This is a genomic window from Thermus sediminis (assembly GCF_003426945.1).
In the GTDB taxonomy this organism is placed as follows: Bacteria; Deinococcota; Deinococci; order Deinococcales; family Thermaceae; genus Thermus; species Thermus sediminis.
In genome coordinates, this window is record NZ_QURO01000004.1 from 1806475 (window position 1) to 1861973 (window position 55499).

Annotated in this window: 49 protein-coding genes and 4 pseudogenes (1 of these 53 running past the window's edge); 27 read left to right on the forward strand and 26 right to left on the reverse strand. The window is 68.5% G+C overall.

Going from position 1 to position 55499, the window contains the following annotated elements; translation table 11 throughout:
* The first annotated feature begins 88 nt into the window (after window positions 1-88).
* The 4 genes and pseudogenes from gcvT to gcvPB all read left to right on the forward strand — a co-directional run bounded on the left by gcvT (window position 89) and on the right by gcvPB (window position 4373).
* Window positions 89-1137: pseudogene (gene gcvT / locus ATI37_RS10365) on the forward strand (glycine cleavage system aminomethyltransferase GcvT).
* An 18-nt stretch (window positions 1138-1155) separates the two neighbouring features.
* On the forward strand, window positions 1156-1539 hold the full coding sequence (gene gcvH / locus ATI37_RS10370; RefSeq protein ID WP_117238278.1) for a glycine cleavage system protein GcvH: 384 nt from the start codon (window positions 1156-1158) through the stop codon (window positions 1537-1539).
* 99 nt (window positions 1540-1638) lie between these two features.
* Window positions 1639-2952, forward strand: coding sequence for an aminomethyl-transferring glycine dehydrogenase subunit GcvPA (gene gcvPA, locus ATI37_RS10375; protein ID WP_117238601.1), 1314 nt, complete (start codon window positions 1639-1641; stop codon window positions 2950-2952).
* Window positions 2949-4373, forward strand: coding sequence for an aminomethyl-transferring glycine dehydrogenase subunit GcvPB (gcvPB, locus tag ATI37_RS10380; protein WP_117238279.1), 1425 nt, complete (start codon window positions 2949-2951; stop codon window positions 4371-4373). Before gcvPA ends, gcvPB begins: the two co-directional genes overlap by 4 nt.
* 49 nt (window positions 4374-4422) lie before the next feature.
* Here gcvPB and ribF read toward each other — a convergent pair whose 3' ends face one another.
* Window positions 4423-5307 (reverse strand): riboflavin biosynthesis protein RibF, encoded by an 885-nt coding sequence (ribF, locus tag ATI37_RS10385; RefSeq protein WP_117238280.1) that lies wholly within the window; start codon window positions 5305-5307, stop codon window positions 4423-4425.
* Window positions 5285-5773, reverse strand: a complete 489-nt coding sequence (locus tag ATI37_RS10390) for an NUDIX domain-containing protein (protein ID WP_117238281.1) — start codon at window positions 5771-5773, stop codon at window positions 5285-5287. The genes ribF and ATI37_RS10390 overlap by 23 nt, the downstream gene beginning before the upstream one ends.
* 129 nt (window positions 5774-5902) lie before the next feature.
* Here ATI37_RS10390 and ATI37_RS10395 point away from each other — a divergent pair, with 129 nt between their 5' ends.
* The 6 genes from ATI37_RS10395 (at window position 5903) to ATI37_RS10420 (ending at window position 11060) form a co-directional block, all read left to right on the forward strand.
* Entirely contained in the window at window positions 5903-7276 is a 1374-nt protein-coding gene (locus ATI37_RS10395; RefSeq protein ID WP_117238282.1) for an amidohydrolase, read from the forward strand.
* A gap of 26 nt (window positions 7277-7302) precedes the next feature.
* Window positions 7303-7797 (forward strand): 2'-5' RNA ligase family protein, encoded by a 495-nt coding sequence (locus ATI37_RS10400; protein ID WP_117238283.1) that lies wholly within the window; start codon window positions 7303-7305, stop codon window positions 7795-7797.
* A 334-nt stretch (window positions 7798-8131) separates the two neighbouring features.
* A complete protein-coding gene (locus ATI37_RS10405) occupies window positions 8132-8698 on the forward strand; it encodes a hypothetical protein (protein ID WP_232822499.1) in 567 nt (188 codons plus the stop codon).
* 69 nt (window positions 8699-8767) lie between these two features.
* Entirely contained in the window at window positions 8768-9208 is a 441-nt protein-coding gene (locus ATI37_RS10410; RefSeq protein WP_117238284.1) for a hypothetical protein, read from the forward strand.
* On the forward strand, window positions 9205-9861 hold the full coding sequence (locus ATI37_RS10415) for a response regulator transcription factor (RefSeq protein ID WP_117238285.1): 657 nt from the start codon (window positions 9205-9207) through the stop codon (window positions 9859-9861). Before ATI37_RS10410 ends, ATI37_RS10415 begins: the two co-directional genes overlap by 4 nt.
* Window positions 9858-11060 carry a sensor histidine kinase gene (locus ATI37_RS10420; protein WP_117238286.1) on the forward strand — a complete coding sequence of 401 codons (1203 nt, stop codon included), beginning with the start codon at window positions 9858-9860 and terminating at the stop codon, window positions 11058-11060. Before ATI37_RS10415 ends, ATI37_RS10420 begins: the two co-directional genes overlap by 4 nt.
* 245 nt (window positions 11061-11305) lie before the next feature.
* On the opposite strand, the gene rpoD is transcribed toward ATI37_RS10420, so the two are convergent.
* Together rpoD and ATI37_RS10430 are read right to left on the reverse strand one after the other, a co-directional pair.
* Window positions 11306-12652 (reverse strand): RNA polymerase sigma factor RpoD, encoded by a 1347-nt coding sequence (gene rpoD / locus ATI37_RS10425; protein ID WP_117238287.1) that lies wholly within the window; start codon window positions 12650-12652, stop codon window positions 11306-11308.
* Entirely contained in the window at window positions 12649-13770 is a 1122-nt protein-coding gene (locus tag ATI37_RS10430) for a class I SAM-dependent methyltransferase (protein ID WP_117238288.1), read from the reverse strand. The genes rpoD and ATI37_RS10430 overlap by 4 nt, the downstream gene beginning before the upstream one ends.
* A gap of 89 nt (window positions 13771-13859) precedes the next feature.
* Between ATI37_RS10430 and ATI37_RS10435 the strand changes: the two genes are divergently transcribed.
* Window positions 13860-15077 (forward strand): aspartate kinase, encoded by a 1218-nt coding sequence (locus tag ATI37_RS10435; RefSeq protein WP_117238289.1) that lies wholly within the window; start codon window positions 13860-13862, stop codon window positions 15075-15077.
* 93 nt (window positions 15078-15170) lie between these two features.
* Here the strand turns inward: ATI37_RS10435 and ATI37_RS10440 are convergent, their stop codons facing one another.
* The 7 genes and pseudogenes from ATI37_RS10440 to ATI37_RS10470 form a co-directional block, all read right to left on the reverse strand.
* The gene (locus ATI37_RS10440) at window positions 15171-16154 is read right to left on the reverse strand and encodes a malate dehydrogenase (protein WP_117238290.1); all 984 of its coding nucleotides are present in this window, start codon (window positions 16152-16154) and stop codon (window positions 15171-15173) included.
* A 41-nt stretch (window positions 16155-16195) separates the two neighbouring features.
* Window positions 16196-17926, reverse strand: a complete 1731-nt coding sequence (gene dnaG, locus ATI37_RS10445; protein ID WP_117238291.1) for a DNA primase — start codon at window positions 17924-17926, stop codon at window positions 16196-16198.
* A gap of 169 nt (window positions 17927-18095) precedes the next feature.
* On the reverse strand, window positions 18096-18506 hold the full coding sequence (locus tag ATI37_RS10450) for a hypothetical protein (RefSeq protein ID WP_117238292.1): 411 nt from the start codon (window positions 18504-18506) through the stop codon (window positions 18096-18098).
* Window positions 18507-18515: 9 nt separating this feature from the next.
* Window positions 18516-20716: pseudogene (locus ATI37_RS10455) on the reverse strand (DEAD/DEAH box helicase).
* A 99-nt stretch (window positions 20717-20815) separates the two neighbouring features.
* A complete protein-coding gene (locus tag ATI37_RS10460; protein WP_117238293.1) occupies window positions 20816-21025 on the reverse strand; it encodes a heavy-metal-associated domain-containing protein in 210 nt (69 codons plus the stop codon).
* A 4-nt stretch (window positions 21026-21029) separates the two neighbouring features.
* Window positions 21030-21452, reverse strand: coding sequence for a DUF1999 family protein (locus ATI37_RS10465; protein ID WP_117238294.1), 423 nt, complete (start codon window positions 21450-21452; stop codon window positions 21030-21032).
* 7 nt (window positions 21453-21459) lie between these two features.
* Entirely contained in the window at window positions 21460-22782 is a 1323-nt protein-coding gene (locus tag ATI37_RS10470; RefSeq protein WP_117238295.1) for a vWA domain-containing protein, read from the reverse strand.
* Window positions 22783-22833: 51 nt separating this feature from the next.
* Here ATI37_RS10470 and tsaD point away from each other — a divergent pair, with 51 nt between their 5' ends.
* A complete protein-coding gene (gene tsaD, locus ATI37_RS10475) occupies window positions 22834-23802 on the forward strand; it encodes a tRNA (adenosine(37)-N6)-threonylcarbamoyltransferase complex transferase subunit TsaD (protein ID WP_117238296.1) in 969 nt (322 codons plus the stop codon).
* A 39-nt stretch (window positions 23803-23841) separates the two neighbouring features.
* A complete protein-coding gene (gene secA, locus ATI37_RS10480; RefSeq protein ID WP_117238297.1) occupies window positions 23842-26838 on the forward strand; it encodes a preprotein translocase subunit SecA in 2997 nt (998 codons plus the stop codon).
* Between the two features lie 55 nt (window positions 26839-26893).
* On the opposite strand, the gene ATI37_RS10485 is transcribed toward secA, so the two are convergent.
* From ATI37_RS10485 to ATI37_RS10515, 7 genes and pseudogenes are all read right to left on the reverse strand, one after another.
* Complete coding sequence (locus ATI37_RS10485; RefSeq protein WP_117238298.1) at window positions 26894-27628, reverse strand: YebC/PmpR family DNA-binding transcriptional regulator; 735 nt, start codon at window positions 27626-27628, stop codon at window positions 26894-26896.
* Window positions 27615-29137: pseudogene (locus tag ATI37_RS10490) on the reverse strand (cation:proton antiporter domain-containing protein). Before ATI37_RS10490 ends, ATI37_RS10485 begins: the two are co-directional and overlap by 14 nt.
* A gap of 57 nt (window positions 29138-29194) precedes the next feature.
* A complete protein-coding gene (locus ATI37_RS10495) occupies window positions 29195-29830 on the reverse strand; it encodes a DsbA family protein (protein WP_117238299.1) in 636 nt (211 codons plus the stop codon).
* 54 nt (window positions 29831-29884) lie between these two features.
* Window positions 29885-30799, reverse strand: a complete 915-nt coding sequence (gene speE / locus ATI37_RS10500; RefSeq protein WP_117238300.1) for a polyamine aminopropyltransferase — start codon at window positions 30797-30799, stop codon at window positions 29885-29887.
* 2 nt (window positions 30800-30801) lie between these two features.
* Window positions 30802-31200, reverse strand: coding sequence for an S-adenosylmethionine decarboxylase (gene speD / locus ATI37_RS10505; protein ID WP_117238603.1), 399 nt, complete (start codon window positions 31198-31200; stop codon window positions 30802-30804).
* A 19-nt stretch (window positions 31201-31219) separates the two neighbouring features.
* Window positions 31220-33787, reverse strand: coding sequence for a DNA translocase FtsK (locus ATI37_RS10510; protein ID WP_198665549.1), 2568 nt, complete (start codon window positions 33785-33787; stop codon window positions 31220-31222).
* Window positions 33788-33845: 58 nt separating this feature from the next.
* Window positions 33846-34337: an OmpH family outer membrane protein gene (locus ATI37_RS10515; protein ID WP_117238302.1), complete on the reverse strand. Its 492-nt coding sequence runs from the start codon at window positions 34335-34337 to the stop codon at window positions 33846-33848.
* A gap of 99 nt (window positions 34338-34436) precedes the next feature.
* Here ATI37_RS10515 and ATI37_RS10520 point away from each other — a divergent pair, with 99 nt between their 5' ends.
* Entirely contained in the window at window positions 34437-34880 is a 444-nt protein-coding gene (locus tag ATI37_RS10520) for a hypothetical protein (RefSeq protein ID WP_117238303.1), read from the forward strand.
* A gap of 83 nt (window positions 34881-34963) precedes the next feature.
* Window positions 34964-35596, forward strand: coding sequence for a CBS and ACT domain-containing protein (locus ATI37_RS10525; protein ID WP_117238304.1), 633 nt, complete (start codon window positions 34964-34966; stop codon window positions 35594-35596).
* Here the strand turns inward: ATI37_RS10525 and pheA are convergent.
* Window positions 35593-36414, reverse strand: coding sequence for a prephenate dehydratase (gene pheA / locus ATI37_RS10530; RefSeq protein WP_198665550.1), 822 nt, complete (start codon window positions 36412-36414; stop codon window positions 35593-35595). The two genes, ATI37_RS10525 and pheA, sit on opposite strands and share 4 nt — an antisense overlap.
* Window positions 36415-36463: 49 nt before the next feature.
* Here pheA and ATI37_RS10535 point away from each other — a divergent pair, with 49 nt between their 5' ends.
* The 5 genes from ATI37_RS10535 to ATI37_RS10555 are packed head-to-tail and all read left to right on the forward strand — an operon-like array spanning window position 36464 to window position 40642.
* Window positions 36464-37213 (forward strand): response regulator, encoded by a 750-nt coding sequence (locus tag ATI37_RS10535; protein WP_117238305.1) that lies wholly within the window; start codon window positions 36464-36466, stop codon window positions 37211-37213.
* Window positions 37214-37216: 3 nt separating this feature from the next.
* Window positions 37217-38239 carry a lipid II:glycine glycyltransferase FemX gene (locus ATI37_RS10540; RefSeq protein ID WP_117238306.1) on the forward strand — a complete coding sequence of 341 codons (1023 nt, stop codon included), beginning with the start codon at window positions 37217-37219 and terminating at the stop codon, window positions 38237-38239.
* Window positions 38240-38267: 28 nt separating this feature from the next.
* Window positions 38268-38840 (forward strand): hypothetical protein, encoded by a 573-nt coding sequence (locus ATI37_RS10545; RefSeq protein WP_117238307.1) that lies wholly within the window; start codon window positions 38268-38270, stop codon window positions 38838-38840.
* On the forward strand, window positions 38837-39694 hold the full coding sequence (locus ATI37_RS10550; protein ID WP_117238308.1) for an OstA family protein: 858 nt from the start codon (window positions 38837-38839) through the stop codon (window positions 39692-39694). Before ATI37_RS10545 ends, ATI37_RS10550 begins: the two co-directional genes overlap by 4 nt.
* Window positions 39695-39700: 6 nt before the next feature.
* Entirely contained in the window at window positions 39701-40642 is a 942-nt protein-coding gene (locus ATI37_RS10555) for a hypothetical protein (RefSeq protein ID WP_117238309.1), read from the forward strand.
* A gap of 42 nt (window positions 40643-40684) precedes the next feature.
* On the opposite strand, the gene ATI37_RS10560 is transcribed toward ATI37_RS10555, so the two are convergent.
* Window positions 40685-42184 (reverse strand): ABC transporter ATP-binding protein, encoded by a 1500-nt coding sequence (locus tag ATI37_RS10560; RefSeq protein ID WP_117238310.1) that lies wholly within the window; start codon window positions 42182-42184, stop codon window positions 40685-40687.
* A gap of 55 nt (window positions 42185-42239) precedes the next feature.
* The gene (locus ATI37_RS10565) at window positions 42240-43364 is read right to left on the reverse strand and encodes a BMP family lipoprotein (RefSeq protein WP_117238311.1); all 1125 of its coding nucleotides are present in this window, start codon (window positions 43362-43364) and stop codon (window positions 42240-42242) included.
* 59 nt (window positions 43365-43423) lie between these two features.
* Between ATI37_RS10565 and ligA the strand changes: the two genes are divergently transcribed.
* On the forward strand, window positions 43424-45451 hold the full coding sequence (gene ligA, locus ATI37_RS10570; RefSeq protein ID WP_117238312.1) for an NAD-dependent DNA ligase LigA: 2028 nt from the start codon (window positions 43424-43426) through the stop codon (window positions 45449-45451).
* Here the strand turns inward: ligA and thyX are convergent.
* Complete coding sequence (gene thyX / locus ATI37_RS10575) at window positions 45448-46239, reverse strand: FAD-dependent thymidylate synthase (RefSeq protein WP_117238313.1); 792 nt, start codon at window positions 46237-46239, stop codon at window positions 45448-45450. The genes ligA and thyX overlap by 4 nt on opposite strands.
* 178 nt (window positions 46240-46417) lie before the next feature.
* Between thyX and trpB the strand changes: the two genes are divergently transcribed.
* Both trpB and trpA read left to right on the forward strand, forming a co-directional pair.
* Window positions 46418-47632 (forward strand): tryptophan synthase subunit beta, encoded by a 1215-nt coding sequence (gene trpB / locus ATI37_RS10580; protein WP_117238605.1) that lies wholly within the window; start codon window positions 46418-46420, stop codon window positions 47630-47632.
* On the forward strand, window positions 47629-48408 hold the full coding sequence (gene trpA / locus ATI37_RS10585; protein ID WP_117238314.1) for a tryptophan synthase subunit alpha: 780 nt from the start codon (window positions 47629-47631) through the stop codon (window positions 48406-48408). The genes trpB and trpA overlap by 4 nt, the downstream gene beginning before the upstream one ends.
* A 170-nt stretch (window positions 48409-48578) precedes the next feature.
* Here the strand turns inward: trpA and ATI37_RS10590 are convergent, their stop codons facing one another.
* From ATI37_RS10590 to ATI37_RS12610, 3 genes and pseudogenes are all read right to left on the reverse strand, one after another.
* Window positions 48579-49715, reverse strand: a complete 1137-nt coding sequence (locus ATI37_RS10590; protein WP_117238315.1) for a CofH family radical SAM protein — start codon at window positions 49713-49715, stop codon at window positions 48579-48581.
* A gap of 4 nt (window positions 49716-49719) precedes the next feature.
* Window positions 49720-50733: pseudogene (chrA, locus tag ATI37_RS10595) on the reverse strand (chromate efflux transporter); the annotation flags it as partial.
* Window positions 50734-50745: 12 nt separating this feature from the next.
* On the reverse strand, window positions 50746-50859 hold the full coding sequence (locus ATI37_RS12610; protein ID WP_332871160.1) for a chromate transporter: 114 nt from the start codon (window positions 50857-50859) through the stop codon (window positions 50746-50748).
* A 22-nt stretch (window positions 50860-50881) separates the two neighbouring features.
* Here ATI37_RS12610 and ATI37_RS10600 point away from each other — a divergent pair, with 22 nt between their 5' ends.
* The 4 genes from ATI37_RS10600 to metG are packed head-to-tail and all read left to right on the forward strand — an operon-like array spanning window position 50882 to window position 54397.
* Window positions 50882-51367 (forward strand): adenosine diphosphatase, encoded by a 486-nt coding sequence (locus tag ATI37_RS10600; RefSeq protein WP_117238606.1) that lies wholly within the window; start codon window positions 50882-50884, stop codon window positions 51365-51367.
* Window positions 51367-51843 carry a thioredoxin-dependent thiol peroxidase gene (gene bcp / locus ATI37_RS10605; protein ID WP_117238316.1) on the forward strand — a complete coding sequence of 159 codons (477 nt, stop codon included), beginning with the start codon at window positions 51367-51369 and terminating at the stop codon, window positions 51841-51843. Before ATI37_RS10600 ends, bcp begins: the two co-directional genes overlap by 1 nt.
* Window positions 51844-52527, forward strand: a complete 684-nt coding sequence (gene rpiA / locus ATI37_RS10610; RefSeq protein WP_117238317.1) for a ribose-5-phosphate isomerase RpiA — start codon at window positions 51844-51846, stop codon at window positions 52525-52527.
* Between the two features lie 16 nt (window positions 52528-52543).
* Window positions 52544-54397 carry a methionine--tRNA ligase gene (metG, locus tag ATI37_RS10615; protein WP_117238318.1) on the forward strand — a complete coding sequence of 618 codons (1854 nt, stop codon included), beginning with the start codon at window positions 52544-52546 and terminating at the stop codon, window positions 54395-54397.
* Between the two features lie 49 nt (window positions 54398-54446).
* On the opposite strand, the gene ATI37_RS10620 is transcribed toward metG, so the two are convergent.
* Window positions 54447-55499, reverse strand: partial view of a S41 family peptidase gene (locus ATI37_RS10620; protein ID WP_117238319.1) — the 3' portion only. The gene runs 270 nt beyond the window's last position; only the last 1053 of its 1323 coding nucleotides appear in the window; its start codon lies beyond the right edge, outside the window; its stop codon occupies window positions 54447-54449.

Sequence of the window (55499 nt, forward strand, 5' to 3'; positions counted from 1 at the left end):
TGGCCCTTTGGTCCTACCTTGACCCCTTGAGGCTAACTTCCTAGGTATAACTCCCCGCCCTAGCCCTTTGGGAGTAAGCTAACCCCGTATGAAGAAGACCCCGCTCTACCAGGCCCACCTGCGCCACGGGGGGCGGATGGTGGCCTTCGCGGGCTACGCCCTCCCCCTCCAGTACACCTCCATCGTAGAAGAGCACCTGGCCGTGCGCAGGGAGGCTGGGCTCTTTGACGTGAGCCACATGGGGGAGTTCCTCATCCAGGGCCCCGAGGCCCTGGCCTTTCTCCAGTGGGCCACGGCGAACGACGCCGGGAGGCTTAGGGTGGGCCGGGCCCAGTACTCCATGCTCCCCAACGGGAAGGGGGGTGTGGTGGACGACGTCTACCTCTACCGCCTGGGGGAGGAGGCCTACCTCATGGTGGTGAACGCCGCCAACATCGCCAAGGACTTCGCCCACCTCAGCGCCTTGGCCCAGGGCTTCCGGGTGGAGCTAAAGGACCTCTCTGAGGAGACCGCCCTCCTGGCCCTCCAGGGGCCCAAGGCGGCCGGGATCCTCCAGGGCCTGACGGGGGCGGACCTCTCCTCCCGCAAGAAGAACGACGTCTTCCAGGCCGAGGTGGCGGAGAGGCCTGCCCGCCTGGCCCGCACCGGGTACACCGGGGAGGACGGGTTTGAGATCTTCCTCGCCCCGGAGGACGCCGAGGCGGTCTTTGAGGCCCTCTTGCAGGCGGGGGCCAGGCCCTCGGGCCTTGGGGCCCGGGACACCCTGAGGCTCGAGGCGGGCTTCCCCCTTTACGGCCACGAGCTCACCGAGGAGACCAACCCCCTCTGTACCCCCTGGGCCTGGGTGGTGAAAAAGGAGAAGGACTTCTTGGGCAGGGAGGCCATGGTGCAAGGGGTGTGCCAGGAAAAGCTTCTGGGCCTGGTCCTGGAGACGGGCATCCCCCGGGAGGGGTACCCCGTCCTTTCCGGGGGCGCCCCGTGGGCCGGGTGACGAGCGGGGGCTACTCCCCCCTTTTGGAGAGGGGCATCGCCTTAGCCTACGTGGAGAAGGAGGCGGAGGAGCCCTTCTTCGTGGAGGTACGCGGGCGGGCTGTCCCTGCCTCCCCCAGCCCCCTTCCCTTCGTGCCGCTAAAATAGCGGGGGTTAGGAGGCGCCATGGACATTCTGAAGGACCGCTTCTACACCAAGACCCATGAGTGGGCCCTGCCCGAAGGGGACACGGTGCTGGTGGGCATCACGGACTACGCCCAGGACGCCCTGGGGGACATCGTGTACGTGGAGCTCCCCCAGGTGGGACGGGCGGTGGAGGCCGGGGAGGCCCTCGCCGTGGTAGAGAGCGTGAAGACCGCCTCCGACATCTACGCCCCGGTGGCGGGGGAGGTGGTGGAGGTGAACCTGGCCCTGGAGAAGAACCCCGAGCTCGTCAACCAGGACCCCTACGGGGAGGGCTGGATCTTCCGCCTGAGACCCCGGGACATGGCCGATCTGGACGGGCTTTTGGACGCGGAGGGCTACCAGGCGGCGCTGGAGAGCGCCTAGGAGCGCGGGGTTGGCGGGCCTTCCCTGCGCCCGGGGCAGTAGGCCCTCTCTGTGGTCCCGGGCCTAGTGGCCTGGGGATTTTGCCGGAGGATGATCCTTATGGACTACACGCCCCACACCGAAGAGGAGATCCGGGCCATGCTGGCGAAGGTGGGGGCGGAGGGCCTCGAGGACCTCTACGCCCACCTCCCCAAGGAGGTCCTAAACCCCCCCATCGCCCTCCCCGAGCCCATGCCGGAGTGGAGGGTGTTGGAGGAACTGGCCCGCCTGGCCGAGGCCAACCTCCCCGCCAGGAAGGCCTTTCTGGGAGGGGGGGTCCGGGCCCACCACGTGCCCCCCGTGGTCCAGGCCCTGGGAAGCCGGGGGGAGTTCCTCACCGCCTACACCCCCTACCAGCCCGAGGTGAGCCAGGGAGTCCTGCAGGCCATCTTTGAGTACCAGACCATGATCGCCGAGCTCACCGGGCTGGAGGTGGCCAACGCCTCCATGTACGACGGCGCCACGGCCCTGGCGGAAGGGGTCCTCCTGGCCCTAAGGGAGACGGGGCGGATGGGCGTCCTGGTCTCCCAGGGGGTCCACCCGGAGTACCGGGAGGTCCTCAGGACCTACCTGGAGGCGGTGGGGGCGGAGCTCACCACCCTTCCCCTGGAGGGGGGGAGGACCCCTACCCCGGAGGTGCCCGAGGGGGTGGGGGCGGTGGTGGCCCAGAACCCCAACTTCCTGGGGGCCCTGGAGGACCTCTCCCCCCTGGCGGAGGCCGCCCACCGGGCGGGGGCCCTCTTCGTGGCCGTGGCCGACCCCCTCTCCCTCGCCCTCCTCAAGCCCCCCGGGGCCTTGGGGGCGGACATCGCCGTGGGGGACGGCCAGGTCCTGGGCCTGCCCCTGGGCTATGGCGGGCCCCACTTCGGCTTCCTGGCCACCAAGAAGGCCTTCGTGCGCCAACTTCCCGGGAGGCTGGTCTCGGAGACCGTGGACGTGGAGGGGAGGCGGGGCTTCCTCCTCACCCTCCAGGCCCGGGAGCAGTACATCAGGCGGGCCAAGGCCAAGAGCAACATCACCACCAACGCCCAGCTCACCGCCCTCATGGGGGCCATGTACCTGGCGGCCCTGGGGCCTATGGGCCTAAAGGAGGTGGCCCTGAAGGGGGTGGCCATGGCCCACCGCCTCCGGGAACTCCTCCTCGCCCTCCCCGGGGTGGAGGCCTTCACCCCCGAGCCCTTCTTCCAGGAGTTCGCCCTAAGGCTCCCCAAGGACCCCCTGGAGGTGCGCCGCGCCCTGGCGGAGCGGGGCCTCCATGGGGCCTTGCCCGTGCCCCGGGAGTACGGGAGGCACCTGGCCCTTTTCGCCGCCACCGAGCTCCACGAGGAGGAGGACCTCCTGGCCTTGCGGGAGGCCCTAGAGGAGGTGCTATGAACTACCCCCTGATCTACGAGCGGAGCCGCAAGGGAAGGCGTGGCCTCAGGCTGGTGAAGGCGGTGCCCAAGGCGGAGGACTACATCCCCAAGGCCTTCCTGCGGGAAGACCCTCCCCGCCTTCCCGAGGTGGACGAGCTCACCCTGGTGCGCCACTACACCGGGCTTTCCCGCCGCCAGGTGGGGGTGGACACCACCTTCTACCCCTTGGGAAGCTGCACCATGAAGTACAACCCCAAGCTCCACGAGGAGGCAGCCCGCCTCTTCGCCCACCTCCACCCCTACCAGGACCCGGGGACGGCCCAGGGGGCCCTGAGGCTCATGTGGGAGCTCGGGGAGTACCTGAAGGCCCTCACGGGCATGGAGGCCATCACCCTAGAGCCCGCCGCCGGGGCCCACGGGGAGCTCACGGGGATCCTCATCATCCGGGCCTACCACGAGGACCGGGGGGAGGGGAGGACGAGGCGGGTGGTCCTGGTGCCCGACTCCGCCCACGGCTCCAACCCCGCCACCGCCAGCATGGCGGGCTACCAGGTGAGGGAGGTCCCCTCCGGGCCCGATGGGGAGGTGGACCTCGAGGCCCTGAAGCGGGAGCTCTCCCCCCACGTGGCCGCCATCATGCTCACCAACCCCAACACCCTGGGCCTCTTTGAGAGGCGCATCCTGGAGATCTCCCGCCTGGCCAAGGAGGCTGGAGCCCAGCTCTACTACGACGGGGCCAACCTGAACGCCATCCTGGGCTGGGCCAGGCCCGGGGACATGGGCTTTGACGTGGTCCACCTGAACCTGCACAAGACCTTCACCGTGCCCCACGGGGGCGGGGGGCCGGGTTCGGGCCCCGTGGGGGTGAAGGCCCACCTGGCCCCCTACCTGCCCGTGCCCACGGTGGAGCGGGGGGAGGAGGGCTTCTACCTGGACTTCGGGCGGCCCAAGAGCATCGGGAGGGTCAGGAGCTTCCACGGGAACTTCCTGGCCCTGGTGCGGGCCTGGGCCTACATCCGCACCCTGGGGCTAGAGGGCCTTAGGAAGGCCGCCGCCCTCTCGGTGCTCAACGCCCGCTACCTGAAGGAGCTTTTGAAGGAGCGGGGCTACCGCATCCCCTACGAGGGGCCCTGCATGCACGAGTTCGTGGCCCAGCCGCCCCAGGGCTTCCGCGCCCTGGACCTGGCCAAGGGGCTTCTGGAGCTGGGCTTCCACCCCCCCACGGTCTACTTTCCCCTCATCGTCAGGGAGGCCCTCATGGTGGAGCCCACGGAGACGGAGGGCAAGGAGACCCTCGAGGCCTTCGCCGAGGCCATGGGGGAACTCCTCAAGAGGCCCAGGGAGTGGCTGGAAGGGGCTCCCTACACCACCCCGGTCCGCCGCCTGGACGAGCTTAGGGCCAACAAGACCCCCAAGCTCACCTACTTTGACGAGGGGTAGCCCCTACCGGCCATCCCCTGGGAGCCGAGGAGGCCGTCCGTCGGGCTTTTCATAGCCCAAAATACCCCCTGGCCTCGGCCACGTCCTTCGCGATCTGGGCCTTCAGGTCCTCTAGGGAGGGGAAGCGCCTCTCCTCCCGAAGCCTTTTCAGGAAGCGCACCCGCACCTCCTCCCCGTAGAGGTCCCCCAGGAAGCCCAGGAGGTGGACCTCAAGCCGCCGCTCCTCCCCTCCCAAGGTGGGCCTCGTGCCCACGTTGGCCACGCCCTTGTACCGCCCAAAGGCCCCTTCCGCCTCCACCGCGAAGACCCCTGGGGGGAGGACCTTCAAGGGGTGGACCGCCAGGTTGGCGGTGGGGAAGCCCAGCCTCCGCCCCATCCCGTCCCCCTCCACCACCACCCCGTAGGCGCCGTAGGGACGGCCCAGGAGGTGGCGGGCCTCCTCTACCTGGCCCCCCTTGAGGAGGTCCCGGATGCGGCTAGACTTCACCACCTCCCCCCCAAGTTCCAGGAGGGGGACCGCCTTCACCGGGGCCACCTTTTCCAGGGCCTCTGGGGTTCCCGCCCGGCCCTGGCCGAAGCGGAAGTCCTCCCCCACGTAGATGGCCTCGGCCCCAAGGGCCTTTAGGTCCTCCAAGAAGGCCTCGGCGCTTCTCCTGGCGAAGGCCTCGTTGAAGGGGACGGCGAGGATCAGCTCCACCCCCAGGGCCTTCAGGGCCTCCACCTTCTCCTCGAGGTCCATGAGAAAACCCTCCCCCCGGGTGAAGACCTTGGTGGGGGGGTCAAAGGTGTAGACCAAGAGGGGCAGGTGGCGGGCCTTGGCCTCGGCGAGGGCTTGGCGCAGGAGGTGCTGGTGGCCCAGGTGCACCCCGTCAAAGGAGCCCACGGCCACCACCTTGGGCCCCCTGGGGACGTCAGCGACCTCGGAGAAAAGCATGGTAGTAGAGGACCCCCACGATCCCCGTGGCCGAGAGCTCCACCTCTCCCCGCTCGTGCCGGTTCAAGGCCTCCTCGGGCGGCATCCAGACCACCTCTATCTCCTCGTCCTCGTCGGGGGTGGCCCCCGTTTCCTCTAGATTCTCCGCCAAGAAGACGAAGGTTTTCTCGTCGGTGAAGCCGGGGGAGACGTAGTAGCTGAAGAGGTAGGTGAGGTTCCCCGTCAGCCCCGTTTCCTCGGCGAGCTCCCGCCTGGCCGCCTCCAAGGGGTCCTCCCCCGGCTCTATGAGCCCAGCGGGGATCTCCAAGGGGATAAGGCCCACGGCAGGGCGCATCTGGCGCACGAAGAGCATCCGTCCCTCCCTCAGGGCGATGATGGCTACCGCGGGCTTGTGCTCCACAATCTCGTAAGGGCCTTCAAGGGCTAGGTTCAGGATGCGGCCCCGGTAGAGGTAGGTGCGCTCCACGGTCCCATGTTACGGGAAACCTGAAGCCCTGGGGGCCCCCGGGCGGCCTGGCATCTTTGCTCGAGTTTAGAGTAGCTAGGAGCACCTGGCGGGTGTACCCGGGGCAATGTGCCCCGCTAAACTGGGGCCATGTGGCTTACCGACGGGAGAAAAAGCCTCCTTTTACGGGGGGAGAGCATCGCCCGGGTGGAGGAGGGCAGGCGGGGCCGCCTTTTTGAGGCCATCACCCCGGGCCTTCAGGACGCCCACGCCCACCCCCTCTACTGGGGGGTGGCCCTGAGGGGCCTGGACCTCTCGGGCCTCTCCCGGCCGGAGGAGGTGGCGGGACGGGTGGCGGAAAGGGCCAGGGCCCTCCCTCCCGGGGCCTGGCTCCAGGGCCAGGGGTTCCTCTTCCCCAAGCCCCCGCCCCCGGGCCTCCTGGACCAGGCGGCCCCGGAAAACCCCGTCTTCCTGCGAAGCCGGGACTACCATTCCGCTTGGATCAACCGCCGGGCGGCCCAAAAGGCGGGTCTGGGGGCGGGAACGGAGCCCCCGGAGGGCGGGGCCTTCCTCCGGGATGGGGAAGGAGTTCCCTACTTCCTTCTGGAAAGGGCCCAGGAGCTGGTCCTTCCCCACCTCCCCCCGCCCTCCCCGGAGGACCTCAGGCGGGGCCTCAGGGACTTCGCCCGTCGGGGCTACACCGCGGTCCACGCCATGGGGTATGAGCCCCCGGAGGCCCTGGACTGGGCCCTGGGGATGGAGCTCCCCCTGAGGCTCTGGTGGGCCCTGCCCCGGGGGGCCTGGCGGGGGAGGGCCCCGGGGTGGTACGGGGACCTGCACCTCGCCGCGGTCAAGTTCTTCGCCGACGGGGCCCTGGGAAGCCGCACCGCCTGGATGCACCAGCCCTACCCGGATGGCTCCACGGGCATGCCCTTGGATCCCCTGGAGGCCCTCCTGGAAGAGGGGGAGGATGCCTTGCGGGCGGGGTTCAACCTGGCGGTCCACGCCATCGGCACCCGGGCGGTGGAGGGCGTCTTGGAGGCCTTCCACCGCTTAGCCCCCTTGGCCTGGGAAAAAGGCTTCCGCTTGCGGATGGAGCACGTCCAGCACGTCCGGGACCAGGCTCTTTCCCGGTTTTCGGGCCTCCCCTTGGCCCTCTCCCTCCAGCCCCTCCACCTCCTGGAGGACCAGCGCTTGGTGCGGGCCTACGGCTTCCCTCCTTGGGAGGCCTTCCGCTTCCGGAGCCTCTGGGCCACGGGCCTGCCCCTGGCCTTCGGCTCCGATGCCCCCGTGGCCCCGCCCGAGTACGCGCTCAACCTCGAGGCGGCCACCCGGCATCCCCTTTCCCCAGAGGAGAGCCTTTTCCCCGAGGAGGTTCTCCAGGCCCATACCCTGGGGGCGGCCCAGGCGGCGGGCTGGGAGGGCTACGGGCAGCTTGGGGCGGGGGTGAGGGCGGACCTCACCCTGTGGGAGGGAGGGCGGCCTGTAGGCCGGGTTTATCGGGGGCAGTTGGAGACGTTTTAGAAGAAGGAGGGGTTATACTGGGCCCCGTGTACGGGGTCCTGGTCTGGCCGCCAGAGGACCTCCGGGTCTTCATGGAGGGGCTTCAGGCGGCCCATGGGGTGCGGGGCTTTGGCCCCCCCCACCTGAACCTCCGCCAGCCCTTTGAATGGCCCTACGAGGAGGAGGCGTTGAGGCTGGCCCTTTCCGGCATCCTCCGGGGCCATGCCCCCTTCCGGGTGCGCCTGGGCCGCTGGGGCTTTTTCCCCCAGGGGGTGGTCTACCTTCGGGCCTACGGGGGGAGGGCCTTCCAGAGGCTTTACCACGCCCTCGAGCCCCTGGCCCCTCCCCTCAAGGAGATCGAGGGACCCAGCTACATCCCCCACCTCACCCTGGCCCTGGGGCTTTCCCCCGAGGAGGCCCAGGCCCTGGCGGAAAGCCTCCCCCTTCCCGGGCGCCGCTCCTTCATGGTGAAAGAGGTGGCCTTGGTCAGGGGCCGGGACGAGGGGGAGCTTCTGGAGGTGGCCCGCTTTCCCCTGGTCTGATACCACCCCATGCTGGCCCAAGCCCGCATGGAGGCCCCGGCAAGGGGTTCCCAGGAGGCTTTTCTGAGCTACCAGAGCGAGGGAAACGGGAAGAGGTGGCGCTCCAGGAAGAGCTCCATGGGCCAGGTCTGCCGGGCCGTGGGGCCCAGGTCCACGGGGAAGGCGATGGCCTAGGCGGGGAAGAGGATGGGTGATGGGTCATGCCACCCCTGGCGGGGGTTCTGGGTAGGCCCTTTGGTTCCTGGGGATGGCCTTCCACCGTCTTCCCACACAAAGGGGCTACCCTTGGAGACGCCCTAGGGGAGAGAGGACCCCAAGGGGCAAAGGAGGAAACATGAGGAAGCAGATGGTCCACTTTCTGACGGCTTCGGTGCTCTTGGCCCTTCCGGTGCTGGCCCAGCCGGCCCCTCCCGGGGGCCCAAGGATGGCCCCACCCTCCACGGCCCAGTCTCTTGGCCTGCGGGAGATGGAGGGGGCCCGGCGGGAGATCGCCCGGGCCCAGTACTTGGCGAGCATCATTGCGCCGGCGACCCTCAAGCAGGAGGCCGACGCGCTGCTGCAGCAAGCCCAGCAGGACTACCAGGCCCAGGCGTATTTCCGGGCCAGGGAGCGGGCCAGGGCTGCGGGAACCATCTACCAGGCCCTGCGCTTTTTGGAGGTGGCCCCTGGCTACACCTCCAGGGGTCGCAAGGCCTACCAGGCCCCCTACCGCGCCCAAGAGGCCATCGCCCGGGTGGAGTACGAGGCTGGCTTCTACGGGGTCAACCAGCCCTTGGTGAGCCGGCTGCTGGAGGAGGCCAAGCGTCTGCTGGCCTCGGGGTCTGACCTGGCCAGGGCGGAGGCGGCCCACCAGCTGGCCCGGGCAGCCCATCACCTCATCAAGGCTGAACGGGGCTTCTAGACCCCTGGCCTAGAGGGGGGGAAACCCCCCTCCCCGTTTCTTGGGAGGTTACCCATTAGAATACCAGGTGTGCTGCTTGTGCTCCTCCTTTTGTCCCCCTGGGCCATCGCCCAGGCGCCCCGCCCGCTTACCCCCGAGGCGGCCTTTGCCCTGGTGGCGGGCTATCTAGGCGAGGGCAGCCTGGAGAGGGTCTACAAGTTCAAGTACGGACCTAAGCCCAAGGAGAGGTTGGTGGTCTACGAGTTCAGACTGCCGGAGGTGGAGGTCTGGCTGGAGGCTGGTAGCCGACGGGTAGTGTTGTACCGCCCCAGGAAGCCGCCCAAGCATCTGGCCGAGCCTCACCTGCCCTTTCCCCAGGCCCTCTCGTTGGTGCGAGCCCGCTATGGGGAGCCCTGGGAGTTGGAGCTGAAGCCCAAACCCAAGGAGCAGCTTCTGGTCTGGCGGACCAGGGGGCCCTTTGGTGAGGTCTGGCTGGAGGCGGCCACGGGAAAGGAGGTGTTCCGGCGGTGAGGCTGCTTTTGGTGGAGGACGAGCCCGAGGTGCGATGGCTTTTGTGGGAAACCTTGGAAGAAGCGGGCTGGGCGGTGGACGAGGCCGCCGGGGTGGGAGAGGCCACGGCGCTTTTGGAGGCCTTTCCCTACGATCTCCTGGTGCTGGATCTGGCCCTGCCCGATGGGGATGGCCTCGAAGTGCTCCGTCTCGCCCGCCTGAGGGGGATGGCGCTACCGGTGCTCATCCTTACTGCGCGGGACGCCCCCGAGGCCCGGGTCCGGGGGCTGGAGGAGGGGGCCGACGATTACCTGGTCAAACCCTTCTACCCCCGGGAGGTGCTGGCCCGGACCCGCGCCCTTTTGCGGCGGAGCCGGGGCCTTGCCCACAACTGGCTGAGCCTAGGCCGGTTGGAGCTGGACCTAGAAGGCCGGCGGGCCTTTTGGCAAGGGCGGGAAGTGCGGCTTTCGGCCCGGGAGTACACCCTTTTAGAGGCCCTGGCCTTGCGAGGGGAGGGGTTTTGTCCGCGGGAGTACCTTCTGGAGAAGGTCTGGAACGGGGAAGAGAGCGTGGACCCTCGCACCGTGGACACCTATGTGAAGTACCTGCGCCGCAAACTGGCCCCTGATGCCATAGAGACGGTGCGCGGGCTCGGCTACCGCTTCGTGGGATGAGCCTGAGGGTCCGTTTTGCCCTGTACGCCTTCGTGGTTGTGGCCCTGGCCCTGGGGACCTCAGGATTGGCCCTGCGGCAGGCCTTGCAGGCCTTCCTGCTACGCCAGGTGGACGGGGAGTTACGCGCCCTGCTGGATGCGGTGGCCCGGCGCCTGACCCCCGACGAGGACGGGATCCTGCGCCTAGATCTGGACGCGGAACTCTTCTCCTTCTTGACACCAGACACCCTGGTGCTATTGGTGGGGCCGGAGGGAATCCAGGACGCCTTGGGGCTTCTGCCCCCACAAGCCCAGCTAGAGGCCTTAGCCCGGGGGGAGGGGGGAGACTACCGGGTGCAAGCGGCGCAGGGGGACCAGGTACGGGTGCTAGTGGCCCGCCACCTGGGGGGGGTGCGCCAGGTGGTGGCGCTGGTGGACCGCCTGCTTCCCCTGGTCCTGCTGTTGGGTGGAGGGGTGGCCACCCTGTTGGCCTTCTCCCTCTCCTCCCAGGCCCTGGCTCCCCTGGCCCGGGCAACCCGGGCTGCCTTGGACCTAGCCAGGGAACGGGCTTGGAATCGGCGCCTTCCCCTCTCCCAAAGACCCGACGAGGTAGGGCAGGTGGTGGAGGCCTTCAACCAGGCCCTCGAGGCCTTGGAAGAGGTCCTAAACGCCGAACGGCGCTTTGCGCAAGAAGCCGCTCACGCTCTCCGCACCCCCCTTACAGTGCTTTTGGGCCACCTGGAGCGGGGGAGGTTGGAGGAGGCCCGGGTCCAGGCGGAGCGCCTGCGGGAGCTGGTGGAGCAACTCCTCCTGCTGGCCAGGGCCGAGGTGGATGCCCTAGCGCGGACTCTCCTGGAACTGGACACCCTGGTCTTCACTGAGGCCGAGGCCTTGCGCCCGGCCTTCCAAGCTAGGGGTTTGCAGCTCGCGGTAGACCTCCCAGAAGCTCCCACCTATGTTCTGGCCAACGAGCAGGCCCTCCGGGCCATAGTGGTGGCCTTGCTGGAAAACGCTTTGCGGCACACCGCCAAGGGGGGAAGGGTGCGGGTCAAGGTGCGGGGGGCCGTCCTTTGGATGTACAACGCACCTAGCCATCCCGCACCCGGTACGGGCTTAGGCCTCCGCCTAGTGGAAACCTTGGTGCGGGCCCAAGGGGGGAGTTTGCAGGTGGTGGAAGAGGGGGGGGGATTCCTTGTGATGCTACACTTCGGGGCGGCGTAGCCCCCCGGTTCCTGCCCGCTTCCCGTTGACACCGTTCTGCGCCGGCATGGGGGCCCTGGTGGGAGACTCCCCTGAGCCGGAAGAGCGAGGGGGGCGGACAGAGACCCCGCCCCCAGCACAGGTGGGTATAGGTAACCCTAGTTGCCACCCAAGCCATTTCCTGAGTGGGGAGGTTCAGTTGGGGGCCAGGACCTATGTACGCCCCGACCTGGACTTCCCTTGTTGCGAAACCAAAGCGCGGGCGCTCAGTCCAAGAAGTCCCGGAGCTTGCGGGTGCGGGACTCGTGGTACTTGAGCTTCCTCAGGGCCTTGTTCTCAATCTGGCGGATCCTCTCCCGGGTCACGCCGAAGTAGGCCCCCACCTCCTCCAAGGTGTGCTCCCGGCCGTCAATGAGGCCCTTCCGCAGCTTCAGCACCATGGCCTCCCGCTCGGAGAGCTTGGAGAGCGCCTTCTCCAGCTCCTCGGAGAGGAGGCTTTGGGCCGCCGCTTCCACAGGGGAGGGCAGGTTCTCGTCGGGGATGAAGTCCCCGTAGAAGCTATCCTTCTCGTCCCCGATGGGGGTTTCCAGGGATACGGGCTCCTGGGCGATCTTCAGGGTCTCCTCCACCCGCTTGGCGTCCCATCCCGGACCCATGGCCTCGGCGATCTCCTCGTAGGTGGGCTCCCGGCCCAGCTCCTGCTGGAGCTGCCTGGCGGTGCGGGAGAGCTTGTTGATGGTCTCCACCATGTGCACCGGGATGCGGATGGTGCGGGCCTGGTCGGCGATGGCCCGGTTGATGGCCTGGCGGATCCACCAGGTGGCGTAGGTGGAGAACTTGAAGCGGCGCTTGTACTCAAACTTCTCCACCGCCCGGATGAGGCCTTGGTTGCCTTCCTGGATGAGATCCAGGAAGGAAAGGCCCCGACCCGTGTACTTCTTGGCGATGGAGACCACCAGGCGCAGGTTGGCCTCGATGAGGTGCTGCCTGGCCGCCTCCCCTTCCCGGGCGAGGTGCAGGTAGCGCTTGAGCTCCTTGGGGAGGGCCTTGAGCTTCCCGTCCACCTCCTCAATGGTCTTGGCGTCCAGTTTCTCCTTTAGGCCGGGGATCTGCTGGATGCGGGCTGCGCCCAGGATCTTGGCCCGCGCCACCTCGCGGATGAGGTCTTGGTCCAGGCCCGTGGCCTCGGAGAGCTTCTTGATGGCCTCCATCCCCTCCTCCACCTTCCTGGCTAGCTCGATCTCCTCCTCCAGGGTGAGGAGGGGAACCTGGCCGATCTCGTGGAGGTACTGGCGCACGGGATCAGAGGTGGAGACCTTGGGGAGGGCGAGGTCCTCCTCTTCCTCCTCCAAAAGGCCCTCCTCCGCTTCCGGTAGGAGCTCCACGTCCACAGGACCCTCGAGGTCCAGGGGGTCGGTCAGGTCCCCTAGGTCCGCCAGGTCCGCCGCTAGGAGCTCGGGATCGGGCTCGGGGTGGTCGGTCAGCTCCTCGCTAGCCTCGTTGGGCTCGGTCGCCTGGGCAGGGGGTTCGGGGAAGGTGCCCTCCAGGGGTTCCTTGACCTCCAGCTCATAGGCCTTTACCTGGGCCTTCTTCTTGGCTTTGGTCTTCTTCATCCTCCCTCCCTTCGGGCGAACAAGACCTTGTACTCCCTCACCAAGAGGGTCTTGAAGTTGCCGAAGCGCTTCTCCAGCAGGGCCTCGTACTTGAGAAAGGGATTGGCCACGAGAAAAAACCCACCGCCCGGCTTCAGCCGGGCTGCCGCCGCTTCCACAAAGGCCTGGGCCACATCCAGGATGACCGCACCCCCCACGTGGAAGGGGGGGTTCGTAACTATGATGTCAAACCGGTCCTCCCGCGTCAAGGCCTCGTCCACGTCCGAGTGGAGGGCCTGGGCGCTAAGCCCGTTGGCCTCGAGGCTCTTCCTCAAGGAGAGCACGGAGACCAGGTCGTCCTCCACTCCCACCACCTCCCCGCCCAGGCGGGCCAGGGGCAGGGTGAGGGCCCCGTACCCGGCCCCCAGGTCCAGGACCCGCCTGCCCTCCAGGGAGGGGACCTCCTGGGAGAGGGCCTCGAGGAGGAGGAGGGAGGCCTTGTCCACCCGCCCGGCAGAGAAGACCCCGGGCAGGTGGTGGAAGGTGTAGGCCTGGCCTAGGATCTGCGCCTGGAAGCTCCGCCAGAGGGGGGGGAGGGGGGGAGGGTCCTTCTCCTTCTCCAGGAGGGCCACCCGGTAGGGGCCTTCCCGGGCCACCACCTCCCCGTAGCCCAGGAGGTCCCTGGCCCCCTTGAAGTAGCGTTCAAACCCCTTGTTCTTGTCCCCCGCCAGGTAGACCCGGCCCCCGGGCCTCAGGGCGTGGGCGGCGGCCAGGAGGCTCGCCTCCACGTAGGCCGAGCCCCGGCCTGCGGGAAGGGCCAGGACCACCAGCTCAAAGCCCCCCTCCTCGGCCTCCCAGGGGGGGGCCAGGCGGGCCCTTAGGCCGCTTCGCTCTAGACAGCGGAAAGCGGCCTTGGAGGTTTCCAGGCGCTCCACCTCCATCCTCCCCTCCAGGGGGAGGCTACCCCAGCCCACCCCCGGGTTCAGGTCTAGGGCCCGCTTCCCAAAAGGGGACACGGTCCTCTGCAAGAGCTCGTACACGGGGTCCCGGTAGCCTCGGGCCCCGGGCTTCACGTAGAGCACCCCCCCGGGGCGGGGCAGGGGGGTGAGGCGGTGGTACTCGGCCAGGGTAAGGCCCACGTCCTCCCAGGATACGCCCCTTGGGGGAGGAGGGCAATTGTGATACGATTCCTCTCCAGACCGCCCCCGGGGCGGGAAGGAGGGAAGGCGTGGCCCTTTTGGTTCAAAAGTACGGCGGCACCTCCGTAGGCGACCTGGAGCGCATCCACAAGGTGGCCCAGCGCATCGCCCATTACCGGGAGAAGGGGCATAGGCTTGCGGTGGTGGTCTCCGCCATGGGGCACACCACCGACGAGCTCATCGCCCTGGCCAAGCGGGTGCACCCCAGGCCCCCTTTTAGGGAGCTAGACCTCCTCACCACCACGGGGGAGCAGGTCTCCGTGGCCCTCCTTTCCATGCAGCTTTGGGCCATGGGCATCCTCGCCCGGGGGTTTGTCCAGCACCAAATCGGCATCAGGACGGACGGGCGCTACGGGGACGCCCGGATTCTGGAGGTGGACCCACGCCGAATCCAGCAGGCCTTGAACGAGGGCTACGTGGCGGTGATCGCCGGCTTCATGGGCACCACCGCGGAAGGGGAGATCACCACCTTGGGCCGGGGGGGCTCGGACACCACCGCCGTGGCCATCGCCGCCGCCTTGGGGGCCAAGGAGTGCGAGATCTATACGGACACCGAAGGGGTCTACACCACCGACCCCCACCTGATCCCCGAGGCCAGGAAGCTAGAGGCCATCGGCTACGACCAGATGCTGGAGATGGCCGCCTTGGGGGCCAGGGTCTTGCACCCTAGGGCGGTCTACTACGCCAAGCGCTACGGGGTGGTCCTCCACGTGCGCAGTAGCTTCTCCTACAACCCCGGTACCTTGGTGAAGGAGGTGGCTATGGAGATGGGCAAATCGGTGACGGGCGCGGCCTTGGACCTGGACCATGCCCAGATCGGCCTCATCGGCATTCCCGATCAGCCGGGCATCGCCGCCAAGGTCTTCCAGGCCTTGGCAGCAAAGGGCATTGCCGTGGACATGATCATCCAGGGGGTCCCCGGCCACGACCCTTCCCGGCAGCAGATGGCCTTCACGGTGAAGAAGGACTTCGCCCAGGAGGCCCTCGAGGCCCTGGAGCCCGTTCTGGCGGAGATCGGGGGGGAGGCCGTCCTCAGGCCCGAGATCGCCAAGGTCTCCATTGTGGGCGTGGGCCTGGCCTCGGCCCCGGAGATCCCCGCCAGGATGTTCCAGGCGGTGGCCTCCGTCGGGGCGAACATTGAGATGATCGCCACCAGCGAGGTGCGCCTCTCCGTCATCATCCCCGCCGCCTACGCCGAGGCCGCCTTGAGGGCCGTGCACCAGGCCTTTGAGCTGGACAGGGCCTGACGGCCTACCCCTGGGTGGCGGAGGCGCGGGCGCGAGGGAAGGGTCTAGGGGCAAGCGTCCAGGGCCATGTGCGTTTGACCCTAGACCCTTGACCTAAATCAGCCCCAGCGCCTTCACCTGGGCCATCTCGTCCAGGAGCTCCTTTGCGGTGATCTCCATGCGCCTCCGGGCGAACTCGCCCACCTCCAGCCCCTCCACGATCCGGTACGCCCCGTCCTTGGCGGTCGTGGGGAAGGAGTAGACGATCCCCTCGGGGAGGCCGTACTCCCCCTGGGAGGGGACGGCCATGGAGACGAAGTCCCCTTCGGGGGTGCCCAGGGCCCAGTCGCGCATGTGCTCAATGGCGGCGTTGGCGGCGCTGGCGGCGGAGGAGGCCCCCCGGGCCTGGATGATGGCCGCCCCTCGCTCCGCTACGGTGGGGATGAAGGTCTTCTCGTACCACTCCATGTCCACAAGGTCCAGGGCGGGTTTCCCATCCACCTCGGCGTGGAAGAGGTCGGGGAACATGGTGGAGGAGTGGTTACCCCAGACGGCGAGGCGGCGGATGCGGCCCACGGGCACCCCGGTCTTCTTGGCGAGCTGGGCCTTGGCCCGGTTGTGGTCCAGGCGGGTCATGGCGGTGAAGTTCCTGGGGTTGAGGCCGGGGGCGTTCTTGTAGGCGATGAGGGCATTGGTGTTGGCGGGATTGCCCACCACCAGGACCTTCACCTCCTTCTTGGCCACCTCCGCCAGGGCCCGGCCCTGCTCGGTGAAGATCTTGCCGTTTAGCTCCAGGAGGTCCCGCCTTTCCATCCCTGCCTTCCTGGGGGCAGCCCCCACCAGGAGGGCGTAGTCGGCGTCCTTGAAGGCCACCTTGGGGTCATCGGAGGCCTCGATGCCGGCGAGAAGGGGGAAGGCGCCGTCCTCCAGCTCCATGATGACCCCTTCCAGGGCTCTCATGGCCTGGGGGATCTCCAGGAGTTGCAGGATCACGGGCTGGTCCTTGCCCAGCATCTCCCCCGCGGCGATGCGGAAGAGGAGGCTGTAGCCGATCTGGCCTGCGGCGCCGGTCACCGCCACGCGAACGGGGCTTTTCATCTTTACCTCCTTCGGGCCTTCGCCCAGGGGGATTTTACCCCTTAAAGCCCCCGGTAGACGCGCCTTTCCGCCTCTATCGCCTGGTCCAGCTCCTGGATCTCCCGGAGGAGGTCCTGGCTGGGGTTTTGCCCCAGGCGCTCCTTCAGCTTGGCCCGGCGCTCCAAGTAGTAGGCCTCCCGCAAGCGGGCCAAGGCCTTCTCCACCACCTCGGGGAGGCGGGGGGCCTCCACCTCGGGGGCCAGCATCAGCCTCTCCAGGAAGATGCCCCCGGCCTCCTTGCGGCTTAGGACCCCGCGCAGGTAATCCTTGCGGGGCTCTTTGCGGGCCAGCTCCAGAAACTCTGCCAGAATGGAACCCTCGGGGGGCCAGGTGTGATCGGCCACGTAGAGGGTCCATTCCAGGAAGCTTTCCTGGGGCAAGGAGAGCAGGAGGGCGATCACGTCTAGCTCCAGGAGAAGGGTGCGGTTCCTTGGCTCCGCCTTAGGAGCTAGGGGCGGTGGGGGTTTGCCCCGCTTGCGGGCCTGGAGGTAGGCGTCTAGCTCCTGGGGAAAAAGCCCCAGGCGCTCGGCCACCAGGGCCTTGAGGCGTTCGGCCACCGGGTCAAAGGGCTCGGGGGATAGCATCCTTGGGGTGAGGGCCTCGAGGACCTTCCTCTTGTGCTCGGGCCGGGCGAGGTCCAGGCCCTTGATGGCCTCCTGGAAGCGGAACTCCACCTCGGGGAGGGCCTCCTCTAGGGCCTTTTGGAAGAGCGCCTTCCCCTCGGGGTGGAGGAGGAGCTCCCCCGGGTCCTTGGCAGGGAGGCGCAGGGCGTAGAAGAGGAACCCCCGGGCCATTTCCAGGTCCAGGCTCTGGAGGGTGGCCCTCTGCCCGGCCTGGTCGGCGTCAAAGGCGAGGTAGACCTCCCGTACCTCCTGGGCCTTGAGGAGCCGGGCCTGCTCCTCGGAAAGGCCCGAGCCAAGGACGGCCACGGTCTCGGCGAAGCCCATCTGGTGCAGGGCGATGGCGTCAAAAAGCCCCTCCACCACGACCGCCCGGCCTTCCCGGAGCCTTTCCTTGGCCTCAGGGAAGGCGAAGAGCACCTCGCGCTTGCGGAAGAGGGAGGTTTCCGGGGAGTTCAGGTACTTGGGGATCTCGTCCCCCAAGGCCCTCCCTGCGAAGGCCAAGATCCGGCCCAGGTGGTCCTTGATGGGGAAGGTGATCCGGCCCCGGAAGCGGTCGTAGTACCGCCCCTCCTTTTCCGCCAGCACCCCCGCCCTAAGCCCCTCCTCTGGGCTTACCCCGTGGCGGGCCAGGTGGGTGAGGAGGCCATCCCCCTTGGGGGGGGCGTAGCCCAGGCCGAAGCGGGCCAGGCTCTCCCCGCTCAGGCCCCGGCCCTTGAGGTAGGCCTGGGCCTCGGGGTGGGCCTTTAGGCCCTCTTGGAAGTAGGCCTGGGCCAGCTTCAGGACCTCGTAGAGCTCCTTCCGCCGCTCCCCCCCGCCCCGCCTGGGGAGCTCCACCCCGGCCTCCTCCGCCAGGCGCTCCAGGGCGGTCTGGAAGTCCAGGCCCTCCATCCTCTCCACGAAGGCGATCAGGTCCCCCCCCGCCTTGCAGCCGAAGCAGTGGAAGAGCCCCTTCTCCTCGTCTACGTAGAAGGAGGGGGTCTTCTCCTGGTGGAAGGGGCAGAGGCCCTTCCAGCGCCCCCGGCCTGCGGGCCTGAGGGCCACGTGGCGGGAGACCACCTCCCTTAGGGAGAGGCGGCGCTTGATGGCCTCTACTACGTGGACTAAGTCCATACCTTTCCCCGGCCGCGCCAGGCCTACGAGCCTACCTTCTAGCATACCGCACCCCCGGAGGGCCCTGCCCCTCACCAGGAGGGCCACCTCCCGGCCGCGGGCGGGAGGCGCTCGGGGGCGAATCCCGGGATTCACCCCAGCCTCTCCCGGGGCTCGAGGGGTTTTCCCCTCACTCCCGGAAGAGCATCAGGGGGGGCCAGAGGAGGACCTCGGCCCGCTCGGGCAAAGGGGTTTCCCCGTGGACCAGGAGGGGGATGGGGCCTTCCAGAAGGTAAAACCCCTCCCCCAGGGGCCTCGCCCTTCCCCCCAGGCGGTAGACGGGGCCTTTCCGTTCCAAGAAGGGGTCTCCCTCCAGGGGCCTCGCCTCCCGCACCAGCCCGTGCAGGAGGGCCCGCACCCGGCCCGTGGGGGCTGGGGGGGCTCCCCGGTCAAAGGCGTAGACCAACTGCCCCGCCACCAGGACCTCCAGGAGGGGGCTCCCCCAGGGCTCGGGGAAGAGGTGGACCTCCAGGGCGTAGGCTTGGAAGCGGGCGAAAAAGGCCTCCGGGCTCTCCTCGAGGACCATCCCCTCGGGACGCATGAGAGGAGTTTAATGCACCACCCGAGGGGGGAGGGAGAGGGCCAGGTTGGCGGCTAGCATCAAGGCCGCCCTCTTGTCCAGGTACTGGTTGCCGTTGCCGCACTTGGGGGAGAGGACGCACCGGGGGCAGCCCTCCTCGCAGGGGCAGGCCTTGAGGAGTTCCAGGGTGGCCCTAAGCCACTCGGGGAAGCGGCGGGCCGCGGCCCGGGCGTACCCCACGCCCCCGGGATAGCCGTCGTAGATGAAGACCGTGGGGCCTCCCTCTGAGGGGAGGGGATGGGGGTAGAAGGGGTAGGACAGGCCCCCGAGGTCCTGCCTTTCCGCCAGGACGAAGAGGGGAAGAAGGCCAATCATGGCGTGCTCCAAGGCGTGGATGCCCCCGGGGATCTGGTGGGGGGGCACCACCTCAGGGGGGTGAAACCAGAGGGCCTCGGTGGGGAAGGCGATCTCGGGCAGGAGGAGCGGGACCTCTTCCAGGACGCTTCCCGTGAAGAAGCGCTTCTTCACGTAGCCCACCACCCGCTCCCGCAGGACCACCCGGCCCACATAGACCCCGTGGCCCACCGCCTCCCCGGAGAGGACCTCCAGGTGGGTCTCCGCCCGGGGCTCGGTGTAGTAGTCCTCCAGGGCCGGAAGAAGCCAGATCTCCCGCCTTTCCAGGTCAATGTTCCGCACCAGGTAGCTCTCCCCCTGGTGCAGGTAGACCGCCCCCGGATGGGCCTCCCAGTAGGCCTGACGCTCGTCCAGGTAGCCCAGGACCTCCCCCTCCGGGCCCCGCAGGGTAAAGGTGGCCCCCAGGCCCCTCAGGGTGATCTCCCGGTGGGGGCGGCGCCTTGGGGTGTGGTACCGCCCGTCCTTCTCCTTGAGCTCCGAGAGGGCCTCGAGGCAGAGGACCTCCTCCCGCCTTAGGGGCATCTCAAAGGCGGCGGCGTGGAGGTGGAGGGGGCAGAGGACGGGGTTCTTGGGGTCGGCGATGGCCTCCTCCGGGGGGGATTTTAGGAGGAGCTCGGGGCGGTGGAGGAAGTACTCGTCCAGGGGGTCCTCCCGGGGGATGAAGACCACCAGGGCCCGCCTCTCCCCCCTTCCCGCCCGCCCCGCCCTTTGCCAGAAGGCGGCCATGGAGCCGGGGTAGCCCACCAGGACCACGGCGTCCAGCTCCCCGATGTCCACCCCGAGCTCCAGGGCGCTGGTGGAGACCAAGACCTGCACCTCCCCCCGCTTTAGGCTCTCCTCCAGCCGCCTCCTGTCCTTGGCGGTGTAGCCCGCCCGGTAGGGGCGCACCCCGGGGTGGGCGGCGTAGCGGGCGATGAGCTCGGCGCCCTTGCGGCTGTTGGCGAAGACCAGGGCCCTTAGCCCCCCCTCAGCCAGGGCCCGGGCCAGGTAGGCGGCCTCGAGGAGGGGGCTCCGCCTTCTTTCCCCTTTCCGGTCCAAGGGCTTGGGCAGGAGGACCAAGAGCTCCCTCTCCGAGCGGGCCACTTCCTCCCTGAGCTCCAGGAAAAGGAGGCCGGTGAGGGCCTCCGCGTGGGCCTTGGGGTTTTTGATGGTGGCGCTGGCGGCGATGACCTGGGGACTCGCCCCGTAGTGGCGGGCCAGGCGCAGGAGGCGGAAGAGGACCAGGGCCACGTGGGTGCCAAAGACCCCCCTATAGGCGTGGAGCTCGTCCAGGACCAGGTAGCGAAGCCGGGAGAGGAAGGGGGCCCACTCCCCGTGCCGGGGCAGGAGGCCATAGTGGAGCATATCGGGGTTGGAGAGGAGGATGAGGCCCTCCTCCCTAGCCCGCCTGCGGGTGGGGCCCGGGGTGTCCCCGTCGTAGGGGAAGACCCCTCCCAGGCCCAGGGCCCGGGCCATGGCCCTTAGGCGCGAGAGTTGGTCGTGGGCCAGGGCCTTGGTGGGGAAGAGGAGGAGGCTCGTGCCCCCTTCCAGGGCCGCCTTCAGCACGGGGACCTGGAAGACCAGGCTCTTCCCGGCGGCGGTGGAGTAGGCCATGACCAGGTTCTTCCCCGCCTCCAATGCCTCAAGGGCCCGCTTCTGGTGGGCGAAGGGGGTGAGGCCCAGGGCCTTTAGGACCCCGGCAAGGGCCCCCCGTAGGGGGCGGGCCTGGGGGGGGCCTTGGGGATGGTCTTGGCGAAGGGGATGCGGCCCCGAAACTCCTCCTGGGACTCCAGCCACGCCTGGTAGCTGGGGAACCCCTTCAGGGCCTCGGGCAGCATCGCATCCTCCCCTTGGCTTGGCCACAAGCTAGATTGGATCTAGACGAGGACGGCGCGTCTTCTTTAGTCCCCGTCCCGGCTTCGGCCAGGACGGGGCGCTCAGAGCATCCCCGCCAAGAACCCCTCTTCCCGGATGACGCGGATGAGGTCCATGACCGTGAGGGCCTGGGGGTCGTAGGCCACCATGACCTGGGCCGGCCCCGCGGCCTGGACCTCTTGCACGCCCTCCAGGGCCTCTAGGGCGTTCAGGATGCGGGCCATCCCCTCCGGGGTAGGCTCTCCCCGGATGCCGATCAGCGCGCGGTTCATGCCTCTATTCTAAGACCCCCCGCCTCTCCCCCCGTGCCCCCCGGCTCCCCAGGACCCTGACGGCGAGGACCAAAGGCCCCACGGCGAAGCCCTCCTCCAGGAGGGCCCTTTCCAGGTCCCTCCTTCCAGGGTCCAGATGGAGGGCCACCTCGTAGACCCCGGCGTCGTAGGCGCTCTTCACCACGGCCCTGAGCAGGCCCCGGAGGGCCTCTTCCGTCCTCCCCTCTATCCGGGTCACCAAGACTGTAGTGGCCTCCCCCTGCCAGACCGCCTGGGCCAGGGCGAAGCCCAAAGGCTCCTCCGCCTCTGCCAGGAAGGAGTGGCCGGTGCGGGCGAAGAAGCGGAGGGTCCCGAGGCCCAAGGGCCTTTCCCCCGCCACCCGGTTGAGGTGCTCCAGGTCCTCCTCTGTGAACGGGCGAAAGCGCATGGATCCATTATCCCTCCCTGCGCCTCAGGAAGAGGAGGGCCTCGAGGAGGAGGACCATCCCCGCCAAAAGGGCCAGGTAGCCCCCCAGGCCCCCTGGGGCCTGGGGCAGGAAGCTTTCGCCCGGGACGGGGAGCAGGGTTTCCTCGGGGGAGAGGAGGCCCTCCCGCACCTCGCGGTGGGGCCTGAGGAAGTTGTAGACGAGGAGGGGGAAGAAGGGCCGGTCCTGGACTGCGGGAAGGGGCGGGAGGTAGAGCCCCCCTTCCGCCATATAGATGAGGCCCACCCCCCCCTCCCCCTCGGCCAGGGGGCGCCAGGGGCCGAGGGGTTCAGGGGGCGGGGGGAGGCTCTCCCCCAGGAGGGCCACCCCCTCGAGGAGGGGGTGGGGGGTGGTGAGGAGGACGGGGGTGGGGCTTCCCCCAGAAGGGGCCAGGTAAAGGGTAGGCCCATCGGGAAGCCCTTCTGGGACACCGATGAGGACCCGGACCTCCCCCCCGGGGACGGCCCCTAGGAGGAGGAAGAGGCGCTCCAGAGCGGGGAGCCTGGGGTAGTCCACCGGGAGGCGCCTCAGGCCGAAGGCGGCCTCGTCGTCCAAGGGGAGGGCGTCCTCCCCCAGGAGCCGGGCGGCGAAGGAAGTGGGGAGGTCCGCGAGGGGGGCGAAGCCCCTGGGGGGGACGAGGACCTCATGGACCCTTCCCCCCACCTCCACCCGGGCCACCAGGGGGCGGTTTGCGCTGTTCCCCAGGGCTAAGAACCCCGGGGCCACGGCCACGATGCCCAGGTTCTCCCTAGGGCTTCCCACGCCCAGGTACCCCTCGGCCCCAGGGGGTGGGGGCCGGTCCGTGGCCACCACCACCGGGGCCTTGAGGAGCCTCCTCCCCAGGGCCATGGCCTCCTCTAGGTCCGCCCTCCGGTCCCCAGCCTCCAGGGCCAGGAGCTGCCCCCTCAGGGCCACCCCCGGGGCGGGACCGAAGGCCTCCGGCCGCTCCCCCGCCCGCACCAAGACGGCCTCCGGGGCCCTCTCCAGAAGGGGGAGGAGCCGCTCCTTGGCCAGGTCCAGGCGGGTCCTTCCCCCTTCCCGGACGGCCATGCTGGCGGAGGCGTCCACCACGAAGACCATAGGGGAGGAGCCCAGGGGGGGATCCTCGAGGGCCACCACCACCAGGCCCGCCCCCAGGAGGAGGAGAAGGAGCCTCGGGTCCAGCCTAGGCCGAAAGCGCCTTGCCCTGCCCCGCTTCCAAAGCCACACCCCAGCCCAGGGCCTGGGCTTGGGGGCCCGCCTCCGGTAGAGGAGGTAGACCAAGAGGAGTACAGGGAGGAGAAGCCAGAGCAACCCCCTTAAGCTTAGCCCCAGGACGGCCCCTTTGCTAGAGTGCGAAAGGGGATGTGGGTCCTCGGCATAGACACCTCCTGCGACGACACCGGGGTGGGCCTGGTAAGGGAGGGCCAGGTGGTGGTGAACCTGGTCCTGAGCCAGGCCCTCCACCAGGGCTTTGGCGGCGTGGTGCCGGAGCTCGCCAGCCGGGAGCACCTCAAGGCCCTCCCCCGCCTCACCCAGGAGGCCCTCGCCCAGGCGGGGGTCGCCCCCAAGGACCTGGCCCTCATCGCCGCCACCCGGGGGCCCGGCCTGATCGGGGCCCTCCTCGTGGGTTACACCTTCGCCAAGGGCCTGGCCTGGGCCCTGGAGAGGCCCTTCTACGCCATCCACCACCTAGAAGGCCACATCGCCGCCGCCTGGCCCGAGGGCCTAGAGCCCCCCTTCCTGGTCCTGGTGGCCTCGGGGGGGCACACCCACCTCTACGAGGTCCTGGGCCTTGGGCAGTACCGCCTCCTCGGGGCCACCCGGGACGACGCCGCCGGGGAGGCCTTTGACAAGGTGGCGAGGCTTCTAGGCCTGGGCTTCCCCGGGGGGCCGGAGCTGGAGCGCCTGGCAGGGGAGGCGGAGGAGGGCGTCCCCTTCCCCGTGCCCCTAAGGGACCAGGAGGGGTACGACTTCAGCTTCTCCGGCCTCAAGACGCGGGCCTTACACTTGGTGGAGAAGGGCCTCCCCAAGGCCGCCCTCGCCAAGGGCTTCCAGGAGGCGGCCATCGCCCACCTCGCCGAGGTGGTCTTGAGGGCGGCTAAGGCTGCGGGGCACGGAGCCCTCCTCGTGGCCGGGGGGGTGGCGGCGAACCGGGCGCTTCAGGAGCGCTTTAAAGAGGCGGGTCTGAAGGTCCACTTTCCCCCCAAAGGCCTTTCCCAGGACAACGGGGCCATGATCGCCCTGGCCGCCTGGCGGCGCCATAGGGCGGGCCTTCCCCCAAGCCCCCTCGCCTTGGGGGCCACCCCTTACTGGCCCCTCGAGGCCACCTGAAGGCTTTCTCATCCAAATAGGGGTACAATCGGGTTTAGGATGCTCGGCCTCATACGGAAGCTCTTTGACAACAATGAGCGGGAGATCGCCCGCTACCACAAGCAGGTGGTGGAGCCCGTAAACCACCTCGAGGCGGAGGTGGAAAAGATAGGGGACCTCGCCGCCGCCTACCGCGAGCTCAAGGAGAAGCACGAGCGGGGGGCGAGCTTGGAGGAGCTTCTCCCCATGGCCTTCGCCCTCACCCGGGAGTCCGCCAAGCGCTACCTGGGCATGCGCCACTTCGACGTCCAGCTCATCGGCGGAGCCGTCCTCCATGAGGGCAAGATCGCCGAGATGAAGACCGGGGAGGGGAAGACCCTGGTGGCCACCTTGGCCGTGGCCCTGAACGCCCTCAGGGGCAAGGGCGTGCACGTGGTCACGGTGAACGACTACCTGGCCCGGCGGGACGCCGAGTGGATGGGGCCCGTCTACCGGGGCCTGGGCCTAAGCGTGGGGGTGATCCAGCATAGCTCCACCCCGGAGGAGCGCCGCAAGGCCTACCTGGCGGACGTCACCTACGTGACCAACTCCGAGCTGGGCTTTGACTACCTCCGGGACAACATGGCGATAAGCCCCGACCAACTGGTCCTCCGCCACGACACCCCCCTCCACTACGCCATCATCGACGAGGTGGACTCCATCCTCATCGACGAGGCCCGCACCCCCCTCATCATCTCCGGCCCCGCGGAGAAGGCCACCGACCTGTACTACAAGATGGCGGAGATCGCCAAGAAGCTGGAGAGGGGCCTGCCCGCCGAGCCCGGGGTGCGCAAGGAGCCCACGGGGGACTACACCATTGAGGAGAAAAACCGCTCGGTCCACCTCACCCTCCAGGGGATCGCCAAGGCGGAAAGGCTCCTTGGGGTGGAGGGGCTCTTCAGCCCGGAGAACATGGAGCTCGCCCACATGCTCATCCAGGCCATCCGGGCCAAGGAGCTCTACCACAAAGATCGCGACTACATCCTCCAGGATGGCCAGGTCATTATCGTGGACGAGTTCACGGGCCGCCTCATGCCCGGAAGGCGCTACGGGGAAGGCCTCCACCAGGCCATCGAGGCCAAGGAGGGGGTCAAGATTGAGCGGGAGAACCAGACCCTGGCCACCATCACCTACCAAAACTTCTTCCGCCTCTACGAGAAGCGGGCGGGGATGACCGGCACCGCCAAGACCGAGGAGAAGGAGTTCCAGGAGATCTACGGCATGGACGTGGTGGTGGTGCCCACCAACCGCCCCATGATCCGCACCGACCACCCCGACGTGGTCTACCGAACGGAAAAGGGGAAGTTCTTCGCCGCGGTGGAGGAGATCGCCGAGAAGTACGAGCGGGGCCAACCCGTCCTGGTGGGCACCATCAGCATTGAGAAGTCGGAAAGGCTTTCCCAGATGCTCAAGGAGCCCAGGCTCTACTTCCCCCGGCTGGAGATGCGCATAGAGCTCTTCAAAAAGGCTAGCGCCAAGCAGGGGGGAGAGGCTTGGGAGCGCCTGAGGAAGCTTTTGGAGAGGCCCACGGCCCTCAAGGACGAGGACCTCGCCCCCTTTGAGGACCTCATTCCGCCCAAGGGGAACCTGCGCACGGCCTGGGAGGGCCTAAAGAGGGCGGTGCACACCCTGGAGGTTCTCCGCAAGGGCATTCCCCACCAGGTGTTGAACGCCAAGCACCACGCCAAGGAGGCGGAGATCGTGGCCCAGGCGGGCCGCTCCAAGACCGTCACCATCGCCACCAACATGGCGGGCCGGGGCACGGACATCAAACTGGGGGGCAATCCCGAGTACCTGGCCGCCGCCCTCCTGGAAAAGGAGGGGTTTGACCGGTACGAGTGGAAGGTAGAGCTCTTCATCAAGAAGATGGTCTCCGGCCAGGAGGAGGAGGCCCGGGCCCTGGCCCAGGAGCTCGGGGTGAAGGAGGACCTCCTGGAGAGGATCCGCCAGATCCGCGAGGAGTGCAGGGCCGATGAGGAGCGGGTGCGAAGCCTGGGGGGCCTCTTCATCCTAGGCACCGAGCGCCACGAGTCCCGGCGCATCGACAACCAACTCAGGGGCCGTGCGGGCCGCCAAGGGGACCCTGGGGGGAGCCGCTTTTACGTTTCCTTTGACGACGACCTCATGCGCCTCTTCGCCTCGGATCGGGTCATCGCCATGCTAGACCGCATGGGCTTTGACGATTCGGAGCCCATCGAGCACCGCATGGTGACCCGTTCCATCGAACGGGCGCAGAAGCGGGTGGAAGACCGCAACTTCGGCATCCGCAAGCAGCTTCTCCAGTTTGACGATGTGATGGCCCGTCAGCGGGAGGTCATCTACGCCCAGCGCCGCCTCATCCTCCTGGGCAAGGGCGAGGAGGTGCGGGAGGCCGCCCTTGGCATGGTGGAGGAGACGGCGGCCTCGCTGGCGGAGAACTTCTTGAACCCTGAGGTCCATCCCGAGGACTGGGACCTCGAGGCCCTGAGGACCGCCCTTCTGGACGTGGCCCCCCAGCTGGCCGACTTCCCTTGGGAGGAGCTGCGGGGGCTCAAACCCGAGGAAGGGGTGGAGCGCCTGGTGGGGGCCGCCCTCAAGGCCTATGAGGCTCGGGAAGGGGAGCTCACCCCCCCGCTCATGCGGGCGGTGGAGCGCTTCGTGATCCTGAACGTGGTGGACTCCGCCTGGAAGGAGCACCTCCACAACCTGGACGTGCTGAGGCAAGGGATCTTCCTCCGGGGCTATGGCCAGAGGGACCCCTTCCAGGAGTACAAGATCGAGGCCACCCGCCTCTTCAACGACATGGTGGGTTTCATCAAGGCCGAGGTGACCAAGTTCCTCTTCCGCCTCAAGGTGGAGGCCGAGCCCGTCCGTCCCGTGCGGGAGGCCCCGTACGTGCCCGTCCCCGAACCCAAGGGGGAGACGGGCACCTTCGGGATGGCCCGCAAGCGCCCTGCTACTCCCCCGCCCCAACCGGGGCTTTCCCGAGCGGAGCGCCGCCGCCTCATGCGGGAGGAGAGGCGGCGCAAGAAGGGGTAGGGCGCCACCCCCTTCCTCAGGGGCCCCATCCAGGCAAGGCCAGGGCGAGGTGCTTTCAGGCCTCCACCTGGAGGCTTTCGGGGTCCAGGTTGGTGTAGACGTTCTGCACGTCGTCTAGGTCCTCGAGGGCCTCCAAGAGCCGCATCACCTTGGCCGCCTCCTCAGGGGGGAGGACCACCGGGGTCTGGGGGCGCTGGGTGACCTCGGCGTCCTCCACCCGGATGCCCCGCTCCCTCAGCGCCTCGGCGATGCGGAAGACCTCTGCGGGCTCGGTGTAGACCGTGAGGCTTTCCCCCTCTTCCTCCAGGTCCAGGGCCCCCAGCTCGATGGCGGCTTCCTGGGCCGCCTCGCTGTTCTCGCACACGATCACCCCTTTGCGCTCGAACTGCCAGGACACGCTTCCCGAGGTGCCCAAGGTGCCCCCATGCTTGCCGAAGACGTGGCGCACCTCGCCGGCGGTGCGGTTGCGGTTGTCGGTGAGGGCGTAGACCAAGACGGCCACCCCTCCCGGGACGTACCCCTCGTAGACGATCTCCTCGTACTGCTCGGCGCCCTCTCCGCCTCCTTGAAGCTTGGCCAGGAGGCGCTCAATGTTCTCCATGGGCACGTCGTCGGCCCGGGCGGCCTCAATGGCGTTCCTAAGTTGGACGTTGGCCTCGGGGTAGGGGCTTCCCCCCGCCCTGGCGGCCGCCTGGATGGCGCGAAGGTGCTTGGAGATAATCTTGCCACGCCTTAGGTCGTTGGCGGCTTTCTTGCGCTTGATCTGGGCCCACTTGCTATGACCGGCCATGGCTCACCTCACCCATTATAGCTAGCTCCTCCAGGACCCGCTCCGCCAGGCGTTCCCCTGCCTCGCGGAAGGGGTGGAAGAGGAGGGTTACCCCGGCCGCCAGCAGGGCGGGGTCCTCCTCCAGGTGGAAACTGGTGGCGGCCAGCACCCCCCCGAAGCCCCGCTCCTTGAGCCAACGGGCCGAAAGGAGCTTGGCCTCCAGGTCCGGCAGGGCCAGAACCACCGCCTTAAGGCCCGAAAGGTCCAGCCTTTCCCAAAGCTCGGGGTCCTCTGCGTCCCCGTAGAAGACCCTTCGCCCCTTGGCCCGGTGGCGCTCCACCTTCTCTGGCTCGGCGTCCAGGCCCACGGGGGTCACCCCCTGCTCCTCCAGCACCCGGTAGACCGCCCCCCCGGTGCGGCCCATGCCCACGATGAGGACCGAGGCTCCGTCCAGGCGCCGGGGCTCCTGGTCCGGGTGGGGCCCCTGGCGCTCCAGGCGCAGGAGGAGGGGCTCGAGGCGGCGGTAGAGGGTGTGGGCATACCGGGAAAGGGGAGCGGAGAGCCCCATGGAAAGGGCTACGAGGAGGGCTAGGGTGGTGAGGCCCGAGGGGAGGAGCCCCGCCCGTTCCAGGGCCACGCCGACGATGAGGGCGAACTCCGAGTGGTTGCCCAGGTACACCCCGGCCACAAAGCCCGTGCGGGCCCTGAGGCCCATGAGGAGGAAGAGGAGGAGGAAGAGGGGGGCTTTGAGGAGGGAGAGGAGGAGAAGCCCCAAGAGGAGCCCCACCTCTACCCCGAGGAGGCCCTGCTTCATGCTGATCTCCAGGAAGAAGGCCACCAGAAAGGCTTCCTTTAAGCTCCAAAGAGCCTTGGCCATCTCCGCTCCCCTGGCCTGGCCAGAGAGGAGGATCCCCATGAGGAGGGCCCCCAGCTCTGGGGAGAGCCCCACTTGCCGGAAGCCCTCCCCCCCCAGCAGGGCCAGGCCCAGGCCGTAGAGGACGAGTAGCTCCTTGTGGCCGCTCTTTTCCAGGAGCCAGGCCACGGGGGGGCGGAGGAGGACGAGGAGCGCCCATGGGCTTACCTCCTGGGTGCCGTAGAAGGTGAGGAGGCCCACGGCCACCAGGTCCTGGAGGATGAGGATGCCGATGGCAAGCCTCCCGTGGTAGGTGGTGAGCTCCTTTTTGTCCTCCAAGAGCTTGGCTACTAGGACCGTGCTGGAGAAGGCCAGGGCCACGGCCAAGGGGAGGTTGCCCACCAGGAGCAGGGCCAAGAGGGCGAAGAGGAGGAGGTGAGTCCCCCCCACGAGGAGGACCCGGGCCTCGAGGAGATCCTTCAGCCTAAGCTTCAAGCCCACGCTGAAAAGGAGGAGGAGCACCCCGATCTCCGCCGCGTGGCGCAGGAACTCGGTCTCCCGGAAGCCCAAGGCGTGCAGGGCAAAGCCCGCCCCCAGGTACCCCACCACGGGGGGAGGCCCAGGCGGTTGGCGAGGAGGCCAAAGGCGAAGGCAGCGGCCACCCAAAGGGCTTCCACGCCCCAAGGGTAGCAAAGGGGCGGCTTGGAGGTTACCCCACCCCTAGGCCGGGGAGGCTATTCCTTCTCTCCTAGAGCCCGGTCCAGAAGGGCCCTCCACTCCTCGTAGGGCATAAAGCCCATGCGCTTTTCCCCAGCGATGAAGAAGGTAGGGGTCCCCGTGAGGCCCAGGTCGGTGGCCAGCTTCTGGTCAGCCAGGACGCCCTGCCGCATGCGCCCCGAGGCCAGGCAGTCCTGGAAGGCCGCCGTGTCCAAGCCCAGCTGTCCCGCTAGGTCGGTCAAGTAGCGGTCCAAGGGGGTGTCCCCAAGCCCCCCCCAGGCTCCTGCCGCACGGAAGAGAACCCCGTGGTACTCGTAGTAGCGCCCCTGCTCGTGGGCGCAGGCCGCCGCCTCGCCCGCCCGGATCACATGGGCTTGGCCCGGGAAGGGGAAGTCCCGGAAGACGTAGCGCACCCTGCCGGTGTCTATGTACTCGGCCTTGAGCCGGGGCAGGACGTTTAGGGCGTGGTTCTGGCAATGGCCGCAGAGGTAGTTGGAAAAATCCACCACCACAAGGGGGGCATCCTCCCTACCCAGGGCGAAGCGGGCCCCTTGAGCGGGGTCCAGGCCCCTTTGGCCCCTGGGGCCGAAGAGGATCCAGCCCAACCCCAGAAGGGCTAGCACCAGCACTATGGCCACGACAGCCCGCGGCATGGGCTTACTTTACCACAGCCCTTGGCCCCGATGGGGACCTGCTGGAACCCTCCCTCAGGGGCGACCCAGGTAGAAGGGATTCTGGTCCGTGGAGACCAGGGTCTCGGCCTCCAGGGCCTCCTGGAGGTCCTTGGGGAGGACGAACATGGCCTCAAGGTAGTGGGAGGAGAGGTGGCGCAGGGCGAGGCCCCGCTCCCGGATCCGGGCCTCTATAACCCCCTCGGAGAAGGCCGCGGGGTCAAAGGCGTCCGAGGCTAGGAGGAAGCCGAAGTTGAGGAAGAAGCTGGGGATGTGGTTATGGTAGCTCCTCACGTAGCGGAAGGCCTCCCGCACCGTGCGGTGGACCACGGGGTGGACCCGGTAGTGGTTGAGCAGGATCATCCCCGCCTGCATGCCCATGACCCCTCCGGGGTTCAGGCGGCTCTTGACCAGGCGGTAGAACTCCACGGTGTAGAGGAGCTTTGCGGGGTTGTCCTCTCCCACGGGGTCGGTGAGGTCAATGAGGATGACGTCGTAGGTCTCCGATTGGCGCTCCAGGTAGGCCCGGGCGTCCTCTATGACCAAGACCGCACGGGGGTCCTCAAAGGCCCCCTGGTGCCACTCGGGCATGTGGGCCTTGGCTACCTCCACCAGCTCCCTGTCTATGTCCACCATGACCGCCCGTTCCACGGTGGGGTGCTTGAGCACCTCCCTCAGCGTGGCCCCTTCCCCACCTCCCACGATGAGGACGCCCTTGGGCTCGGGGTGGGCCAGCATGGCGGGATGGACCAGGGTCTCGTGGTAGATGTACTCATCCTTTTCTGTGCTCTGGACGTCCTTGTCCAGGACCAGGACCTTGCCGAAGATCTTGGTTTCAAAGAGGAAGTAGTCCTGGTACTGCGTGCGCCCAGAGGCGATGACCCGCTCCAAGCGGCGCAGCAAGGTCTCGTAGGGGGTGATGTGCTCCAAGAAGTGCATGCCGTAGTCCATACCTAACCCTCCTCAGCGCCGAAAGCGCGGCGCCTTATGGCGTGCTCCGTGCTCCGCCAGTAGCGAAAGGCGGACTCCTCCTTGGCCCCGAAGGCCCGGGAGAGGCCCCTCAAGACCTCCTCGGGGTTCGCCCCCTCCCGGTAGAAGTAGAGGTCCAAGGTGGCCGAGGCCCCATCCTCAGGCCAGGTGTGGATCATCACCGCGGCCACCGGGCTCACCACCGCAGCGGAGAGGCCCTGGGGATGGAACTTGTAGACCACGGACTGGGCTGAGCCCTTGGGAGCCCCCAGGCGCATCACTGCGTCTAGGAGGGCTGCCTCCACCATCCTGGGGTTTTCCAGAACGTCCAGGTCGCACCCGTAGATCTCCGCCACCCAGCGCCCGCCCGGCACCGTTTCCACAAGGGCCCATGTTAACACACTAGCCAAAGAAGTCCTTGAGCTGCTCCTTGGTGATGAGGACCTCCCTTGGCTTGGACCCCCGGGCCGGGCCCACGATGCCCATGGCCTCGAGGGCGTCCATGAGCTTCCCGGCCCGGGCGTGGCCGATGGAGAGCCTGCGCTGCAGGCGGCTCACCGAACCGTAGCCTTCCTCCACCACGATCTCCGCTGCCTTCTTGAGGAGGGGATCGGAGAAGTCCACCTCCCCTGGACCCGTCACCTCGGCCTTGGGGGGCTCAAAGTCCCCGGCGTAGGCCTCGGCGAAGCCGTCTTCGTAACTCTGGGCCCGGAGGAAGCTGGCCAGGCGCTGCACCTCCTCCTCGGAGATGTAGGGCACCTGGAGGCGCACGGGCTTGGGCAGGCCCGGCTGGTGGAAGAGGGCATCCCCCTGGCCGATGAGCTTTTCCGCCCCCTGGGCATCCAGGATGGTGCGGGAGTCAAAGCCGCTGGAGACGGCAAAGGCCAGGCGGGCGGGGATGTTCACTTTGATGAGGGAGGTGAGGATGTCCACGCTGGGGCGCTGGGTGGCGAGGACGAGGTGCATCCCCGTGGCCCGGGCCATCTGGGCCAGGCGCAGGATGGCGCCCTCCACCTCCTTGGGGGCGGTCATCATCAGGTCGGCGAGCTCGTCCACCACGATGACCAGGTGGGGAAGGGCTTCTTCGGGGCCCACCTTGACGTTGTACTGCTCCAGGTTCCGGGCCCCCACCCCGCTCATCATCCGGTAGCGCCTTTCCATGTGGGCCACCGCCCCCTGGAGGACCCCGGCTGCCTCCTCGGGGCCCGTGACCACCGGGCGCACCAGGTGGGGGATGCCCTCGTAGGGGGTGAGCTCCACCATCTTGGGGTCGATGAGGAGGAGGCGCAAGGAGGTGGGGAGGTGCTTGAAGAGGAGGCTTGCGATCAGGGTGTGGATGGCCACGCTCTTGCCGCTTCCCGTGGACCCGGCGATGAGGAGGTGGGGCATCCGGGCGAGGTCCCGCACCCAGATCTCCCCCTCGATGCTCTTGCCCAGGATGAGGGGGAGGAGGGCCTTGGCGTTTTGGAAGGCGGGGGAGAGGACCCCTTCGGAGAGGCGGACCAGCTCCCTCTTGGGGTTTGGCACCTCGAGGCCCACGGTGTTCTTCCCCGGGATGGGGGCCTCGATGCGCACCGCCCCCACGGCCAGGGCGCGGGCCAGGTCGTTTTGCAGGCTCTGGATCCGGCTGATCTTCTCCCCTGGGGCGGGGAGGAGCTCGTAGCGGGTCACCGAAGGCCCCCGGGCGTGCCCCACCACCTCCGCCTGGACCCCGAAGTGCCGTAGGGTCTCCCCGATGGCCCGCTTGAGCCGCTCCGCCTCCTCCTCCAGGGTGCGTTGGGTTCCCTTGGGCTCGGGGGGGTCCAGGAGGTCCGGGGCGGGCAGGGCGAGGGTGGCCACGGCCGCCCGCGCGTCCACCTGCCGCTTGGGTTTGGGCTCCTGGATGGGCTCGGGAAAGACCAGGTCCAGGTCAAGGGGCTTTGGGGCCGGGGGATCAGGGGCAAGGGGTCTGGGGGGCTCGCCCCCCGTGAGGAGGGCCCGGAGGGCCTCCTTCCCCTCTTCGGGGGAGGCCTCCAGGTAGGGGAGCCAGCGGGAGAGCTCCTGATGGCGGGCCTCGAGGTCCTCTAGGAGCCCGGATAGCTCCTCCCAGCGGGCCCGCCTCTCCTCTAGGAGGCGGCGGCCCCTGAGGAGCCCCCTGGGGCTTGGGGCCACCTTGGGGAGGGCGTGGAGGCTCTTCAGGCGGGCCATGAGGGCCTGGGCCTCCAGGCGGAGGGCAGCCCGCCTCTCCTCCAGGGCATCCCTCAGGGGGCCTTCCCCGGGGATGGGGTTCCCCAGCCCCTGGAGGAGGGCCAGCAGCCTAGGCTCCAGGGGCCTTTGCGTTTCCGAAAGGCGCTTTTCCAGCTCCCGGGCCCGCTCTTCCAGAAAGGCCCTTAGGGCCTTCGCCACTTCGGGGAGCTCCCCTGGGGAGAGGCTCCTGCCCAGGGTCTTTAGGGTGGTGTGCTCGGGGTAAAGGCGGGCGAGGCGGGCGATCTGGGCCCTGAGGAGGAGGGTCTTGATCCCGTGGCGCGCCCGCCGCACCCCCTCCACCCCCAGGCCCAGGAGGCTCAGGAGCAGGTGGAAGGGGGGCCTTCCCCGCCAGAGGTCCAGGACCAAGGAGGCCAAAAGGACGGGAAGGAGGAGGCCCAGGACCCCGGCCTGGACCTCGAGGGCCTGCCTCAGCCCTAAGCCCAGCCGGCCAAAAGGGGGGAGGAGGGGGGTAAGGGCCAGGGCTAGGAGGTGGGCGTAGAGGAGGTGGCGGAGGAGGGGCTTGAGGGGGTGGTGGCGGTAGAGGGCGTAGGCCAGGAGGAGGAGGGCCAAGGGCACCAGGTAGGCGGGAGGCCCCAGGAGGCGGTAGAAGCTCTCCTGTACGAACTCCCCCAGGAGGGCGGTGGGGAGGAAGAGGGGGGCGAGGAGGAAGAAACCCAAGGCGCCCACCAGCGCGGCCAGGGCCTCGAGGTCCCGGTTGGGCTTGGCGGGCTTCCTCTTGGCCATCGGGGGCATTATATAAAGCCCCGGGGATCATGGGGCCCCCGGGGGGAGGGGGAAGGGGCTAGCGCCTCAGTTCCCGGAGGACGGCCTGGGTGAGGTCGGTGTCCTCGTCCGCATAGACCACAAGCCCCGACTGGGCGGCCACCTGGCGGCTCATGACCACGGCGAAGCCCTGGGCCTTGGCCACCTTGGCGATGGCCCCGTCCACCTCCTCCAGGATGGGCTTTAGCAGGGCGTTCTGCCGATCCTGCCACTTCTTCAAGGTGTCCTGGTAGCTCTTCATCAGGGCCTCGTGGTCCTGGCGTTCCCTGGCGCTGGCCTGGCCGGCGCGCACCTTCTGGTCCAGGGGCCTGAGCCTCTCCTCCAGAGGGGCGAGCTCCCGGCGGGCTTGGGCCTGGAGCTCCTGCACCCTCCTGTAGTCGGGGTGGGCCTGGACCAGGGCGTCCGCGTCCACGAAGCCTATGCGGGTGGCCACGTTCCGGTTCTGGGCCAGCATGGGGGTGAGGAGGGCCAGCAGGGCTAGGAAGAGGACCGCTAGGGGAAGCTGCTTCATGGGGCCAAGCTTACCGGCCCAGGGTTAGCCCAAGGTGAGAGGGAATCCCTTTGCCTTTTAGGGGAATACGGGTTAGGATGCCCGCGGGAGGTTTGGGATATGCGCAAAGCGGTTTGGATCCTTCTGCTGGTTGGCGTTCTAGGCTCCTTGGCTTCCGCCCAGAGGGCGCTTAGCTTCAGGCTTTCCCTGCCCGACCCCGGGCCCGGGCTGGGCCTGGGCCTCGAGGTTCCCCTGGAGCCCAACCTGGCCTTCCGGGGCTTCGCCGACCTCTTCCCCGGGGGCCCCAGCTTCCTCGTGGCGGGGGAGGTCCTCTTCAAGCCCGATCTGGGCCAGGTGGACCGGGCCCTTAGGGGTATCCGGCCCTACTTCGGCGGGGGGCTTGCTGGGCGCTTTAGCAACCGGGGGGACCTGGGCCTCCACCTTTCCCTAGGGGTAGAGGTGCTCCTGGAACCCAGGACGGGGGTCTTCCTAGATGGGGAGTACTTCTCCGGCTTCGGCGGGCAAAGGTTGAGCCGGGTAGTCCTAGGGGCCAACCTGCGCTAGGCCGGATACCCCCCTCGCCCCGCCCTTCGGGGCGGGGACGTTCTTCACCTGGAGCCGCGGTAGACTGGAAGTGGAGGGAAACCATGCTGGTCAGGGACTGGATGACCAAGGACCCCTTCACCGTAGCCCCAGATGCCCCCGTTTTGGAAGCCATAAACCTGTTGAAGAAGAAGGGGTTCCGCCGCCTCCCCGTGGTCAAGGATGGAAAACTGGTGGGCCTGGTCACCGACAAGGACCTCAAGGACGCCATGCCCTCCAAGGCCACTACCCTCTCCGTCTGGGAGATGAACTACCTCCTCTCCAAGCTCACGGTGGAGGAGGTCATGGCCAAGCCGGTGATCACCGTGGGGGTGGACGAGCCCTTGGAAAGGGCTGCCCTGATCATGGAGGAGAAGAAGATCGGCGGCCTTCCGGTGATGGAGGGGGATGGGCTCGTGGGGATCATTACCGTCACCGACGTGCTCCGGGCCTTCGTGGAGGTCTTGGGACTGAAGCTTGGAGGCCTGCGCATCGCCGTGGACATCCCCGACACGCCCGGGGCCCTGGCCCGGATGGCCCAAGCGGTTCCCCCGGCCAACATCGTCTCCATCGCCACTGCCGCCCGTCATGACGGGTACCAGCGCCTGGTTTTGCGGGTGGTGGGGGAGGACGCTGCGGGGGTCCCCGAGCGCCTCAGGGCCGCGGGGGAGCTTGTGGTGGATGTGCGCCCGGGCTAGACCCCGTTTCTGAAGGCGGGGTAAGAGCCCAGTACCTTCAAGAAGGCGGCCCGGCGGAGGAGGGCCAGGAGGGCCTGGGCGGGCCCCGGGTCCTCCACGTGGCCCTCGAGGTCCAGGTAGAAGAGGTAGCTGAAGGGCTTGTCCCGCCTGGGCCTGGACTCCAGCTTGGTGAGGTTCACCCCCGCCTCGGCGAAGACCTTGAGGGCCTCCAAGAGCCCCCCGGGCCGGTGGCGCACCGCGAAGACGACGCTGGTCTTGTGGGGGCCTTCCCCCTTTTTTGCCTCTTCCCGGCCGATGACGAAGAAGCGGGTGTAGTTGTGGGGGTAGTCCTCTAGGTTTTCCGCTAAGACCGCGAGGCCGTAGAGCTCCCCAGCCCGCCTGGAGGCGATGGCCCCCACCCCAGGCTCGGGCGTCTCCGCCAGGCTTCTGGCCGCCCCGGCGGTGTCGTAGACGGGGATGGGGATGAGGCGCATCCGGGCTAGGAAGCCGTCGCACTGGGCCAGGGCCTGGGGGTGGCTCTTCACCGCCTTCAGGTCTTTGAGCTCCGTACCCTTGGGGGCCAGGAGGCAGTGCTCCACCCGGTGGACGATCTCCCCTACCACGTGGAGGTCGCTTTCCAAGAGGAGGTCGTAGGTCTGGTTGATGCTCCCCGCGGTGGTGTTCTCCACGGGCACCACCCCGAGCTCCGCCTCTCCTCCCTCCACCGCCTCAAAGACCTGGTGAAAGGTGGGGAAGCCCAGGGGGGTGGCTCCAGGAAAGCTCTTGAGGAGAGCCTCCTCGCTGTAAGCCCCTTCGGTGCCCTGGAAGGCGATCCTCATGATCCCTATGGTACACGGCCCTTTCCTGCCCTTGGCCTCCTCCGTTAGCATGGGGTCGGTGGCGAGGCTTTTGGTGGTGGACGATGACCCCGGCATCCGCCACCTCCTCGAGGTGGTCCTCAGCGGCTCGGGCCACGAGGTGGTGCTGGCGGAGGGCGCCAAAGCGGCCCTGGAATACCTCAGGAAGGAGACCCCCGACCTCATCGTCTTGGATGTCACGATGCCCGAAATGGATGGCCTCACCCTCCTGGGCCGCATCCGGGCGGTGCGGCGGCTTGCCAAGGTGCCGGTGATCCTCTTCACGGGCGGGGGGCGCGAGCTCGGGGAGATGGGGAAGGCCTTGGGGGCCGACCTTTTCCTGGAAAAGCCCGTCACCGGGCGTAGGTTGAAGCAAGCGGTGGAGGGCCTTCTGGCCCGGGAGGGCTACCTCCTGCCCGGGGGGGAGCGGGTGGCCTCCCTAGAGGAGGTGCGGGCCCGCCTGGCCCAGGCCCTGCCCGAGGAGGGGCGCTTCAAGGCCCTTTGGCGGAGGACGCCAAGCCGAAAGGCCCTCCTGCAGAACCTCATGGCCAAGGGTTGGACCGAAGCCCTCCTGAGGCGGATCCTCCCGGGGGAATACGACCTCTACGACCTCCTGGGCCACCTGGCCTATGGCTGGCCTCTCCTATCCATCGGGGAGCGGGCCTCCCGGGTCCAGGACCCCCGCTTCGCCGAGGCCCTCCAGGAGTACCTGAGAGCCAAAGGGCTTCCCCTGGAGGGGGGCGGTCTGGTGGAAGAGCTGGCCTCCCTCCTGTACCCTTGAGGGGTGCTGGAGCTCGTGGAGATCAAGGAATCGGAGGCCTGGAACCGCCTGGTGGCGGGCTTTCCCATCGCCAGCCCCCTCCAGTCCTGGGGCTGGGGGGAGGTGAAGCGCCTCACCGGCTGGGAGCCCAGGCGCCTTTTGGTCCTGGAGGGAGGAAGCCCCCTCGGGGCTGCCCAGGTCCTCCTGAGGCCCCTTCCCGGAGGGCTTTGCCTGGCCTACGCCCCTAGGGGGCCCGCCCTAGGGCGCCTCGAGGACCTTCCCCGGGTGGCCCGGGCCCTGGCCAAGGGGGTGCGGGGCACCCACCTGGTCCTGGAGCCGGAGGCGGGGCTTCCCGTTGGGGAGGCTCCCCCCACCTTCGCTGGCCTCTTCCAAGAAGAGCCCATCCAGCCTGGCCATTCCCTCTGGCTGGACCTCACCCAAGGGGAGGAGGCCCTCCTAAGGGGCATGAAGGAGATGCACCGCAGGAACGCCCGCCTGGCCCTGAGGCGCGTGGAGCTTGCCATAGAGGGGGAGGAGGCCTTCCCCGAGTTTTTCCGCCTCTTTGCGGAGACCAACCGCCGGGCTAGGCTGCTCCAACACGCAGAGGGGTATTACCGGGCCGTCCTCAAGGAGATGAACCAGCCCCTGGGCGAGGCCTTCTTGGCCCTGGCCCGAAAGGATGGGGAGGCCCTGGCGGCGGGGCTCATCGTGGGCTTCGCCGGCAAGGTGGCCTACCTCTATGGGGGCAGCGCCCGCAAGCACCCCGAGGCCAAGGCCCCCATGGGGATGCACCTGGCGGCTATCCGCCACGGGATGGCCCGGGGCTACCGGGTCTACGACCTCTGGGGGGTGCCCAGGACCCCAGAGGGGAGCCACGCCGAGGGCCTCTTCCGCTTCAAGGAGGGGTTTGGGGGGAAGAGGGTGCAGTTTCCGGCCTACGCCCTGCCCCTCTCCCCCTTTTACCGTCCCCTAAGGGCCCTTTTGCGCCTGCGCAGGACCTGGGTCAACCTCCGGGTGCGGAGGGATCCTCGGGACGTCTTGGGCTAGGCGTCATGTTTCTCAAAGGGTTTGGGCTATGGTGGAAGGCGTGGGGCGGTACCTTCCCCTCCTCCTTCTGGGCGGGCTCGCCCTTGCCCTGCTCCCGGTCTGGCTTCGTCCCCCCGGGGCCCCGGAGGCGGGCCCCGGGGTGCGCCTCATGGGGGTGGAGTTCACCCTCTTCCCCGAGGAGGAAGGGGTGGAGTGGCGCTTTAGGGCGGAGGAGATGGTGGAGGAGGGCGGGGTGTTCCGCATCCGGGGTGGGATTTCCGGGGCCCGGTACGTGGAGGGCCGCTTGGACCTCCGCCTCCTCGCCCCCGAGGTGGTGGTGGAGGCGGGGGACAACCTCCGCGCCCCCTACGCCCGGGTGGAGATCCTGAGGGGGTGTTACCGCCTGGAGCTCTCCGCTCCCGGAAGGGGGGAGGTCCTCATCCGGCAGAAGGAGGGCTTTCTGGCCCCTTGGTTGCGCCTCGAGGCCCCCAACCTTCGGGGGGAGGCCCTGGACTTCCGCTCGGACTTCGCCCTGGAGCGGATGGAGGCGGATAGCCCCCGGTTTGAGTTTCCCGCCGGGGGGAGCTTTGGCCCTTGCACCGTGGAAGGGGGTAGCGCGTGACGCGACTAGCTGTGTTGCTGCTTTTCGGCGTGGCCTTGGCGGCTTCGGGCGTGCGGGTCATCCAGGTGGAAGGCGGTAGGCTCTCCGGGGATCTGCGCTTCGGCCCCTGGACCTTTGAGGGGGGGGTGAGGGGCCGGGTCAAGGACCTGGAGATCCAGGCCCCCAGGGCCACCCTGACCGCCCCCAGGGGCAAGACCATGCAGGGGGCGGAGGGGGAGAGGGAGGCCCGCTTTGAGGGGGGCGTGGTGGTGAGGAGGGCCAGGGTGGAGGCCCGGGGCCCGGTCCTGGTCTACCGGGAGAGCACCGGGGAGGGGGAGCTTCTGGGCCCGGCCAGGATGCGCCAGGCCCCCCGGCCCGGGGAGGACCCCGTGGAGGTGGAGGCGGGGCGCATGACCTTCCAGGTGGACACGGACACCTCCACCAGCGAGAACGCCTTCCTCAGGAGCGGCAACCAGGAGGGCCGGGCGGGTTTCGTCTACTACGAGGAGGAGAGGGGCCTGGCGGTCTTCACCGACCCCAGGGAGGTGGTCCTCATCCGCAAGCGCAGGGAGGGGGATCTGGTGATCCGGGCCCGGGAGGTGCGGAGCCTCACGGGGTCCAGAAGGCTCATCGCCACCGGAGGGGTACGCCTCCAGGACGGGGACCTCTTGACCACAGGGGAGAGCCTTTACTACGACGACACCACGGGGGAGGCCATCGTGCTGGGGAGGCCCGCGGTCAGCGAGAACAGGAAGGAGGGCTTCCGCCTTTCCGGCTCCACCCTCCTCCACAACGTGAACCGCCAGCAGGTCCGGGTTTACGGCCGCCCCTTCCGCCTCCCGGTGGAGGAGTTCCGCAAGCTCGGCGAGAGGTGAGCCCCCGTGCCCTCCTCCCGCGCCCTTCTCCTGGTCCCCCTCCTGGGGCTCGGCCTGGTCCTGGCGGAGGTGCAGGAGGAGGTCTTCCGCCCCCAGGTGGAGCTCCTCCGCAAGGACAAGAGGGTGGTGGCCTGGGTGAGCGGGGAGGAGGGGAGCCTCTTCTACGCCGACTACGGCGACCTCCACGTGGGGGAGCTAAGGGAGCTTTCCCGGGAGCGGGCGCGGGTTGGGGATAGGGAGTTTTTCCTGGATGGGGGGAGCGCGGTGGAGGAGGGGCTTGAGGCCGGGGAGCGGGTGGAGGTCGCCTTCAACCCCAACCTGCAAAGGGAAGGCCTCCCCTACTTGATGCGCCTGAGGCGGGCGGGGGAGGGGAAGGCGGAGCGCTACCTGCGCCTCGTCCTCTACGACCCCAAGGGGGTGGAGGTGCGCCTGGGGGAGGAGGTGGAGGCCCGGGGGCCTTTGGGCGTGGTGGAGCGGGGAGGAGGGGAGGCCCTCTTCCTCTCCGGGGGCGGGGCCCGCTTTCTGGAGGAGGAAGGGTACCTTCTCCTGGATCCCAGGCCGGGGGAGGTGTGGCTGGCCCAGGGAGCGGTGCGGGTCAAGGGCAGCCGCCTCCGCTACCGCAACGAGACCGGGGAGGCCCTCGTGGAAGGTCCCCTCGAGGTCCAGAGGGAGGGGGAGAGGCCTCTAAGAGGCAGGGCGGGAGGCCTGCGTTACCTCCTGGATGAGGACCGGCTGTGGCTCCTGGGCGGGGTGGAGTTCGTCCAGGGGGGGCGCACCACCAAGGCGGAAAGGGCCCTCCTCCAGGAGAAGGAGGGGTACGCCTACCTCTATGGTGGGGTGGAGAGCCGGGACGAGAGGGGCTTTGTGCGGGGGGAGCGGGTGCGCTACGCCCTGAGGACGGGGGAGGTGGTGGTCCTCCTCCAGGTCCAGGGGGAGTTCCGCGAATGAGCGCCTAGCTGGACCGGGGCCTTGGGCCAGGATGGGGTGGCATCAGGCGGGGACTCCCGCCATCAGAAGGCCCAGGCGTTCCTCATCAACCCCCGTGGTCTCCTCGGGGGTGAGCTCCCCCACGATCCGGCCCCCGTGCATGACCAGGATGCGGTCGGAAAGGGCGAGGATCTCCGAGAGGTCGGCGGAGACCAGAAGCACCGCCAGGCCCTGGTCCCGGGCTGCTAAAAGCTCCTTGTGGATGAACTCAATGGCCCCCACGTCCACGCCCCGGGTGGGCTGGGCGGCGATCAGGAGCCTGGGGCCCCGGAGGAGTTCCCGCCCCACCACGATCTTCTGCTGGTTGCCCCCGGAGAGGCGGCGGGCGGAAGGCTCCGTGGCGCGGGGGCGGACGTCAAAGCGCTCCACCAAGGCCCTGGCGTGGGCCTCCATGGCTCCTTGGTCCAGGAAACCCAGGAAACCGCGGAAGGGGGGGCGGTACTGGTCCCCCAGGATGGCGTTTTCCTTGACGGAGAAGTCCAGGACCAGGCCCCGGGCCAGCCGGTCCTCGGGCACGTGGCTCACTCGAAGTTCCCTCACACCCCGGGCCGAGGAGGGAAGGGGTTTGCCCAGGTAGCGGGCCACCCCCCGGTGGCGGCGAAGGCCGGTGAGGGCCTCCACTAGCTCCGTCTGGCCGTTCCCCTCCACCCCGGCGATGCCCACGATCTCCCCCGCCCGCACGCTAAAGCTCACCCCCTTGAGGCGGGGCGGGGCCTCGAGGCCCTCCACCTCCAAGACCACCTCCCCCGGCCTGGCGGGGCCCTTCTCCACCCTGAGGACCACCTCCCGGCCCACCATCATCCGGGCCAAGGCCTCCACGGAGGTCTCCTGGGTCCTTACCGTGCCCACCACCCTCCCGTCCCGGATCACCGTGATGCGGTCCGAGACCTCCAGGACCTCCTTCAGCTTGTGGCTGATGAAGATGGCGGCGTTCCCCTTGGCCACATAGCCGCGGAGGAAGCGGAAGAGCTCCTCCGCCTCCTTGGGGGTGAGGACGGCGGTGGGTTCGTCCAGAATGAGGATCTTGGCCTTTCGGTAGAGGGCCTTCAGGATCTCCACCCGTTGCTGGAGCCCCACGGGGAGGTTTTCCACCCGCTCGTCCAGGGGGACCTGGAAGCCCAGCTCCTCCATGAGCCTCAAGGCCCGCTCCCGGGCCACCTCCAGGTTCAGGAAGAGGGGGCTTCCGGGCTCGAGGCCCAGCACCAGGTTTTCCAAAACGGTGAAGGGCTCCACCAGCATGAAGTGCTGGTGCACCATGCCGATCCCGGCCCGAATGGCGTCCAGTGGGCTTCTGGGCCTGTAGGGCTTCCCGTCTACCCACATCTCCCCCCGATCGGGGGGCTGGAGGCCGTAGACAATCTTCATCAGGGTGGACTTGCCCGCCCCGTTCTCCCCAACCAGGGCCAACACCTCCCCCCACTCCAGCTCCAGACTTATGCGGTCGTTGGCCAGGACCAGGGGGAAGCGCTTCGTGATCTCCTTCAGGACCAAGGCCTTGCCCACGGCCGGAGTATAAGGCAAAACCCCGGGGGCCGAGGCCCCCAGGGAGATGGCCGGCCTAGCGCCTGTCCGGCACCCGGATTTGGCCGCGGATGATCTGCTGCCTGAGGGCCTCCACCCGGTTGACCAGGCTCGCGGGGATCAGGGCCCGGTTGTACTCGTCCAGGGCGTACCCTACGCCGTCGTTGTTCAGGCCGAACTCCTGGACCCCGCCCCTGAAGGTCCCCTGCACCACGCTCCGGATGACCTCGTAGGTGGCCACGTCCACCCTCTTGACCATGGAGGTGAGGCCGTGGTTCAGGGTGGCGGGGTTGTTGTCCGTGTCCCCTAGGTAGTTCTGGTTGGCGTCCACGCCGATGAAGAAGAGGGGGGTAACCCGGCTGCCGTCGGTGCCGCAGGTCCGGGTGTACTCGGGGTACTTGGGCACCTGGGCGTAGGGGTCAGCCCGGCGCACGAAACGGACGTTGCCCCCCTCCCTGAGGCACCGGGTCTGCTTTACGTAGTCGATGAGGCCCACGCCCGAGCCGCCGGCGGCGGCGTAGATGATGTCCGCCCCTTGGCGCACCTGGGCGGCGGCGATCTCCCTGGCCCTGGCGGGGTCGTTCCAGGCAGCGGGGGTGTTGCCCACGTAGCCCACCAGCACCCGGCCCTGGATGTTGTCCTCTCGGAAGGCCAGCTGGGCCCCGGCCCGGAAGCCTGCCTCAAACTTGTGGATGAGGGGGATGTCCATCCCCCCGATGAAGCCCACCACCCCGGTGCGGGTCATCTTCCCGGCGATGTAGCCCACCAGGAAGCTGCCCTCCTGCTCGCGGAACATGAGGCCCAAGGCGTTGGGAAGCCGCCCCTCGCCGGGAACGGCGTCGATCACCGCGAAGTTCACCCTGGGGAACTCCCTGGCGGTGGCGGTGATGGGGGGCTCGTTGGCGAAGCCCACCCCGATCACCAGGTTAAAACCCTCCTGGGCGAAGGTGCGGATCCCCTGCCCCACCTGGGAGGGGTCGGCGGGCTCAAAGTCAAAGACGCGCACCCGGAGCTCCCTGGCCGCCCTCTGGGCCCCTTCCCAGGCGGACTGGTTGAAGGAGCGGTCAAACTTGCCGCCCGCATCAAAGGCGATCCCCACCCGGACCTGGGCCAGGCTGAAGCCTAGGGCTATCGCTGCGACAAGCAACAAGGCTCGTTTCATCTCAACCTCCCGCGGCTCTTCGCCGGGGGCCATTATACCCATCCGGGTAAACTTAGGGCATGACCCTCGAGGAGGCCCGCAGGCGGGTGAACGAGCTCAGGGACCTCATCCGCCACCACAACTACCTCTACTATGTCCTGGACGCCCCGGAGATCTCCGACGCCGAGTACGACCGGCTCCTTGGGGAGCTCAAGGATCTGGAGGAGCGCTTTCCCGAGCTCAAAAGCCCCGACTCCCCCACGGAGCAGGTGGGGGCGAGGCCCCTGGAGGCCACCTTCCGGCCCATCCGCCACCCAAGCCGCATGTACTCCCTGGACAACGCCTTCACCCTGGACGAGGTCAGGGCCTTTGAGGAGCGGATAGAGCGGGCCCTGGGGCGGAGGGGCCCATTCGCCTATACGGTGGAGTCCAAGGTGGACGGGCTTTCCGTGAACCTCTACTACGAGGGGGGCATCCTGGTATGGGGGGCCACCCGGGGGGACGGGGAGACGGGGGAGGAGGTGACCCAGAACCTCCTCACCATCCCCACCCTCCCCCGCCGCCTAGAGGGGGTCCCGGACCGCCTCGAGGTCCGGGGCGAGGTCTACATGCCCATAGCGGCCTTCCTGAGGCTCAACGAGGAGCTGGAGGAAAGGGGGGAGCGGATCTTCAAAAACCCCCGGAACGCTGCCGCCGGGTCCTTGAGGCAAAAAGACCCCAGGATCACCGCCAAAAGGGGCCTTAGGGCCACGTTCTACACCCTGGGGCTTGGGCTGGAGGAGTCGGGCCTCAGGACCCAGCACGACCTCCTCCTCTGGCTCCAGGAGAAGGGCTTCCCCGTGGAGCACGGCTTCGCCCGGGCCGTGGGGGCGGAAGGGGTGGAGGAGGTCTACCGGGCCTGGCTGGAGGAGAGGCCCAACCTCCCCTTTGAGGCGGACGGGGTGGTGGTCAAGCTGGACGAACTCGCCCTCTGGCGGGAGCTGGGCTACACCGCCAGGGCCCCCCGCTTCGCCCTCGCCTACAAGTTCCCCGCCGAGGAGAAGGAGACCCGGCTTTTAGAGGTGGCCTTCCAGGTGGGGCGGACCGGGCGCATCACCCCGGTGGGCCTCCTGGAGCCCGTCTTCCTAGGGGGAAGCGAGGTGGGCCGGGTCACCCTCCACAACGAGGGCTACATGGAGGAGCTGGACATCCGCATTGGGGACTGGGTTCTCGTGCACAAGGCGGGCGGGGTCATCCCCGAGGTGCTCCGGGTCCTCAAGGAGAGGCGGACAGGGGAGGAGAGGCCCATCCTCTGGCCCGAGGCCTGCCCCGAGTGCGGCCACCGCCTCCTCAGGGAGGGCAAGGTCCACCGCTGCCCCAACCCCTTGTGCCCCGCCAAGCGCTTTGAGGCCCTCCGCCACTATGCCTCCCGCAAGGCCATGGACATCGGGGGCTTGGGGGAGAAGCTCATAGAGAAGCTTCTGGAAAAGGGTCTTGTCAGGGATGTGGCGGACCTCTACCGCCTCGGGAAGGAGGACCTGGTGGGCCTGGAGAGGATGGGGGAGAAGAGCGCCCAGAACCTCCTCCGCCAGATTGAGGAGAGCAAGGGGCGGGGCTTGGAGCGCCTCCTCTACGCCCTGGGCCTTCCCGGGGTGGGGGAGGTCCTGGCCCGGAACCTGGCCCTCCGCTTCGGGCAAATGGACCACCTCCAGGAGGCTAGCCTGGAGGAGCTTTTGGAGGTGGAGGAGGTGGGGGAGCTCACCGCGAGGGCCATCCTGGAGACCCTAAAGGACCCCGCCTTCCGCGACCTGGTGCGCCGCCTGAGGGAGGCCGGGGTGGAGATGGCGGCCAAGGAGCGGGAAGGGGAGGCCCTGAAGGGGCTCAGCTTCGTCATCACCGGGGAGCTTTCCCGGCCAAGGGAGGAGGTGAAGGCTCTCCTCCGGCGGCTTGGGGCCAAGGTGACCGACGCCGTGAGCCGCAAGACCAGCTTCCTGGTGGTGGGGGAAAGCCCGGGGAGCAAGCTGGAGAAGGCCCGCGCCTTGGGGGTCCCTACCCTCACCGAGGAGGCGCTTTTCCGCCTGGTGGAGGAAAAGACGGGAAAGAAGCTGACGGACGTCCTCCCCGCCTAGGGACCGAAGACCTTTTCCAAGGCTTCCTGAATGCGGGACTCGGAAAGGCCAAGCTCCTTTAAGGCCTTCTCGTAGACCTCGGGGGTCAGGAGGCCCCTCAGGGCCCCTAGCTCGGTGCGGGAGAGGTTCGCCCCGTGGAGGGCGTGTTCCTCAAAACTCCCCCAGGCCAAGGGCACGCGGGCCTTGACGATCTCGGCGATGGCCTTGGCGTACTGCCTTATCTCCCACTGGGCCTCGGGGGCGAGGCGGAGCTTGAGGAAACCGAAGAGGTTGTGGAGATCCTGCTTCCAGTAGAACTCCGTGTAAAGGTTCAGGGGGAGGACCATCCGAGCCATCTCCCGGGCCACTCCCTTGGCGAGGAGGGCCCGGTAGGCTTGGTAGGCGTTGGCCTCCACCTCCTTTAGGAGAAGGGAAGCCTCTTCGTCTGCCAACAAACCCTCCGAGCCCTGCTTGTTCCTCTTGGCCTGCCTCCGCCACGCCGGGGGCTCGTAGAACTCCTCCTTGAGCACCGAGTAGCGGCCGGAGATCTCGTTGACGCTCGCCGTGCGGTGGCGGAACCACTGGCGCACCACGAAGAGGGGGGCTTTGACGTGGAACTTGAACTCCACCATCTCAAAGGGGCTGGTGTGGCGGTGGCGCATGAGGTAGTCGATGAGGGCCTTGTCCTCTCGCACCGTCTTGGTGCCCTCGCCGTAGGAGACCCGGGCCGCCTGGACGATAGCGGCATCGTCCCCCATGGCCTCCACCAGACGCACGAAGCCCTTGTCCAGGACGGGAATGCGCTCCATGCCCCTAAGTCTACTTGTTTCCCTGCCCTTTCCCCGCTACCCTTAGGGCATGCGGGCCAGGACCCCCTTCGCCTTCACGTGGCCCCAAGGGCGCTACCGAGCCTAGGCTTGGCCTTTGGGCCTATTGGGCTTAGAATGGTCGGGCTTTGGGATGCCAGGTGGCTTTTTGGAGAGGAGCATGCTTACCCTGCCGGATTTTCCCCTGCCGGATGCCCGGGGCCGCTTCGGTCCCTACGGGGGGCGGTACGTGCCGGAGACCCTGATCCCGGCCCTCGAGGAGGTGGAGGCCGCCTACCGGGAGGCCAAGCGGGACCCCGCCTTTTTGGCCGAGCTGGACTACTACCTGAAGGAGTTCGCCGGGCGCCCCACCCCCCTCTTCCACGCCAAGAGGCTTTCCGAGTACTGGGGCGGGGCCCAGGTCTACCTGAAGCGGGAGGACCTCCTCCACACCGGGGCCCACAAGATCAACAACACCCTGGGCCAGGCCCTCCTGGCCCGGCGCATGGGCAAGAGGCGGGTCATCGCCGAGACGGGGGCGGGGCAGCACGGGGTCAGCGTGGCCACGGTGGCCGCCCTCTTCGGCCTGGAGTGCGTGGTCTACATGGGGGAGGAGGACGTCAGGCGCCAGGCCCTGAACGTCTTCCGCATGAAGCTCCTGGGGGCCGAGGTGCGCCCGGTGGCCGCGGGGAGCCGCACCCTAAAAGACGCCACCAACGAGGCCATCCGGGACTGGATCACGAACGTGCGCACCACCTTCTACATCCTGGGCTCGGTGGTGGGCCCCCACCCCTACCCCATGATGGTACGGGACTTCCAGAGCGTGATCGGGGAGGAGGTGAAGCGGCAGAGCCTGGAGCGCTTCGGCCGCTACCCCGACGCCCTCATCGCCGCCGTGGGCGGAGGTTCCAACGCCATCGGCCTCTTCGCCCCCTTCGCCTATTTGGAAGGGGAGCGTCCCCGGCTCATCGGGGTGGAGGCGGCGGGGGAGGGGCTCAGTAGCGGGCGGCACGCCGCCAGCATCGGGGCGGGGAAGCGGGGGGTGCTGCACGGGAGCTACATGTACCTCCTCTACGACCACGATGGCCAGATCACCCCGGCCCATTCCGTTTCCGCGGGGCTGGACTACCCCGGGGTGGGGCCGGAGCATAGCTACTACGCCGATTCTGGCCTGGCGGAGTACGCGGGCGTCACCGACGAGGAGGCTTTAGAGGGCTTCAAGCTCCTCTCCCGCCTGGAGGGCATCCTCCCCGCCTTGGAGTCGGCCCACGCCATCGCCTACGCCGCCAAGGTGGTGCCGGAGATGGGGAAGGAAGAGATCGTGGTCCTCAACCTCTCGGGCCGTGGGGACAAGGACGTGACCGAGGCCATGCGCCTCCTAGGGGGGGAGGTATGACCACGGGGGAGGCCTTCGCCAGGGCCCAGGCCCAGGGCCGGGCCGCCCTCATCCCCTACCTCACCGCGGGCTTCCCCAGCCGGGAGGGCTTCTTGGAGGCGGTGGAGGAGGTCCTGCCCTTTGCCGACCTCCTGGAGATCGGCCTGCCCTACTCCGACCCCCTAGGGGACGGCCCCGTGATCCAGCGGGCGAGCGAGGTGGCCCTGAAGAAGGGGATGAGCGTTCAGGGGGTATTGGAGCTCATCAAGGAGGTGCGCTCCCTGACGGACAAGCCCCTCTTCCTCATGACCTACCTGAACCCCGTCCTGGCCTGGGGGCCGGAGCGTTTCCTTAGCCTCTTCAAGGGGGCCGGGGCCACGGGCCTCATCCTTCCCGACCTCCCCCCGGACGAGGACCCCCATCTGGTGCGCCTGGCCCAGGAGATCGGCCTGGAGACCGTCTTCCTCCTGGCCCCCACCTCCACAGAGGGGCGCATCCGGACCGTGACCCGGTACGCCACGGGCTTCGTCTACGCCGTCTCCGTGACCGGGGTCACGGGGATGCGGGAAAGGCTTCCCGAGGAGGTGCGGGACCTGGTGGCCCGGATCCGGGCAGCCACCCCCTTCCCCGTGGCCCTGGGCTTCGGGGTCTCGGGGCGGGCCACCGCCGAGCAGGCGGCGCTAGCGGACGGGGTGGTGGTGGGAAGCGCCCTCATCCAGGCCCTCGAGGCGGGCCGCCCCCTTAGGCCCCTCTTGGAGGAGATCCGGGAAGGGCTCAGGCGGCCCGTCCCCTCCTGAGTATCCCCTCCTGGCGGGGCGCGGGGCCACCCTCTAGGCTCAATCCAAGCCTCCCGCCACGGCGCAAGCCTTGGAGGTCCAAGAAGGGCCCATCCACCACCTGGGCCGGCGTCGGTATGGGGCGAAGCTCAAGGCGCGGACGCCAGGGGTATGGCCCAGGTGGGGGGTCCTCAGGCCATGGGGAGCTCCAGGGGCGCCTCCAGGATGGCCTTGGGGTCCGGGTAGCGGAGGATGCGGTAAAGCGGGTCCCTTTCCGCGGGCCGGAACCCCGCATCCACGATGTGGCGCACGATCTCCCGCACCGTGGCGTGGGTGCGCCCGTGGCCCCCCGCCGCCGAGACCACGTTCTCCTCCAGCATGGTGCTTCCGAAGTCGTCTGCCCCGTAGTAAAGGGCGGCCTGGGCCACCTTGAAGCCCAGGGTGGGCCAGGAGGCCTGGAAGTGGGCGAAGTTGTCCAGGGCGAGGCGGGCCACGCTCAGGGTCTTCAGGTACTCGTGGGCCGTGGCCCCCGGGGCCTTCCCCTTGAGGCGGGTGTGCTCCACCTGAAGCGTCCAAAGGGCGAAGGCGGAAAAGCCGTTGCCGTAGCGCTCCAGGGCCCGGTCCTGCTGGGCCCTCAGGCCCAGGAGGTGGGCGGTGCGCTCCTCCTTCCCCTCCCCGAAGCCGATGACCATGCTGGCCAGGGTGTAGAGGCCCAGGGCCTGGGCGGCGTCCACGATCCGGTACCAGTCCTGGGTCTTGATGCGGGCAGGGGCTGCCTTGAGCCGCACCTCGTCCACCAGGATCTCCGCCCCCGCCCCCGGCATCCCGTCCAGGCCCGCCTCCTTGAGCCGCTCCAGCAGGGCCTCGGCCCTGAGCCCGGTGAGCCTCTCCAAGCCCAGGATCTCCTCGGGGCTGAAGGCGTCTATGCGCAGGTCGGGGAAGCGCCCCTTTAGGTACCGGAGGAGGTCCAGGTACCACTCCAGGGGAAGCTCGGGGTTCACCCCGCCCTGGAGGAGGATCCGCCTTCCCCCCACCCCGTAGAGCTCCACCACCTTCTCCGCAATCTCCTCAAAGCTTAGGGTGTAGGCATCCTTCTGCCTCTTGGTGCGGTAGAAGGCGCAGAAGGCGCAGGCCACGGTGCAAATATTGGTGTAGTTGATGTTGCGGTCTATGAGGAAGGTGACCACCTGGGGGTCGGCCTTCCTGAGGCGCACCTCGTGGGCGGCGGCGGCGAGCTCGGGGAGGGGGAGGTCAAAGAGCCTTAGGACCTCCCCAGCCGAAAGCCTCTCCCCGGCCACGGCCTTCTCCAGGACGTCCATGCCTTGCATGGTATCAGAGGAACAAGGCCCCTAGTGTGGCCCCCAGAAGGCCCAAGGACCAGGAGGGGAACCCCAGCCGCAGAAGGCCGTAGAGGAGGAGGGCGAGGGCAAAGTCCATCCGGCCCCGAACGGCCTCCAGGAAGAGGGGATCGTAGAGGGCGGCGAGGAGGAGGCCCACCACCCCGGCGTTGACCCCCATGAGGGCCCGCCCCAGAAGGAGGCTTCGCCCCAGGCGGGTCCAAAAGGGGAGGGCGGCCAGGAGGAGGAGGGTCCCCGGCAGGGAAAGGGCGAGGAGGGCCAGGGGGGCGGCGAGGAGGGTGGGGAGGGGTAGCTCCGCCCTGGCCCCCAGGAAGGCGGCGAAGCTAAAGAGGGGGCCCGGAACCGCCTGGGCCGCCCCATAGCCCACCAGGAAGGAACCGGCGTCCAGGAAGCCCGGGACCAGGCGGCCTTCCAGAAGGGGCAGGACCACGTGCCCCCCGCCGAAGACCAGGGCCCCTGCGACGTACAGGCCGTGGAGGAAGCCCCAGACGGGCCCTGAGGGGGCGAGGTGGTGCAAGAGGAGGAGGAGGCCCAAGAAGGCGAGGAGGGCCAGGGCCCCGGCCCTGGGGGAGAGGGCCTGGGAGGGTGACTGGGGTGGGGGGGATGCCCTCAGGAGGAGGCCCAAGAGGCCGGCCAGGAGGAGGGCGGCAAGCTGCCCCGCAGGCCAGAGGACGAGGAGGAGGGCGCTTAGGAGGGCCAGGGCAAGGCGGGGCCGGTCGGGGGCTAGGCTCGCCGCCATCTGGGCCACCGCCTGGGCCACCACCGCCAGGGCCAGGAGCCGAAGCCCCTGGGGGAGCCCCGCAGGTAGGTCCAAGGCCTCCAGGCCCACCCCCACCAGGAAGAGGAGGAGGGCCGAGGGCAGGGTGAAGCCCAGCCAGGCGAGCACCAGGCCTAGGGGGCCGGCGCGGAGGAGGCCCAAGGCCATCCCCACCTGGGAGCTGGTGGGGCCGGGCAGGGCCTGGCAGAGGGCCACGAGCTGGGCGTACGCCTCCTCCGAGAGCTAGCCCCGGCGCCGGACCAGGGCCTGGTGGAAGTAGCCAAGGTGGGCCAGGGGCCCGCCGAAGGAGGTGAGGCCCAGCCCCAAGAAGACCCGAAAGACCTCCAAGGCCCGCACGGGGCCAGTATAAAATCGGGGCATGGAACTTAGGGTCGTCCCCATAGAGAAGCCGGAGAACCTGAACGTGATCCTGGGCCAGGCCCACTTCATCAAGACGGTGGAGGACCTGCACGAGGCCCTGGTGACCGCCGTCCCCGGCATCCGGTTTGGCCTCGCCTTTTCCGAGGCCAGCGGCAAGCGCCTCATCCGCCGGTCGGGCACGGACGAGGCCCTGACCGAACTCGCGGTAAAGAACCTCCTTAACCTGGCCTGCGGGCACGCCTTCCTCATCGTCCTGGGCGAGGGGTTTTACCCCATCAACGTTCTCCATGCGGTGAAGGCCTGCCCGGAGGTGGTCCGGATCTTTGCTGCCACAGCCAACCCCCTGAAGGTGGTGGTGGCCGAGGAGGGGGAGCAAAGGGCCATCCTGGGGGTGATGGACGGCTTCAAGCCCCTGGGGGTGGAGGACGAGGCCGAGGTGGCCTGGCGCAAGGACCTCCTCCGCCGCTTCGGCTACAAGCTATAATGCCGGGCATGGAAGGCACTTTAGCCCCCGAGTTCGCCCTGCCCGACCAGGAAGGCAAGGTCCACCGTCTTTCCGACTACCGGGGCCGGTGGGTGGTCCTCTACTTCTACCCCAAGGACGACACCCCTGGGTGCACCAAGGAGGCCTGCGGCTTCCGGGACCGCATGGGGGACCTTCAGGTCCTTGGGGCCGTGGTGCTGGGGGTTTCCGCCGACGACGTGGAGAGCCACCGCCGCTTCGCCGAGAAGTACGGCCTGAACTTCCCCCTCCTCGCCGACCCCGAGCGCCAGGCCATCCTGGCCTACGGGGCTTGGGGGAAGAAGAACCTCTACGGTAAGGAGTACGAGGGGGTGCTGCGCCAAACCTTCCTTATAGACCCCGAGGGGCAGGTAGCCAAGGTGTGGCGCAAGGTCTCCCCAGAGGGCCACGCGGAGGAGGTGGCTGAGGCCCTCAAGGTCCTCCAGAAGGGGACGTGAGTGGAGAGGCCCCTCGAGGTCTACAAGAAGGAGGCCGCCCACGCCGCCGTCGCCTACGTGCAAGACGGCATGGTGGTGGGCCTGGGCACCGGCTCCACTGCCCGTTACGCCATCCTCGAGCTCGCCCGCCGCCTCCGGGAGGGGGAGCTTAGGGGGGTTAGGGGCGTCCCCACCTCCGAGGCCACCCGGGACCTGGCCCTGAGGGAGGGGATCCCCCTCATAGACCTCCCCCCGGAGGGGGTGGACCTGGCCCTTGACGGGGCGGACGAGATCGCCCCCGACCTCGCCCTCATCAAGGGCCTGGGGGGAGCCCTTTTGCGGGAGAAGATCGTGGAGAGCGTGGCCAAGGAGTTCATCGTCATCGCCGATCACACCAAGAAGGTCCCGGTCCTGGGCCGGGGGGTGGTGCCGGTGGAGATCATCCCCTTTGGCCACCAGGCTACCCTGAGGGCCATCGCCCGCCTGGGGGGGGAGCCAGCGCTTCGCATGGACGGGGACGAGTTCTACTTCACCGAGGGCGGCCACCTCATCGCCGACTGCCGCTTCGGCCCCATCGGCGACCCCTTGGGCCTGCACAGGGCCCTCCTGGAGATCCCCGGCGTGGTGGAGACCGGGCTTTTCGTGGGCCTGGCCACCCGGGCCCTGATCGGCGGGCCTATGGGGGTGGAGGAGCTCTCGCCGTGAAGCGGGAGGAGGGCGCATGGAGAAGGTCTTCTACGTGACCACTCCCATCTACTACGTGAACGCCGAGCCCCACTTGGGCCACGCCTACACCACGGTGGTGGCCGATTTCCTGGCCCGCTGGCACCGCCTAGACGGCTACCAGACCCACTTCCTCACGGGCACGGACGAGCACGGGGAGACGGTCTACCGGGCGGCGGAAAGGGCAGGGGAGGACCCCAAGGCCTTCGTGGAGCGGGTTTCGGAGCGTTTCCGCAAGGCCTGGGAGCTCCTGGGCATCGCCTACGACGACTTCATCCGCACCACGGAGGAGAGGCACAAGGAAGTGGTGCGGCTGGTCCTGAAGAAGGTCTACGAGGCCGGGGACATCTACTACGGGGAGTACGAGGGGCTTTACTGCGTCTCCTGCGAGCGCTTCTACACGGAGAAGGAGCTCTCCGAAGGCCTGTGCCCCGTCCACGGCCGCCCCGTGGAAAGGAGGCGGGAGGGGAACTACTTCTTCCGCATGGAGAGGTACCGGGACTGGCTCCTGGACTACCTCCAGGCCCATCCCGACCTCATCCGCCCCGAGGGGTATAGGAACGAGGTCCTCGCCATGCTCGCCGAGCCCATCGGGGATCTCTCCATCTCCCGGCCCAAGTCCCGGGTCCCCTGGGGCATCCCCCTGCCCTGGGATGAGGGCCACGTGACCTACGTGTGGTTTGACGCCCTCCTCAACTACGTTTCCGCCCTGGGCTACCCCAAGGGGGAGAGGTACCAGGCCTTCTGGCCCCACGCCTGGCACCTCATCGGCAAGGACATCCTCAAGCCCCACGCCGTCTTCTGGCCCACCATGCTGAAGGCGGCGGGCCTCCCCATGTACCGCCACCTGAACGTGGGGGGGTTCCTCCTGGGGCCGGACGGGCGCAAGATGTCCAAGACCCTGGGGAACGTGGTGGACCCCTTCGCCCTCCTGGAGCGGTACGGGCGGGACGCCCTCCGCTACTACCTCCTTAGGGAGATCCCCTACGGCCAGGACACCCCGGTGAGCGAGGAGGCCCTGAGGACCCGGTACGAGGCGGACCTGGCCGACGACCTGGGGAACCTGGTCCAGCGCACCCGGGCCATGCTCCTCCGCTTCGCCGAGGGGCGCATCCCCGAGCCCGCTTCAGGGGAGGAGCTGGAGGAGGGGACGGGGCTTGCGGCGCGCCTGAGGCCCTTGGTGCGGGAGCTTAAATTCCACGTGGCCCTCGAGGAGGCCATGGCCTACGTGAAGGGGCTCAACCGCTACCTCAACGAGAGGCGGCCCTGGGAGCTCCACAAGAAGGACCCCAAGGAGGCCCAGGCGGTCCTCTACCGGGTGGTGGAGGGCTTGAGGATTGCCTCCATCCTCCTTACCCCCGCCATGCCGGACAAGATGGCGGAGCTTAGGCGGGCCCTAGGCCTCGAGGAGGAGGTGCGCCTGGAGGACGCCGAGCGCTGGGGGCTTTCCAGGCCCAGGCCCATCCCCGAAGAGGCCCCGGTCCTCTTCCCCAAGGGGAAGGAGGAGAGGGTGGAAGCGACGCAAAGGAAAACGATCAGCCTGGAGGAGTTCGCCAAGGTGGAGCTCCGCGTAGCCCAGGTGGTGGCCGCCGAGAGGCACCCGAACGCCGACCGCCTTTTGGTCCTTAGGCTTTCCTTGGGGAACGAGGAGCGCACCGTGGTCTCCGGGATCGCCCAGTGGTACCGCCCCGAGGACCTTGTGGGGAGGAAGGTGGTCCTGGTGGCCAACCTCAAGCCCACCAAGCTCCGGGGCGTGGAGAGCCAGGGCATGATCCTGGCGGCCCAGGAGGGGGAGGACCTGGTCCTGGTGACCGTGGACGGGGACATCCCCGCCGGGGCGGTCGTCAAGTAAAGAGTAAAGAGGCGGGCCGGGAGAGGCCCAGCCTCCGAAGCCTTTTCCGCTACCGCCCGTTTAGCACTTCCAGGGCCTTTCTGAGGATAGCGTCCTCCTCCAGATCCAAGACCGCCCGGCCCCTTTCCTCGGGCAGGGGGCGCTGGCGCTGGGGCTCGGCGTAGCTGAACTTGCCCTCGGCGTCGGCCTCCATCCTCACCGTCCTGCCGTTCACGGTCACAGTCACCTCCGCCCCCGGCGGAGCCCCCACCCCCTGGATGGAGAAGGGGGTAGGCAGCCTGGTGTCCTTGACCTCAATGTCCGGCTTCAAGCCTTCCTTGTTGATGGCCCGGCGCTTGGGCGTGAGCCACTCAAAGGTGACCAGGGTGAGCTCCCCCCCGTTGGCCAGGGTGTAGGGAGTCTGGCCCACCCCTTTGCCGAAGGTCCTCTCCCCGATCACCTGGGCCCGGCCGTAGTCCTGCAGGGCCCCGGCCACGATCTCGCTAGCGGAAGCGGAGTTCCCGTTCACCAGGACCACCATGGGGCCGTCCCAGAGGGGCCTGCCCGAGGCCTCGCACCAGACCCGGGTGAGGTTCCGGGTGCGGGTGTAGACGATGGGCCCCTCCCGGAGGAAGGCGCTGGCCACGGCGCACCCTTGGTCTAGGAGGCCTCCGGAGTTGTCCCGGAGGTCAAAGATGAGCTTCCTGATCCCTTGGGCCTTCAGCTCCTCGATGGCCTTCTTGAGCTGGTCCTCCACCCTGAAGTTGCCGAAGGTCTCCAGGGCGATGTAGCCCACGTCCCCGATCCTCCCGGTGGAAACGGCGATAATCTCCACCCTCTCCCGGATCAGCTCAAAGACCAAAGGAGCGGGCACGCCTTCCCGGCGCACCTTGACGGTGACCTTGGTCCCCTCCCGGCCCCGGATGCGGGCCACCACCTCCTGCAGGGGAAGGCCCGTCACGTCCTCCCCGTCCACCTCGAGGATCACATCCCCTGCCCGCATCCCGGCCCTCTGGGCGGGAAGCCCGCTCATCACCCCGATGATCCTGGCCCCGGTGCCGTCGGGGTTGGCGGGGGAGAGGGTGGCCCCGATGCCGAAGAACTCCCCCCGGAGGTCCTCTTG

What these genes read in the sequence shown, in the direction of transcription:
- ATI37_RS10545 (WP_117238307.1), top strand. Translation starts at nt 38,268, where the DNA reads ATGGTGGAAGGCGTGGGGCGGTACCTTCCCCTCCTCCTTCTGGGCGGG.
- ligA (WP_117238312.1), top strand. Translation starts at nt 43,424, where the DNA reads ATGACCCTCGAGGAGGCCCGCAGGCGGGTGAACGAGCTCAGGGACCTC.
- pheA (WP_198665550.1), bottom strand. Translation starts at nt 36,414, where the DNA reads ATGAGGATCGCCTTCCAGGGCACCGAAGGGGCTTACAGCGAGGAGGCT.
- ATI37_RS10485 (WP_117238298.1), bottom strand. Translation starts at nt 27,628, where the DNA reads ATGGCCGGTCATAGCAAGTGGGCCCAGATCAAGCGCAAGAAAGCCGCC.
- ATI37_RS10525 (WP_117238304.1), top strand. Translation starts at nt 34,964, where the DNA reads ATGCTGGTCAGGGACTGGATGACCAAGGACCCCTTCACCGTAGCCCCA.
- trpB (WP_117238605.1), top strand. Translation starts at nt 46,418, where the DNA reads ATGCTTACCCTGCCGGATTTTCCCCTGCCGGATGCCCGGGGCCGCTTC.
- ATI37_RS10590 (WP_117238315.1), bottom strand. Translation starts at nt 49,715, where the DNA reads ATGCAAGGCATGGACGTCCTGGAGAAGGCCGTGGCCGGGGAGAGGCTT.
- ATI37_RS10600 (WP_117238606.1), top strand. Translation starts at nt 50,882, where the DNA reads ATGGAACTTAGGGTCGTCCCCATAGAGAAGCCGGAGAACCTGAACGTG.
- ATI37_RS10515 (WP_117238302.1), bottom strand. Translation starts at nt 34,337, where the DNA reads ATGAAGCAGCTTCCCCTAGCGGTCCTCTTCCTAGCCCTGCTGGCCCTC.
- ATI37_RS10405 (WP_232822499.1), top strand. Translation starts at nt 8,132, where the DNA reads ATGAGGAAGCAGATGGTCCACTTTCTGACGGCTTCGGTGCTCTTGGCC.
- ATI37_RS10420 (WP_117238286.1), top strand. Translation starts at nt 9,858, where the DNA reads ATGAGCCTGAGGGTCCGTTTTGCCCTGTACGCCTTCGTGGTTGTGGCC.
- ribF (WP_117238280.1), bottom strand. Translation starts at nt 5,307, where the DNA reads ATGCTTTTCTCCGAGGTCGCTGACGTCCCCAGGGGGCCCAAGGTGGTG.
- ATI37_RS10520 (WP_117238303.1), top strand. Translation starts at nt 34,437, where the DNA reads ATGCGCAAAGCGGTTTGGATCCTTCTGCTGGTTGGCGTTCTAGGCTCC.
- ATI37_RS10535 (WP_117238305.1), top strand. Translation starts at nt 36,464, where the DNA reads ATGGGGTCGGTGGCGAGGCTTTTGGTGGTGGACGATGACCCCGGCATC.
- thyX (WP_117238313.1), bottom strand. Translation starts at nt 46,239, where the DNA reads ATGGAGCGCATTCCCGTCCTGGACAAGGGCTTCGTGCGTCTGGTGGAG.
- rpoD (WP_117238287.1), bottom strand. Translation starts at nt 12,652, where the DNA reads ATGAAGAAGACCAAAGCCAAGAAGAAGGCCCAGGTAAAGGCCTATGAG.
- ATI37_RS10395 (WP_117238282.1), top strand. Translation starts at nt 5,903, where the DNA reads ATGTGGCTTACCGACGGGAGAAAAAGCCTCCTTTTACGGGGGGAGAGC.
- gcvPB (WP_117238279.1), top strand. Translation starts at nt 2,949, where the DNA reads ATGAACTACCCCCTGATCTACGAGCGGAGCCGCAAGGGAAGGCGTGGC.
- gcvH (WP_117238278.1), top strand. Translation starts at nt 1,156, where the DNA reads ATGGACATTCTGAAGGACCGCTTCTACACCAAGACCCATGAGTGGGCC.
- ATI37_RS10440 (WP_117238290.1), bottom strand. Translation starts at nt 16,154, where the DNA reads ATGAAAAGCCCCGTTCGCGTGGCGGTGACCGGCGCCGCAGGCCAGATC.
- metG (WP_117238318.1), top strand. Translation starts at nt 52,544, where the DNA reads ATGGAGAAGGTCTTCTACGTGACCACTCCCATCTACTACGTGAACGCC.
- secA (WP_117238297.1), top strand. Translation starts at nt 23,842, where the DNA reads ATGCTCGGCCTCATACGGAAGCTCTTTGACAACAATGAGCGGGAGATC.
- ATI37_RS10460 (WP_117238293.1), bottom strand. Translation starts at nt 21,025, where the DNA reads ATGAACCGCGCGCTGATCGGCATCCGGGGAGAGCCTACCCCGGAGGGG.
- ATI37_RS10510 (WP_198665549.1), bottom strand. Translation starts at nt 33,787, where the DNA reads ATGGCCAAGAGGAAGCCCGCCAAGCCCAACCGGGACCTCGAGGCCCTG.
- speE (WP_117238300.1), bottom strand. Translation starts at nt 30,799, where the DNA reads ATGGACTACGGCATGCACTTCTTGGAGCACATCACCCCCTACGAGACC.
- trpA (WP_117238314.1), top strand. Translation starts at nt 47,629, where the DNA reads ATGACCACGGGGGAGGCCTTCGCCAGGGCCCAGGCCCAGGGCCGGGCC.
- ATI37_RS10495 (WP_117238299.1), bottom strand. Translation starts at nt 29,830, where the DNA reads ATGCCGCGGGCTGTCGTGGCCATAGTGCTGGTGCTAGCCCTTCTGGGG.
- tsaD (WP_117238296.1), top strand. Translation starts at nt 22,834, where the DNA reads ATGTGGGTCCTCGGCATAGACACCTCCTGCGACGACACCGGGGTGGGC.
- bcp (WP_117238316.1), top strand. Translation starts at nt 51,367, where the DNA reads ATGCCGGGCATGGAAGGCACTTTAGCCCCCGAGTTCGCCCTGCCCGAC.
- dnaG (WP_117238291.1), bottom strand. Translation starts at nt 17,926, where the DNA reads ATGGACTTAGTCCACGTAGTAGAGGCCATCAAGCGCCGCCTCTCCCTA.
- ATI37_RS10565 (WP_117238311.1), bottom strand. Translation starts at nt 43,364, where the DNA reads ATGAAACGAGCCTTGTTGCTTGTCGCAGCGATAGCCCTAGGCTTCAGC.
- ATI37_RS10465 (WP_117238294.1), bottom strand. Translation starts at nt 21,452, where the DNA reads ATGCGCTTTCGCCCGTTCACAGAGGAGGACCTGGAGCACCTCAACCGG.
- ATI37_RS10450 (WP_117238292.1), bottom strand. Translation starts at nt 18,506, where the DNA reads ATGCGTCCCGAGGGGATGGTCCTCGAGGAGAGCCCGGAGGCCTTTTTC.
- gcvPA (WP_117238601.1), top strand. Translation starts at nt 1,639, where the DNA reads ATGGACTACACGCCCCACACCGAAGAGGAGATCCGGGCCATGCTGGCG.